This window comes from Micromonospora sp. NPDC005710, assembly GCF_040630995.1.
Classification (GTDB): Bacteria; Actinomycetota; Actinomycetes; order Mycobacteriales; family Micromonosporaceae; genus Micromonospora.
Genome location: NZ_JBEXYP010000010.1, coordinates 173,015 through 230,685, shown reverse-complemented (window position 1 = coordinate 230,685; position 57,671 = coordinate 173,015). Strand labels below are relative to the sequence as shown.

The window sequence follows — 57,671 nt, the reverse complement described above, 5'->3', positions numbered from 1 at the left end:
CAGCCGCTGCTTCTCACCACCGGAGAACCGGTAGCCGTGCTCGCCGACCACGGTGTCCAGACCGTGCGGCAGGACCTTGACGGCGTCCCAGATCTGGGCTGCGACACACGCGTCAATCAGTTCCTGTTCGGTCGCTTCGGGCCTCGCGTACAGGAGATTGGCCCGGAGGGTGTCGTGGAACAGGTGCGCTTCCTGGCTCACCGTGCAGATCGCGTCGCGTACCGACTGCAGGGTCAACTCACGCAGGTCGTGACCGCCCAGACACACGGTGCCGGAGCGCGGGTCGTACAGCCTCTGCACCAGGTGCGTGATCGTCGACTTGCCGGCGCCCGAGGGGCCGACCAGAGCGGTGAGCTTGCCGGCCGGTGCGTGGAACGACAGCCCTCGCAGGGTCGGGCGATCCTCCGGCCGGCCCGGCTCCGGCATCGCTATCGACTCGAGTGAACCGAGCGGCATGTCGGCTGCCGTGGGATAGTGGAAGGTGACGTTCTCGAAGCGCACGTCTGGCGCTGAGCCGTCGGGTGGTACGGGCAGAGCCAGAGCGCCCTCCCGTTCGCGTACCTGCGGCTTCATGTCGAGCAGTTCGAAGAGGCGCTCGAAGCTCAGGGCGGTGGTGAGCGCCGCGACGTGGATCTCGGAGATCTCGTTGACGGGGCCGTACAACCTGCTCAGCAGGGCGGCCATCGCGACCAGGGTGCCGATCTGGACGCTGCCCTGGATGGTGAGGTAGCCACCGACGCCGTAGACCACCGCGGTGATCAGGGCGGTCACCACGGCGACCAGGATGCCCATCATCTGGGCCTGCACCACGGTGCGGGCACGAACGTCGCGCAGTCGGGCCGCGCGGTCGCCGAACAGCCGCGATTCCTCCTCGGGGCGTCCGAAGAGCTTCGTGAGGATCGCTCCCGAGACGTTGAACCGCTCACTCATCATCGAACTGAGTTCGGAGTCGAGCTGCATGGTTTGGCGGGTGAGCCGCTGCATCCGGCGGGCCAGCAGCTGGATGGGCGGCAGGAAGATCGGGATCAGCACCAGCGACAGCAGCGCCAGTTGCCACGACAGGTAGATCATCGTGCCGATGACGAACACCAGGGTGAGAATGGTGCTGGCCGCGTTGGACAGCAGAGTGGTCACCGCCTGTCGGGCACCGATGACATCGTTGTTGAGGCGGCTGATCAGTGCACCCGTCTCCGCCCTGGTGAAGAACGCCACCGATTGCTTCTGAACGTGGGTGAAGACCTGGGTGCGGAGGTCGTAGACGAGCCCTTCGCCGACCCGGCCGGTGAGCAGACCGCCGGCGTACGCGACAGCGGCGTCCACCAGGGCCAGGCCCACCACCGCCGCGCAGAGCCACAGCACCACCGAGGTGCGGCGGGGCAGGATGCCGTCGTCGACAACGGCCTTGAGGATGACCGGGCCGGCCGCGACGATCGCCGCCTCCACGACCGTCAGCAGCAACAGAAGGCTCAGCCTCCAGCGGTACTTCAGCACGTACGGCAGGATGCGCCGCAACGTACGCCAGCGGACCTCCGGTCGTGTCGTCGAGGATGCGGCGGGACCGTTGTCCGCCATGCCAATCCGCCTTTCGTCGGGGTGCCGCTGGGCGCTCTGCCGGCGTTGGATCAGTACTTCTGCAGGAATTCGAGGATCGCGGCGTTCACCTCGTCGGGGCGCTCCAGGTAGCCCATGTGCCCACACCCGTCGATCTGCACGAGGTCACAGCCGGGGATGGCCTCCGCCGTCTCCGCCACCAGGTGCGGCGGGCAGATGAGGTCGTCGGTGAAGGCGATGGCCCGGCAGGGGACTGTGACACCGGCCAGGGCGGGTCGCAGGTCGCCGAGATTGTCGATGACGGCCTCCTGGCCGATGGCGACGTCCTGACCGCCGGAGAGCTCCAGGATGTCGATCCAGCCGGCGATGGCTTCCTCGTCGTTGAGGGTCGCGGGAGACAGCATCTCCAGTGCGGTCCGCACCGCCCGGTACGAGGAGGGGAGCACTGTGCCGCTCTCCCGCAACGCCTTGTCGGCCACCGACATCCTGGCCCGCAGCACGTCGGTGCGGGCGCGGGTGGCGATCAGGACCGCCGAGCGCACCAGGTGCGGCCAGCGGATCGCCACCGCCTGGGCGACGATGGCACCGAGCGAGGTGCCGACGATGTGGCACGGCCCCAGACCGAGAGCTTCGATCAGACCCCGCGTGTCGGCGGCGAGCTGGTCGAGGGTGTAGTCACCGGGTGGCACCGAGGAGGGCGGCACGCCCCGGTTGTCGAAGGTGACGGTGCGGTAACCGGCCTGTTGGAGCGCCGGTGTCTGGTGCATGGCCCAGACGTGGCCGGCTGCTGACGAACCCATGATGAGCAGGACGGGGTCGCCCGCGCCCCCGCTCTGGTAGGAGAGCGTGATTCCGTTACTCGTCGCGAAGGGCACGAGGCGACTCCTCTGCTGTGTTTGCCGAGGTCGCGCCGGGTGCGGAGAGCCGCGGCGCCGTAAGGCAGTCGTCCCCCGGGTCGCTCACTGCCGACGCATCTGCCGTGCACACGATGGCACCGGCCCGCGCCCTCGATCAATGTCCGTCCATCATGGAAGTGGACAGGTGTTCAACTGCCACCGTGCGACACCTGAACACGATCGAGGCTCCAGCAGGGCTCGAGTAGCGGGTCCCAGACATCGGCAAGCAACACACCCGCTGCGAGCAGGTGATCTCTCTCCGAAGTGGAACTTCCATGCGAAACGTCTCGACCCGTTCGACAGTCGGTGGTTAGGATAGGCCGCGTGCGATTCATTGCGACCTGTCGATGTGCAGGTCCGGGGGGGGAAGGAAGGGCATTCGACCTGCCTTCCGCACTAACGGGGAGTGCAATTGAAACAGACTCAATTCTTCACCGTCACGTCCGCTAACTCAATACTCGAAAATGTGTCCCCAGTTCAGCACCTTGATTTGTTGAGAGGTGGGGTCGCACCGACGTGCCGGGTGCCAGTAAGCGCTCTTCTGCCTGCGGATTCGCCGCGCAGTGAGGGTGAGGACCAAGAGCATATCCGAGTGCTCGCGAGTATAGAGGCGAAACTTCCGCCCATCATCGTGCACCGAGCCACGATGAGAGTCATCGACGGAATGCACCGACTTGCCGCTGCCAAGCTCCGCGATGACGAGACGATCGAAGTTCGCTTCTTCGAAGGCACGGAACGGGAAGCGTTCGTGCTGGCAGTGAAGGCCAACATCGCCCATGGTCGGCCATTGTCGCTGAATGACCGAACGAGCGCGGCCGAGCGCATCATGGTGTCCCACCCGGCCTGGTCGGACCGCGCCATCGCGGTGGCCGCGGGAATCAGCGCCCGACTCGTGGGTAACCTGCGCCGCCGGCTCGCGGTGGAGGACGACTCGTTCGACGAGGCGCGGTCCCGGGTGGGCCGCGACGGGCGGGTGCGCCCGTTGGACAACGCGGAGGGGCGCCTCAAGGCGGCCGAGGTGATCCGAGAGTCACCGATGGCCTCGCTGCGGGAAATTGGCAAGCGGGCTGGTATCTCCCCGGCGACTGCGAGTGACGTCCGCAAGCGGATCGAGCGCGGTGAGGACCCGGTCCCCGGCAACAACGAGCGGGCCGAGCGTCGTCCGGCGCGTCCGGCGCGCCGAGGCGGTGACCCGGCCGACGAGCCGGACATCGAGGCGATGCTGCACGGGCTGAGGGTTGATCCGTCGCTACGATTCAGCGAGACTGGTAGAGACCTGCTTCGATGGGTTCTCTCCAAGGCGCTGCGGCCCGGAGAATGGAAGCACATCAGCGACGGGCTTCCGCCGCACGCCACCTATATCTTGGCCGATGTTGCCCGGCAGTGCGCCGATGAATGGCGTGAGATCGCGGATGACCTCGACCAGCGCTCCCGCCGCATGGCCTGACGCGGATAGCGGTGCCGGCTGCCGACGCCGGTAATTCCTACCACCGTGCTCTTCCCTGACGGCTGATCAGGCCAGAACAACTCTCGCCGACGACGAACCATTCTGGCATTTTCCACGATTTCCCTGGTGCGTCCGGCCGGTCGTGCTGCACCAACTCCCAGTTGGAGGAACAGCGATGAACCCTGAAGACGAACAGAAGTATCTCCGCTCAAACGTCATCATCGAGCCGCTGGTGGACCGGTTCTACGCGTGGCTGTACACGGTTGCGCCGGCCCAGGCGGCAATGAATCTGGCCAATGTGCAGATGCCGCTGCTGGAGTCGTATCTGCACTCGCCGCAGGTGCATATCGCGGCCAGCAACAATCCGGAGCTGCGGGGTGGCTACTTCGTCAACATCGAAGAGTCCCGCGCCCACGAGGTCGCCACCCTCGTCGACACGATCAAGCGCGACCGGGCCGACATGCTGGAGTTCGCCGCAGCCGTCGCCGAGGCGGAGGATCTGGTTCGGGAGAACGCCATCGGCTTCGATCTGTCCCCGCTGTACCCGAAGCTGCCGACGGCGCTGAACGGTCTCGTCGAGCTGGCGTACGACACCAGCAACCAACCATCGGTCCGGTTCCTCGAACCGCTGCTTTACCACAGCTCCGCCTACGACGAGCGCCGTCAGTCGATCCAGATCTCACTCGACGACGGTGTCGAGCGGCCGTTCATCCTCAGTACCCCCCGCCTGCCCCGCCCCGGGGTGCTCGACCTGGCGATCCCGTTCCGGCACCCGGGCATCGAGGCGCTGGTCCGGGCGCGGGTCGAGCCCACCACGCTCGCCGCCTTGCGCGAGGCCCTGGAACTCGACGACGAGCAGGCCGCCCTGCTGGAGACCATGCTCAGCGACCAGCCGAGCCTGTCCCCGGACCGGCACATCAGCAGCGGCGGGCGGATCCGCTACTTCGGCCACGCGTGCCTGGTGCTGCAGACGCCGGGGGCGGCCATCGTCACCGATCCGTTCATCAGCACCGACAACACCAAGGGTGGCCGCTACACCCTCGACGACCTGCCCGACTTCATCGACCTGGTGCTGATCACGCACGGCCACCAGGACCACATCGTCCTGGAGACCCTCCTGCAACTCCGGGGGCGCGTCGGCAAGATCGTGGTGCCACGGACGTCCCGCGGCAACCTGGTCGACCCGTCGATGGGCCTGTACATGAAGCACCTCGGGCTGCCCGTTGTCGAGGTGGACGACTTCGACGAGATCCCGTTCCCCGGCGGCACGGTGATGGCGACACCCTTCCTCGGTGAGCACGCCGACCTCGACATCCGTGGTAAGTCCACGTACGCCGTCCGGCTCGCCGGTGCGTCCGTCTTCATCGGCGCCGACTCCTCGGGCATCGACCCCACCCTCTACCGCTACATCCGGGAGAAGGTCGGGAAGGTCGACATGGCCTTCCTCGGCATGGAGTGTGACGGCGCCCCGCTCACCTGGCTCTACCAGGGCCTGATCACCAAGCCGGTGAGCAAGAAGATGAGTGACTCCCGCAAGCTGTCCGGCTCCAACGCCGCCCAGGCCGCCGCGATCACAGTGGAACTCGGCGCCGACGAGGCCTGCATCTACGCCATGGGCGAGGAGTGCTGGCAGGGACACGTCATGGCGACGACCTACACCGAGGACACCTACCAGCTCAAGCAGATCGACGAGTTCCTCGCCTGGTGCTCGGGGCACGGCATCACCGGCGAGCACCTCCTCAACCAGAGGGAGTGGAGCTGGTGAGGCACCGCCGGGCACCACTTCGAGAGGAAGGCGGGCGATGAGCGCTCAGTCTCTGGCATATGTCGAGCTGTACGTCGGTGATTCCCCGGCCGTCCAGGACTACTTCATGACGGCCATGGGCTTCACCCGTGTCGCTGAATCGGTCACGGACCACCGAGCCTCCGCCCTGCTCCGTCAGGGCGAGGTGGATCTGGTCATCACCTCGGGGCCCGCCACGGCGCAGTTCCTGAACGAGCACGGAGACGGTGTCGCCGACATCGCCCTGAGTTGTGACGACGTCTCGGCGACGAGTGCCGCCGCACGCGCGGCCGGGGCCGACGTGACTGTCGTCGACGGGCAACCGGTGGTCTCCGGCTTCGGCGCGGTGCGGCACACACTCGTCCCCGCCGACTTCGGCCGGTGGCCGGCGAACCCGGTCAGGGCGGCCCGGTCCGGCGCCCCGACCGAGTCGGACGGGCACGTCCGACTGCTCGACCACGTCGCCATCTGCGTCGCCGGCGGATCGCTGCAGAAGGTCGTGGACTTCTACGGCGCCGGCCTCGGCCTGGCCCCCTTCTCGAGCGAGTACGTCGACGTCGGCGGTCAGGCGATGGACTCGGTGGTGGTGCGCAGTGCGTCTGCCGGGGTCACGTTCACGCTCGTCGCGCCCGACCTGGCTCGGAACCCGGGCCAGCTGGACGCCTTCCTCGAGCGCAACGGCGGGCCGGGAGTGCAGCACCTGGCATTCCTTGTCGACGACATCCTGTCGGCCGTCGCGCAGTTCCGCGAGCGCGGAGTGACGTTCCTGACGACGCCCCGGTCGTACTACGACATGCTGGGCGAGCGGTTCCCGGAGATGGCGTCCGACATCGGCGCGCTGCGGGCGGCGAACGTGCTGGCGGATCGGGACGAGTGGGGGTTCCTGCTGCAACTGTTCTCCCGCTCACCCCACGATCGGAACACCCTGTTCTACGAGCTCATCCAGCGTCGTGGCTCGCGCGGATTCGGCTCGCGGAACATCCGGGCGCTCTACGAGGCCGTGGAGCGTGACCGTCTGGTCGCGGAGTGACCGAAGCGCAGGCTCGTGGTGATGTCGTCGATCTTGCCGACTTCGCCCGCCTCGCCCAGCAGCGGCTGGAGCCCGGGGTGTGGGATTTCGTCGCCGGCGCCGCGGGGGAGGAACGTACCCTCGCGGCGAACCGGGCGGCCTTCGACCGGCTGCACCTCGTACCCCGGGTGCTGACCGGGTCGGCCCGACCCTCTGCGGAGACCCGCGTGCTCGGGCGCACCTGGGCGGCGCCGCTGGGCATCGCACCCACCGCGTACCACACCCTGGTGGACCCCGACGGTGAGGTGGCTACGGCCGCAGCTGCCGGGTCAGCGGGGTTGCCGTTCGTGGTGAGCACATTCGCCGGGCGGTCCTTCGAGGACATCGCGAAGGCCGCGAGCGCGCCGCTCTGGCTGCAGGTCTACTGCTTCCGGGACCGCGCCACCACCCGACGGCTGATCGAGCGGGCCGAGCAGGCCGGTTTCGATGCCCTGGTGCTCACCGTGGACGCGCCCCGGCTGGGGCGTCGGCAGCGGGACATCCGCAACGGATTCCAGCTTCCGGTCGGAATTTCCGCTGCCAACTTAGCGGGCACCGACGGCCGTTCGCCAAGTGACCACGCACGGGACGAGTTCGACGCGGGGCTGGACTGGTCGGTGGTGAGTTGGCTGCGCTCGATCAGCCCTCTACCGATCCTGTTGAAGGGCATCCTGCACCCGGCGGACGCCCGGCGGGCAGTCGACGTCGGCGTGAACGGTGTGCTGGTCTCCAACCACGGCGGTCGGCAGCTCGACGGCGTGCCGGCCACCGTCGACGTCCTGCCCGCCATCGCCGCCGAGGTCGCCGGTGCGGTACCGGTGCTGCTCGACGGTGGCGTACGCCGCGGTGTCGACGTCCTGATCGCGCTCGCGCTCGGGGCGGACGCGGTGCTGGTCGGTCGACCCGTCCTGCACGGCTTGGCGGTCGACAGCCAGCGGGGTGTCCAACAGGTGATGGACATACTGGTGGACGAGTTGCTCGACGCGATGCTCCTGTCCGGCACCGCCACGGTTGCCGATGCCGGACCGCAGCTCCTGCTGGAACCGGGACCGTCAGCGTCGCGGGGTCCGGCTCGGGCGGCACCGAGGCCCGAGCCCGCCGCGTCGGGGCCATCGGTCGGGCTGCGGAGGCAGGACCTGCATGCCAGCCTCAGCGACCCGGTGCTGGACACCATGAATTTTCTGAACGAGGTGACGACCCGTTTCCCGCGAGCGGTGTCCTTCGGCCCGGGGCGCCCGTTCGGTCCACTCTTCCCCGATCCGACACTGATGTTCGATCACGCGCGGCGTTACCTGGCGCACCTGGAGGCCGACGGCAGCTCGCCCGAGCAGATCCGGGAGCTGCTTTTCCAGTACGGGCCGGCCAGCGGGATCATCGGAGACCTGATCGCCGAATCTCTCCGCCGGGACGAGGGAAGCGAGGTCTCTCCGGACGCCGTGGTGGTCACCACCGGTGCCCAGGAGGCCATGCTGTTGACCGTACGGGCGCTGATCGCCGGCCCCGACGACGTCCTGCTGGTGTCCACGCCCTGCTACGTGGGAATCACCGGGGTGGCTCGACTGCTCGGCGTCACAGTGGTGCCGGTGCCGGAAGGGCCATCCGGCGTCGATCCGGCCACTGTGGAGTCGGTGGCGCGCGCCGAGTTGGCCCGAGGTCGCCGGCCGCGCGCCTACTACGTGGTGCCGGACCACTCGAACCCCTCCGGCAACACCATCTCGATGGCCGCGCGCACCGCGTTGCTGGACCTTGCCGCCCGGTACGACTTCCTCATCCTCGAGGACAGCCCGTACCGGCTGGTGAGCCCGGGACGTCAGCTGCCCACCCTGAAGGGGATGGACGAGCGGCGTCGCGTGGTGCAGCTCGGCTCGTACTCCAAGACCTTCTTTCCCGGGCTCCGGGTCGGGTTCGTGGTAGCCGACCAACCGGTCACCGACGGCGCCGGGCAGCAGACCCTCCTGGCCGACGAGATCGCCAAGCTCAAGAGCATGGTCACCTTGAACACCGCACCGCTGAGCCAGGTGATCGTCGGCGGCATGCTGCTGGCGGGCGGGGGAAGCGCGACCACCCACACGGCGGAGTCGTCCCGGTTCTACGGCGATGCCATGGAGAGCACGTTGAGACTGCTCGAACGGTGGTTCCCCGCCGAGCGCCGAGAATCGATCGGTGTGCGCTGGAACGCGCCCGCCGGCGGGTTCTTCCTCAGTCTCGAGGTGCCGTTCCGGGCGGACGAGGCAGCCCTTGCCCGATCCGCCGAGGACTTCGGGGTGATCTGGACTCCGATGTCGTACTTCTATCCCGATGGTGGTGGCCAGACCAGCATCCGGTTGTCGGTCAGTTACCTCTCACCCGCACAGCTCGAGGAGGGCGTGGCCCGGCTGGCCCGGTTCGTCACCGCCGAAGCCGGCCGCTGCCAACAGATCGGCCCCGCTGCCCTTCCCCCACCCTGACCGGCGGGGGAAGGGCAGCCCGGCCTACTCGCTGCGCAACACCTGCCCGATCGGTAGTCGGGCCGCCGACCGTGCCGGCAACAGCGCGCCGATCGTCGCGATCACCAGCCCGGCGAGGGGCAGCAGGAGGACGACGGGAAGATCCCAGACGTTCAGGAGGAAACCGGGGGTGTCGATCTGCGCCGCTCTGGCGGTCAGGGGCACGATCAGGCGGTGCGCCAACACGCCCAACGGCGTCCCGAGGACCCCGCCGACGATACCCAGTGCTGCCATCGACACCACAGTCATCATCACAACCTGGCCCGGCCGCATGCCGATCGACTTGAGGATCCCCAGATCGCGACGGCGCTCGCGTACGGTCAGCAGCACGGTATTGAGGACGCCGAGCGCCGCGACGAGGCCCAGCAGCACCGACAGCGTGATCGACAAGCTCAGCACCGAACTGCTGAAGGAGTTCGTTCCGCGGTTGTCCCACGCGTACAGGCCGGGCGCGGCGGAGTTGACCTGTCGGACCAGACCCGTCACGTCGGTGCCCGGCGTCTGTTCGATCTGGTAGAAGAGATCGGAGCTGGGGAGCTGGTACCCGGGTGCCAACGCGTCGAGGATCTGCCAGGGAGCGAAGAAGTCAGCCGATCCCACTCCACTGGACAGCGTCGCGCCGACGATCGACACCTTCCGGATCCGCTCGCCGAACTGGAGTGCCACGTCCTCGCCGACGCCGAGCCCACGCTCGTTCAGCACCGCGTTCGGTACGACGATCTCGTCCTCGCCGCGTAGCCAACGGCCCTCGACGATCATTCCCGCCAGACCAGCGTCGGTGTCGCCGCGCAGGAAGCCGCCGGTCATCGTCCGGGTCTGCCCGGCGATGGTCACCGGCACGACAGTGCTGACGCTGAGGTGCGCGACGCCGGGCAGAGCCCGCAGCAGCGTTTCGGTCTGGGCGGCGTCCAGGCTGGGGGCGACCTGTCCGAAGGCGGGGTTCCCGGGCCGCATGGCGATCGGAGCGGCATTGTTGACGTCGCTGACTTCGGCGTAGCGCGACACTGTCGCGGCCAGACCACCGGCGAACGCCACGGTGGCCACACCGAGCACCACGGCGGCCAGGGTCAGGGCGGTCCGTGCCGGCCGGGCGAACGGCTGTCCCAGGCCCAGGCTCACCGCACGGGGCAACCGGGTGCCGCTGAGCCAGCGTTGGACGCCAAGTCCACGACCTGCGCGCCGCGCGCTGCCCGCGCTGATCGCCTCGGCGGCGGAGAGCCGGTACGCCCGTGCGGCGGGCACCAGCGCGGCCACCACCACGACGGCCGGCACCGCGACAAGGACGACCACCGGCACCCACCAGGCGACGCCGACGTCGCCGCCGAACCCCGACCCGCTGAAGGCGTCACTGAGCACCGACCGTGCCACGAGGTAGCCGAGCCCGGTGCCGAGCACTGTGGCGACCATCGCCGGGAGCAGCGCGATGCCGATGTAGACCAGCACGACCTGGCGCGGCGTGAAGCCCAGGGCCTTGAGCACACCGATGTGGCGGAAGCCGGACACCACGGCACCGCTGACGACATTGCCGATGATCAGGATCGCCACCGCCAGGCCGAGCAGTCCGAACGTGGTCAGGAACGGGATGTAGGCGCCGGGTCCGGCGGCGACCGCCTGCCGGACCGTCAACCAGGACTGGGTGCCCAGCAGGGCGCCCGGGGGCAGTCCGTCGGTGACCTGCGAGGCGTGGCCCGCCACGGCCGCCGGTGTGTCGGCGTCGGCGAATCGGTAGAGCACCTGGGCGGTGGTCGGCCCGAGCGCGGCGATCTGGTCGGGGGGTATCCAGGCGTCGGCGGTCTGGCTCACGCTGTATGCCCGGCCGACGACGGTCAGGGCGGGGCGTCCGGGCACCTCGATCCGCGCACCGAGCCGGCCCGGCCCTGACTCCGCGTCGGAGGGTGCGGCGTTGAGGACGATCTCGCCGGGCGCGCTGGCCCACCGGCCGGCCCACAGGTCGAGACGATCCACCGGGCCGTCCGGGTCGGCGCGGCCCACCACTGTCAGCGCGCCGAGCCCGACCAGGTCGCTCGAGTCCGCCGGCAGGTTGAGGACCGCCCGGGGGAACGGACCCGCTACCGCCTCCACTCCGGCGGAGCGGTCCACCGGCGGCTGGACCGCTGGGGTCTTGGTGGAGTCCAGCACCAGCACCAGATGCGCGCCGTGTTGAGCGTCGAAGGTCCGGTCGAACGGTCGGGATGCCGCGCTGATGAGGGACAACGCGACAGTCGCCGTCGCGGCGGAGGCCAGTACCACCAGACCGACCACGAAGGTCTGCACCCGGCGTCGGCGCACCGCCGCTCGGATCGCACGCCAGGTGGCGGTCATGCCGTCCGCTCCAGGGCCCGTTCGCCGACGATCGCTCCGTCGGCGAGTTCGACCACGCGGGTGGCCACCCGCTCGGCGAGCATCCGGTCGTGGGTGACCAACAGCAGTGTCTGGCCACGCTGGTTGAGCGCGAGGAGCAGGTCGGCGACCTGCGCACCGGAAGCGCTGTCGAGCGCGCCGGTCGGCTCGTCGGCCAGCAGGAGCGCGGGCTCGTTCATCAGGGCGCGGGCCACCGCGACACGCTGCCGCTCCCCGCCGCTGAGCGTCGCCGGGTAGGCGTCGGCCCGGTCGCCGACACCGAGCTCGGTCAACCGTTCCCGGGCGCGTTGGCGGGCCTGACCGGTGGGTACGCCGGCGAGTTGGCCGGCCAGCGCCACATTGTCCAGCGCCGGTAGGTCGTCGAGCAGGTTGAAGAACTGGAAGACCATTCCGATCCGCCGGCGCCGGAAGAGAGCGAGGCCGGTTTCGTTCAACTGGCTCAGGTCCTCACCGTGCACCACGACGGAACCGGACGTGGGACGGTCCACCCCAGCCACCATGTTGAGCAGAGTCGACTTGCCGCAACCGGAGGGCCCCATCACCGCGACCGCCTCGCCGGGCCGAATATGCAGCGACACACCACTGAGCGCTTGGGTCCCATCAGGGAATTCCTTGCGCAAATCAGTAAGACTCACGATCTGGTCGGATTCATCACCTTCTACTGGCATAGAGCGATGCTATGAGTGCGACCCCCACGGAACATCCGTCCACGGGATGTAGCCTGCGGGCGAGTCGGCCGGAGCCGCCGCGCCGGTGTCGTTGAGCAGCGACGCGAGCAGTTCCGGCTCGACGTTTCCACCGGAGAGCAGCACCCCGATGTCGATGCCGCGGCCGGCCCCGTACTGTGCCGCGCCGGCGAGCGCCGTGGCAGCGGCCGGCTCGACGGTCAGACCGGCGTGCAGGAACAACGCGCACATCGCATCGGCGATGTCCGGCTCGCCGACCGTCACCACTGCGGCCACCTCCCGCTGGGCCAGCTCGAAGGGCAGGTCGCCGATCCGGTCGGGACGTAACCCGTCCGCGATCGTGTACGACGACGCGACCGACACCGGCTCTCCGGCGCGCAACGCCGCGGTGAAGGCTGGTACCGCCTCCGGCTCGGCACCGACCACCGCCACCCCGTGGGGGTGGGCTGCCAGGCAGGCGCCGGCGATGGCGCTTCCACCGCCGATCGGGACCACCACGGCGTCCAGCCGACCCCCCTCGGCGGCGACCTGTTCGATCAGCTCGGCCGTCGCGGTCCCCTGACCGACCACCACCGAAGGGTCCTCGTACGGGTCGACCACGTCGTAGCCCTGCCGGTCTCGCAACTGCAGCACGGCGGCGACCCGCTCCGCCAGCGTCGTGCCGGCGAACACCACCTCGGCACCCGTTTCCCGGATCCGCCGCACCTTCACCCCGGCGGTGTCCGTCGGCACGACCAGCACGGCGGGGAGCCGGTGTCTGCGGGCGGCCAGGGCCACCGCGATGGCGTGATTCCCGGTGCTCTGCGCCAATACGCCCCGACTGCCCCGAGCGACCAGGCGATCCACCGCCAGCAACGCCCCGCGCAGTTTGAACGAGCCCCCAGGCTGGAGGTTCTCCGCCTTCATCCACAGTCGCACGCCGTAGCGGGCGCTCAGTTGGTCGGAGCGGAGGACCGGGGTCCGGTGCACCCGGCCGATCAGGGCGCGACGGGCCTGGTCGAGGTCCCGGTGGCTGAGTCGGTACGCCGACGTTCCGGCCCGAGTGGCACCGTTCCCCTGATCGGACGGCACTGTGGTCCCCTTCCTGATCGCGTCGGCCGCCCGTGGCGGGGTCGGGCGATCGGAATCCGACGAGACGGGGTTGTCGACCGATTGCGATGGCCATCGTCACACGGGCCCCGGTGCCCGGAAAGAGCACGCTGAACAGGGCGCGCACGGGGCGCCGGCCACGCCGGCGGCGGTTGCGGCAGCCGGTGTCCCGGCACGTTCAACCGCGATAGGGTCGGCAGTCGAACGCCCCCGCCGGCGAGCACCAGGTGCCCGCCGGGCTGACCGCCTGCTCTCCGCACCATCGGCCCACCCGGCGCCGCGAAGGGTGGCCGCCGGCTACGCCAGCGGCTCGACCGCCTCGACGAGCACCTCGAGCACATGCCGGTACGACTGGCCGGTGGCCCGGCTCATGCCCATCTCGCAGGTGCGGTTGCCGGAGGCGTACGCGTCGTGGTCGCGTTGATTGATCTCGGCGGCCTGGGCCGCGGTTGCGCCGGCGGTGACCTCGGGGTGCAACAGTCCCCGGTCACCGGCGAAGGCGCAGCATCCCCAGCTGTCCGGCACGAAGACGGTGTCGGCGACCGCCTCGGCCACCGTGCGCAGGTCGTCGACGCCGCCCAGGTGCACCGTGGAGCAGGTGGGGTGCAGGGCCAGCGAGCCCAGTCGCCGGGGCTGCGGCAGCGCCGGCAGGAGGTGCTCGGCGGTGAAGCTGACGCTGTCGACGATGCGCAGCCCGGCGTAGCGGGCCCGGTCGTCCTCGGCCAGGGCGGCGGTCAGCTGCGTCAGCCCGTGCGTGCAGGAGGACGCGTCGCACACGACGGGCAGCCGGCCCTCGTCGCTGGCGGCCCAGAGCGTGGCCAGGGTCCGCTCAGCCATCTCGCGGTGACCGGCGGGGTAGCCCTTCGACTGCCACGGCGTTCCGCAGCACAGGCCCGCCGTGCCGGTCGGTACGACGAGCGGCACCCCCGCCAGGTCGCAGAGGCGCAGGAACGCCGCCGCCGAACCGCCGGACGGGCCGTTCTCCGGTGCGAAGAGGCTGCCCACGCAGGCCGCGAAGAACACCGCCCGGGCGTCCGGCGCGTTGCGGGGTGTGGGGCGGGCCGCGCCGGCGCGCGGCATGTCGTCGCTCCACAGCGGCACGAGTTCGGTGGCGCCGAGCCCGCGGATCACCGCGGTGGCGGCACGGGTCACCGGCGACGGTACGACGTGTGCGGCGGTCAGTCCCACCCGCACGCCGGTGACTGCCGCCTTCCAGTGCCGTGCGGCGGTGACGGCGGTGCGCTGGGCGCGTGGGGTGTGCCGTTCGGCACGCAGCCGCTTCATCGCCGCCCCGGTGTCGATGCCGACCGGGCAGGCGGTGACGCAGAGGCTGTCCGCGGCGCAGCTGTCCACAGCGGCGTACGCGTAGTCGGCGGTCAGCTCCCGGCGGCGCTCCTCGTCTCCGGCGGCGGTGGCGAGGGCGATCTGCCGTTGCAGCACGATGCGCTGCCGGGGCGTGGTGGTGACGTCGGCAGTGGGGCAGACCGGCTCGCAGTAGCCACACTCGACGCAGGCGTCCAGTTCGGGGTCCACCGTCGGCACGGCCTTGAGTTGCCGCAGGTGCACTGTCGGGTCGTCGTTGAGCAGCACACCGGGGTTGAGTAGCCCGCTCGGGTCGCACAGCCGCTTGAGCTCGCGCATCACGTCGTACAGCTCGTCGCCGTACTGCCGGCGGACGAAGGGCGCCATGGCCCGGCCGGTGCCGTGCTCCGCCTTGAGGGTTCCCCCCTCGGCAAGGACGAGGTCGACCATGTCGTCGGTGAACCGGGCGTAGCGGTCGATCTCGGCCGGGGTGTCGAAGGACTGGGTCAGCATGAAGTGCAGGTTGCCGTCGCGGGCGTGTCCGAAGATCACCGCGTCCGGGTAGCCGTGCCTGTCGAACAGGCGGATCAGCCCGTCGCAGGTGCCGGTCAGGCGCGGCATCGGCACCGCGACGTCCTCCAGCAGGGCGGTGGTGCCGGGTGGGCGGGCCCCGGCGACCGCCGTGTAGAGGCCCTTGCGCAGGTGCCAGAGGTTGGCCCGTTCGCGCGCGTCGCGGGTGAGGTCGGTGCCGGTGACGGCCGGCAGCCGGTCGAGCACGGGCCGGGCGTCGGCAAGCGTCGCGGCGAGCCGTTCCGCGCTGTCCTCGGCGAACTCGACAAGCAGTGCGGCGTGGCCGGCGACCGTCAGCCCGCGCAGGGCCGGGCTCGCGCCCGGGTCGCGCTGACTGACCCGCAGCGCGGCCGCGTCGAGCAGTTCGGCGGTACGGGCGCCGGCGGCGAGCAGGGCCGGCAGGGCGTCGGTGGCGTCGGTGAGACCGGGCAGGATCAGCAGGCCGGTGGCGGCGTGGTCGTGGATTTCGACGGTACGGAAGACGGCCTCGGCCACGAAGCCGAGTGTGCCCTCGCTGCCGATCATCAGGTGGGCGAGCATCTCGACCGGGCTGCTGTGGTCGAGCAGTGAGTTCAGTCCGTACCCCATGGTGTTCTTCATCGCGAACAGCCGCTCGATGGTGGCGCGCGACCCCGGCGTCGATCGGACCCGGTCGCGCAGTCGCAGCAGCCCGGCGTGCAGTTCGGGCTCGTCGACCCGGAGCCGGTCGTCGGCGTCGCGGGCGCCGGAGTCGACGACGGTGCCGGACGGGAGCACGAAGCGCAGCGACTCCATGGTGCGGTACGCGTTGTCGGTGGTGCCGCAGGTCATTCCACTGGAGTTGTTCGCCACCATGCCACCGACAGTGCAGGCGGCCTCGCTGGCCGGGTCCGGGCCGAGCCGGCGCCGGTAGCGGGCCAGCCGGGCGTTGGCCTGCCGGATCGTCAGGCCCGGCTGGAGCCGGATGCGGCGGCCGTCGTCGAGGACCTCGGCGTGCCGCCAGTCGGTGCGGACGTCGACGAGCACGCCGGCGCCGCCAGCCTGCCCGGCGAGGCTGGTGCCGCCGCCGCGCAGGGTCAGCGGCACTCCGGCCTCCCGGGCGCCGGCCATCAGCGCCCCGACCTCGGCGGCCGAGGCGGCGCGAACCACTGCCTGCGGCTCGAACAGGTACGGCGAGGCGTCGTGCGCCGCGGCCAGCCTCCGGGGCAGCTCGGCGCTGGCCCGGCTCGGATCGTCGAGGTGTGCGCGCAGCAGCTCGGCCACCTCGCGGGCGCGGGCGCCGGCCGCGCTGGGCGGCGGCACGGGTACGACGGTGCTCATGGGCGGATCCTCCGAGAAGGGATGGTCAGTCGGCCACCGGAGACGCGACGACAAGCAACCGGGCGGGGGCGGTGCTGGCCGGAGCCGGCAGCCGCAGCGGCTGCCGGCCGGGGGTGATGCTGCCGAGGACCGAGGCGTGCCGCGCCCCGGTGCCCGACGGCAGGGTGCCCGGCAGGCCGTGCACGCTCAGGTAGCCCAGCAGCGCGAAGGCCAGTGCCTCCTTGGCGTCCGACTCGATGCCCAGGTCGTCACTGGAGGACAGCTGGACGCCGGGCAGCTCGTCGGCGATCATGCGCATCAGTGTGGGATTGTGGGCGCCGCCGCCGGAGACGACGAGCCGGGTGACGCCGTGGTCGCGGCAGGCGCCGGCCACCGTGACCGCCGTCAGTCGGGTGAGCGTGGCCAACACGTCTTGCGGGTCCGGCGTGGGCGCGTCGGCGAGGGCGGCGAGCAGGTAGGGAGTGTGGAACAGCTCCTTCCCGGTGCTCTTCGGGCCGGGCAGCCGGTAGTACGGCTCGTCGAGCAGCCGCCGCAGCAGGTCCGGGTTCACCCGCCCGGCAGCCGCCCCGCGCCCGTCCCGGTCGTACTCCTCGGTGCCCCCGCTGAAGTGGCGGGCGGCGGCGTCGAGGAGTGCGTTCGCCGGTCCGGTGTCGAAGGCGAGCGGGTCCGTGTCCGGCGCGACGACGGTGATGTTGGCGATGCCGCCCAGGTTCAGCGCAGCGGGGACGCCGGGCAGGCCGCCCAGCAGCAGCGCGTCGAAGAGTGCGACGAGGGGGGCGCCCTGGCCGCCGGCGGCGACGTCGCGGCTGCGCAGGTCGGACACGACCGGGAGGCCGGTGGCCTCCGCGATCCAGGCGGGCTGACCCAGTTGGAGGGTGCCCCGAACCGTGCCGGCCTCGACCCAGTGGTGCATTGTCTGCCCGTGCGAGACGACCAGGTCGGCCCGGCCGTCGCACAGTTCCGTGAGGGCCCGCACGCCGGCCTCGGCGAAGGCCTGGCCGATGCCGGTGTCCAGCATGGTGATCGCCTCGGTGCTCGTCGGCGCGGGCGGCAGGGCCGCGGCGATCCGGGTGCGCAGCTCGGGGGAGTACGGGTGGCTGAGCCGGCCCAGCTCTCGCATCCGCACTGTGTCGCCGTTCAGCGCGAACTCGGCAGCGGCGGCTTCGATGCCGTCGTAGGACGTTCCGGACATCAGGCCGATCACGCGCATCATGTGCTCCTTCACGCCCGTCCGGCGGGGGTGGCCGCCGCGTCGTCGTCGATCTCGTCGCGACGTCCATGGTCGTACGGCGTCTCCGGGGCCGGGTGGAACCGGCTGGACACCGCGCCGACGACCAGGGTGATCAGGACGCCGATCGGGACCAGCCACTGGGCGGCGATCGCGGTGGCCGTGGTGGTCCCCGCCGTCGTCACGTCGATCTTGACGTAGCGGACGATGTAGGTCATCACTGCCACGGTGACGAGGAAGGCGATCACCGCGTCGACCTGGTTGGCCCGCTTGACGAGGCGGCCGAGCAGGAAGGCCCCGAGCAGCGCCCCGTAGGTGTAGCCGGCGATGGTCAGACCGGTCAGGTAGACGTTTCCGGTGCTGGAGCTGAACGCGCAGGCGAAGATCGCCATCAGCACCGCCCAGACCAGGGTCATCACCCGGGCGAGCCGGAGCATCGCGTCGTCGGACGGGACAGTGCGGAAGAAGCTGTGGATGAAGTCGGCGACGGTGGAGTTCGACATCGAGTTCAGCGCCGAGGACAGCGAACCCATCGCGGCGCCGAGGATGCCGGCCACCAGCAGACCCGAGATGCCCACCGGCAGGGCGTGCAGGATGAAGCTCGGGTAGAGGTTGTCGCTGCTGGCCAGGCCGAGTTCCTTGAAGGTCTGACCCTTGTTGTACGACCACAGCAGCGCGCCGACCAGGGAGAACGCGGAGAACTGGATCACCACGAAGATGCCCGAGGAGATCATCGCCTTCTGCCCCTCGCGCAGCGTGCGGGTGGACAGGATTCGCTGGACGATCAGCTGGTCCGACCCGTGGCTGGCCATCGCGAAGATCGCGCCACCGATGATCGCGGTCGGCAGGGCGAACGGGCTGGTGAGCACGTGCGCGAGGGTGAAGTTGGTGTCGAAGAGCTGGAACTTGCCGGCGTCCAGCGCCTGGGAGTAGCCGTCGAAGCCGACGGCGTGGCTGAGCACCGCGACGGCCAGGATCGCCCCGCCCAGGTACAGCCCCATCTGGATGGCATCGGTCCAGATGACCGCCTTGATGCCGCCGAGGTAGGTGTAGACCACGGTGATGAGCGTCAGCACGATGATGATGGCCTGATAACCGACATTCAGCCCGAACTCGTCGAGGAGGAGCTTGATGGGGATGGCCGAGGCGAACAATCGGACGCCCTCGGCAAGCAGCCGCGTGAAGACGAAGGTCACCGACGCCAGGCCCTGGACTTTCAGGCCGAACCGCTCACCCAGGTACTGGTAGGCGCTGACGAACCCACCCCGCTTGTAGAGCGGGATGAGCACCGCGGCCACCACGACCCGACCGATGACGTAGCCCAGGGCCAGCTCGACGTTGCCGAAGCCCTGCCCGCTGTAGGCGCCGCCGGGAACACTGATCACGGTCAGAACGCTGGTCTCCGTGGCGACCACGGAGAACGACACGGTCCACCAGGGCAGACGCCCCTCGCCCACGAAGTAGTCCTTGGCGGACTTCTGTTTACCGGACAGGCGTAGTCCGACGAAGGCGATCACCACGAGGTACAGCACGATCACGACGAGGTCGAGTTGACGCACGGCTCGCTCCCAACCAGCGGTTGTCAATAAGTGACGTTAACCCAGGGTAACGCGAAACTTTTTGCCACTGCCCGTCCGGGCTGGTTACGCTGTGGTTTCAGCCTGCTGATAGGGGACTGTTCGTAGCTGCGCCCTCGGCCCGGCCGTGGCGGCACGCCGCGAGGACACGCTCGACGGCGAACCGCCGGGCGACCGGAGAACCTCTCCCCGCCGGCCGGCGACTGCACACCAGCGAGAGGAACGAGCACCCCGTGGACCTCAGCACCCTCGGCACCGAGACCCGCAACGACAAGACCAGCGACCTCGACCGGATGTCTCCCACCGAGTTGCTTCTCGCGATGAACGACGAGGACCAGACGGTCGCCGACGCCGTCCGCCGGGCCGTGCCGGACATCGCCGCAGCCGTCGACGTCATCGTGGCGTCACTGCGCCAGGGCGGGCGCCTGATCTACCTCGGCGCGGGCACCAGCGGCCGGATCGGCATGCTCGACGCCGTCGAGATCCCACCCACCTTCGGTACGACACCCGAGCGGGTCGTCGGTCTGCTCGCCGGCGGGGCACGAGCCTTCGGCGTCGCCGTCGAGGGCGCTGAGGACGACCCCACCCGTGCCGTCGCCGACCTCGACGCGGTCGGCCTGACCGCCCGCGACACTGTGGTCGGGCTCGCCGCCAGCGGCCGTACCCCGTACGTGGTCGGGGGGTTGGATCACGCCCGCGCGCTCGGGGCGGCAACCGTCTCGGTGGCCTGCAACACCGACGCGGTGACCAGCCGGCACGCCGACGTCGCCATCGAGGTGCCCACCGGCCCCGAAGTGCTCACCGGCTCCACCCGTCTCAAGGCCGGCACCGCCGAGAAGCTGGTCTGCAACATGCTCTCGACCACAGCGATGGCCCGGCTCGGCAAGGTCTACGGCAATCTGATGGTGGACATGAACGCCACTAACGAGAAGCTCGTCGACCGGGCGCGGCGGATCGTCGCCGAGGCCGCCGGCACCGATCTCGACACGGCCGCGCGGGCGCTCGAGGCGGCCCGGGGACACGCCAAGACGGCCATCGTGCTGCTGCTGGCGAACTGCACGGCCGAGGAGGCCGCAGCCCGACTGCGCGCCGCCGACGACGACGTCCGCGCGGCCGTCGCCGCCTGACCCCGGGAGGTCCGCGCGGCGAGGGTCGGGATGGGTTCCGCGACCGAGATACCAGATCGACGAAGCGCCCCGTCCATAAAGGACGGGGCGCTTCGTGGTGTCAGCCGAGCTGTGTGCCCGGAACCGTGTGGTCCCCGTACGCGGCGATGCCTGTCGCGCTGGCCATCTCGATCCGGGGGGACCGATCCGGCGGGAGGTGGGCGAAGTCGGCGATGACGACGACATCGACCTCGCCGTCGATCATCATCTGCTCGACGGTCTCCCACGAGGCCCGCATGATTCCTGCGAATCGGTAGGAGTTCCGGCGAAGGTGACTGAGGCACCTCGCCACGGCGGGCTCCGACGGCTCGATGTGGGCGGGGATCCAGATAACGGCGATTTCCATGAAACTCTCCTGATCAACGTCGTGGACGCGAGTGGGTGATCAGGAGTTGTCGGGGCGGGGGAGGGCCCCGCTCCACGGGGCGGCTGGTAGCGCGCAGGTCGACGGCGGTGACGGTGAGCCCGGGGCTCAGCGGCGAGGTCGGCGGCGGCGTTTCGGCCGTCGACGTGGGTGGATCGGTGCCGCCGGTGCCGACACCTGTCGGTGCCGACGCGAGCGCCAGCACGAACGTCGGTGGCCCCGACGCGGGGCGGGCGGGCGGGGTGGGTCGCTGCCCGGTGACGGCGGTCGGCGTACGCGCCTGCTCCGGCACCCGGCCATCGGACGTGCCGCCGGCGCTGCCCTGGGACACCGTCGACGGTGCCGGCGACTGTCGGGTGGCAGCGCGTGCAGCCGGGGAGGCGGAGGCGCTTGGTGCCGCGGTGGCCGGCGGGGACGACGTCCGGGTCGGCCGGCTCGACGGAACGGCTGTGGGTTCTGCCGACGGCGTCGGCACCGGAACGACCGACGGCAGGGGCAGCGGGTCCGTCGACGGCAGGGGGACGGGCAGGGGTAGGGGGATGACGGCTGTCGGCAGCGGCAGGGGGACGGTCAGCTGCACCCCCACCACGTCGGCCACCGAAACCGTGATGGCCTTCGACGAGGTGGCGACCTCCACCAGGGGGAGAGGCGGCGGCGACGGGGTGTCGGCGTGGGCGGGGTTGGCGCCCAGGGCCGCGCCGAGAGCCGCGCCGAGCGCCACCGGAGGAAGGCTGTGCCTCAGCCGCATCAGACGGAGGCCGCCGGTAGCGGGGTCGCCAGCTCGGCCCGACCCGACTCACCGGTGCGGTGCCGTTGGCTGCGCGGGTGCCCCTCGCACCGTGCCGTTCCCTCCATGCGCGGGTTCTTGCCCCGCGAAACCGCGGGCTACACCTCCTGTCGATGTTCTGGCCGAGCGATGTGGACTGAGGATGAGCGCGCCGGGCCGCGTCACACCCGTGCCTCGGCGGGCGCCGGCATGGGGTCGAGTGGCAGGTCACGCATCCGGCGGATCGGCGTCGACAGGTAGATGATCGGGGACAGCACGGTGAGCGCCCCGAAGATCAGCAGGGTGGTACGGGCGCCGAGCGGCCCGGCCAGGATGCCGGCGAGGAGGCCGCCGAGCGGGATGGCACCCCACGAGACGAACTTGACCGTGGCGATCACCCGGGACAGCAGTTCCGGCGGGCTGGCGAGCATCCGGTACGTACGGGTGGTCACGCTGAGCACCACTGTGGAACTGGCGAGGATGAGGTTGCCGACGGCGAACGCGAGGTAGGCGGTGTCACCGCTGCCCAGCGGGATGATGAGCGCGCCGACCACGCCGACGACGGCCGAGATGATCAGGCCGCGGGCGGTGCCGAACCGGTCGGTGAAGCGGGTCGTCAGTGCGGCACCGATGAGGCTGCCGAGGCCGTCGGCGGCGAGCAGCAGCCCGACCATGAACGGCGATGCGTGCAGCTCGCGCACCAGGTAGAACGGGAACAGGGCAAGCATCGCCCCGCTGACGAAGTTCGTCGCGGTGGCGTCCCACATGGCCGGTCCGATGATCGGGTGCCGGAGCACGAAGTGCCAGCCCTCACGGATCATCGTGACCATCGGCGGCCGCTCGGCCGGTCGCTGCACCCGCCGGGCCGGCAGGGTGCGCAGCAACACGGCGGAGAGTAGGTAGCTGACGGCGTCCACGAACAGCGTCGGCACCGCACCCAGCACCTGCACCGCGAGGCCGCCCAGGGACGGCCCGCCCAGCGCGGTGGCGGCGTGCGTGCCCGAGGTGAGGCTGTTGCGAGCCTGCAACTGCGCGGCGGGCACGATCTCCGGCAGGAACGTCTGGTTCGCCACGTCGAACAGCACGTTGGCGAAGCTCACCACCAGGGCGACGGCGATCAGTTGGGCCACTGTCAGCATGTCGAACCACCAGGCCACCGGGACCGACGCGATGGCGAGGGCCCGGACCAGATCAAGGGCGACCTGCATGCCGCGCAGCGGCACCCGCTGCACGATCACGCCCGCCGGCAGGCTGATCAGCAGGTACGCCAGGTAGCTCGCCGCCGTGATCAGACCCATCTCGAACGCTGATGCGTCGAGCACTGTGAGCGCGGTGAGAGGTAGCGCCACCGCGCCGACCGCCGAGCCGAGCTGGCTGGTCGTGCCGGCGACCCACCACCGCCAGAACGTAGTAAGTCCCATAATGGAACCCACTATAGGGGTGCGTGGGAGAGCGTGTCGACCCCGCTGGATGCGTCCCGCGACGCCGTCGGAACCGAACGTTTCACCCTCGCGTAACGGGTATCCAGGCGTACCAGTGCGACCTGGCGGTGAAGAGCTTCACGGAGTGAGGGGGCACCTGTCATGCCTGATCCACAGCCCACCATCGTGCTCGTGCACGGCGCTTTCGCCGAATCGGCGAGCTGGAACGGCGTGATCGAGCGGCTGGGCGCCGCGTACGACTCGGTGGCCGTCGCGAACCCGCTGCGGAGCGTCGCGGGCGACGCCGCGTACCTGCGGGACGTCGTGGGTGGGATCGGCGGGCCGGTCGTCCTCGTCGGCCACTCCTACGGCGGCATGGTGATCACCCAGGCCGCGGCCGGCAACACGTCGGTGCGGGCCCTCGTGTACGTCAACGCCTTCGCCCCGGACACCGGCGAGTCGGCGTTGTCGCTGTCCGCCAAGTTTTCCGGCAGCACCCTCGCCGACACGCTCGTGAAGTATCCGGTGTCGACAGGTGGCAACGAGGTAGCCATCGGCCAGGACCAGTATCACGCGCAGTTCTGCGCGGACTCGTCGGACGATGTGGCCGCGCTGATGGCCCGGACCCAGCGTCCGATCACCGAGCAGGGCCTGGGCGACAAGCTCAACGGCGACGCTGCCTGGCGATCGCTGCCCAGTTGGTTCGTGTTCGGCGACGCGGACAAGAACATCCCCGCCGAGGCGCACCGTTTCATGGCCGAGCGGGCCAACCCCCGGGGGCAGCGCGAGGTCGTCGGCGGTTCGCACGCGATGGCGGTGGCCCGGCCGGCCGAGGTCGCCGAAACCATCATCGAGGCGGTCCGGGGCGTGAGCTGACGGCTCGGACGGGCAGCTGACGGTGGGCCGACGACGCGAGGTCGCCGGCCACCCCGCCTGTTGGCCAGCAAAGGGCGATGTCCGCGGTGAGCTGGGGCGTCACCGTGCCAGCATCGACCCGTCAGACCGGGGCGGCCGGGCAGCTCGCGCCGATCGGGGGCGTGGTTCTGGTGATGAGGTACCGCTCCACCTGACGGCGGGTGCACTCGGTGCGTGGGTAGCTGGCGTGGCCCGACCCCTCGTAGGTGAGGAGGTACCCCCGGCTGCCGAGCTGGCGCACCACCCGCAGGGCCCCGTCGTACGGGGTGGCCGGGTCGTACCGCCCGTTGAGCACCATCAGCGGCACACTCGTCCGGACCCGCAGCCGGTGTTGCGGGTTGTTCGCGGTCCAGCCCAGGCAGATCGCGGCGAAGCGGACGGCCAACGGGGAGGCCCGCAGGTGCGGTGCCGCGGCGCGGGACAGTTCGAGATACCGCTTCCACTCGTCGAACCCGTCCACGGGTAGCGACCAGTCCTGGCAGAACGCCGGTAGCGCGTACTCGGTCAGGTCCTCGTCGCTGTTGAGTGCCAGGGGAGACGCGAGTGAAGGATCGGCGACTTCACCCCGCTCCAGCGCGAGCAGCATGTTCGCGAGGTCGGCCCAGGTCGCGTCGAAGAAGTTGACGACCGTCGCGAACCCAAAATCGAACCAGGTCAGCCCGGCGCCGGTGGCCGCGTCGACGAGCGTGCCGGCGTCAGCACGGCGCATCAGCCGATCGTAAAGCGCCGGCACGTCGCGTCCGTGTAGCGCGCAGCGAGGGCTCCGCTCGCACCAGGTCACGAACTCGCCGAACAGGGCCTCGTTACTGGCAGCCCCGCTGCGGAAGTACTCCCCGACCCCCTGGCTGTGGTCCATCACGCTGTCCATGACCAGTGCGCGGACGCGGTCGGGAAACAGTTCGGCGTAAGACTGCCCGATGAGCGTGCCGTAGGACCACTGGTAGAAGCTGAGCTGCCGCTCGCCGAGCGCGGCCCGGATGGCGTCCGTGTCACGCGCGACGCTGACACTGTCGATGTTGTCGAACAGCGGGCCACTGTGGGCGCGGCAGTCGTCACGCAACTGACGGTTGAAGGTACGGAGTCGCTCGAACTCGGCCGAATTCGCGGGCGTCAGGGAGGGCTGCCGGGCCAGCAGCGCCGATGAGCAGCGCACCGGTGTGCTGCGGACCGTGCCCCGAGGGTCGAAGCCCACGATGTCGAAGCGGCGCAGCACGTCCGGCCCGAGCTGACTGGCGGCCGTCAGCGCCACGTCCACCCCGGACAGGCCCGGCCCGCCGGGGTTGAAGACCAGGACGCCGATGCGGTTCGCCTGGTCGGTGGCGGGGCGCCGGGCCAGCGCCAGTGGGAACGTCTCTCCTCCCGGTCGGGCCCAGTCCGCCGGTAGGCGGAGGGTGCCGCATCGTGTAGCCGGATCGTCGGGCTGTTCCGGGCACGCCTGCCAGTCGATCCGACCGTTCCAACCGCCGGTGGTGTCCGCGGTGACCGGCACGGTGCCGCCGGCCGTCGGCGTGGTGCCCGCGAGCGATGGTGGGGCGTTCAGCGATAGGGCGACGAGGATCGCGACGACGGCCGAGAGGCCGCCGAGGAGCCGTCGGCGTCGACTGTCGCCCCCGCTGGGATGCCAGCGGGCTGTTCTCTTCGTGATCAGCATTCGTCGAGCCTGCCGGTGCCCGGTCCACGTCTGATCCATGCCGGTCCGGGGGCGGTCGGCGCAGAGCTTTCACAGGTACGCCGCAAGTCGTTCGGACAGAGCCTTGGCCTGCGGATGACCGACCCGGTCGAGGATCGCCAACGCCTGCCGCCACAGGTCGACCGCGGCGTCGTGGTCGCCCATCGCCTCCTGGGCTTCGCCGAGGTGGACGAGTGTGTCCGCCCTCCCGCACTGGTCCTGAAGGTCGGAATAGAGCGCCAGCGCGCGCCGGTAGCAGTCCGCCGCGGTGAAATGTGTCCCGAGGCCCTGGTAGGCGAAACCGAGGCTGTCCCAGGTGTGGGCCGCGCCGAGCCGGTCCTCGGCCTCCTCGTAGAGCGTGAGTGCCTGCTCGCAGTAGGTGATGGCGCGGTCGTGCTCGTTCAGCCGCGCGTGGCTCCAGCCGAGCGCGTTCAGCGCCGCCGCCGCGCCGCGCCGGTCGTCGGTGCTGCTGGCCAACGCCAGCGCCTGCCTGGCATGCGGCAGTGCCGCGCCCGCGTCGTCCTCGATGTCGGCGAGCCAGGCGAGGTGCAGGTGTGCACTGGCTTGCCCGGGGCGGTCGCCGGCCTGGTCGTACCGTGCCATCGCGCTCCGAAGGTGATGGTGAGCCGCGTCGAACCGGCGGTGCTGGATGTGCGCCAGCGCCAGGTCCCGGTGGGCCAGCGCCTCGGCCCGTGGATCTGCGCGGCGGTGCGCGGCGGTGATCGCGTTGGCCTGTACGGCGGCCAGGTCGTGCCACTGTGAGAGCCGGCAGAGCAGGGGAGTGAGGGCCTGGGCGAGGTGACCGGCGTGGGCGTCGAAGCCGTGCGCGACCGCGTCGTCGACGGCGGCCAGTAGCACCCGCTGCTCGATGGCGAACCAGGCCAGCGCGGCCCGGTGGTCGGCGAACGCCGACGGTGAGGCGTCGGGGGGCAGGGGCGGCGGGTCGAGCGGCTGCCAACCGGTGTCGACACGTGTCGCCGCGTCACGGGCGACGCGCAGGTAGTAGTCGAGCAGGCGCCTGCGGATGGCGCTACGGTCGGCCGGGCAGTCGAGCTCTGAGGTCAACTCCTCCCCGTACGCCCGGAGCAGGTCGTGACAGCGGAAGCGGTTGGGGGACTCCTCGGCCAGCAGGTTCGCCCGGGTCAACTCGTCGAGCGCCGGCCGGATCAGGTGTGGTGGCGCTCCGGCGAGGCTGGCTGCCGCCGCTGCGCCGACATCTGCGGCGGGGTGCAGGCTGATCTGCCGGAACAGCCGGGCCGCGTCCGCGCCGAGCAGTCGGTACGACCATGACAGCACGGTCCGCACGTCGGTGGCGTCGTCGTCGGTGGCCAGGGCGGCGAGCCCGCCCCGACTCGCCGCCAGGTCGTCGGCGATGGCCTGGAGTGGAAACGTGGGGTGGGCGGCGGCTCGCGCGGCCACGATGGACAGGGCCAGGGGCAACCGAGCGGTACGGCTGATCAGCTCGTCGATCGCTGCCGGCTGGGCGGCGGCCCGCTGCGCACCGAGCCGGCGGACGAGCAGCTGCCGGGCTTCGTTGTCGCTGGGCAGGTCCAGCGCGAGGGGATGGGCGCCCTCGGCGGCGACCAGGCCGGGCAGGGTGTGACGACTCGTCACGAGCACACCGCAGCGGGGCGACCCGGGAAGCAGTGGCCGCACCTGTTCCGCGTCGCGGGCGTTGTCGAGCAGTACGAGCAGCCGCCGGTCCGCGGTCAGGCTCCGGTACAGGGCGAACTGGGCTGCCGGCTCGGCGGGGATCTCCAGCGGCCTCACACCCAGGGCGGGTAGGAGCGAGCGCACGACGACGGCCGAGGGTGACGCCGCCTGCGTCGCGGTGCCGAATCCACCCAGGTCGACGTGGAGCTGCCCGTCGGGAAAGTGGTGCAGGTTGTCGTGCGCCCAGCGAAGGGTCAGCCAGGTCTTTCCGACGCCGCCGGTGCCGGTGATGACGACGGTGCGGGCCGAGTCGGGGTCACCGAGCAGCAGCGCGGTGAGTCGGTCCAGCTCCTCGGCCCGGCCGGTGAACAACGTCGGTGGGGCCGGCAGCTGCCGGGGCGCCACCCGTGCCGGGCCTCTTTCCGGTGACCGCGCCTCGGACGTCAACAACTCCGGCTCGGCCCGCAGGATGCGGGTGTGCAGGAGCTGGAGATCGGGGCCAGGCTCGACTCCCACTTCGTTGGCGAGGAGTTGGCGGAGCTGCCGGTACGTCGCCAGCGCGTCGGCGCGTCGGCCCGCCCGCGCCAGGGCCACCATCAGTTGCCCCCAGGGGCGCTCGCGCAACGGATCGGTGTCGACCTGGCGGCGTAGCGGTTCGATCAGCTCGTGCTGCCGTCCGGCGCGCAGCTGGAGCTCCACGACCTCTTCCACCAGGCTCGACCGCTGCTCCTCAAGCCGCGCCCGGGCGGAGCGCAACACGCCCCACCCCGGGAGGCCGGCGAACGGTTCCCCACGCCAGAGCGCCAACGCCGCCTCGAACGACTCCTGGGCGGCTGACCAGTGACCCTGCCGCAGCGCGGAGTACCCGCGCTGGGCCAGGTCGTCGAAGGCCATGCTGTCCATCGTCAGCCCGTCGAGGGCGAGGTGGTAGCCGGTGGGCCCGACGAGGATGGCGGGGTCGGGAAAGCCGGGGAAGCGCAACGCCCGGCGTAACGCCCAGACATAGGTCTTCACGTTGCCGGCAGCGGTCTTCGGCGGGCGCCCGTGCCACAGCTCGTCGACGAGGTGGTCGATGGTCCACCCGGTGCCCGGCTGCGACATCAGGATGGCCAGGAGGCGGATCTGCATCGGCGTGCCGAGAGCCAGCCGTTCCCCGCGGGCCGATCGCACCTCGACCGGCCCGAGCAGGTGGTACCGCGTCGCCGGTGGCGCCCCAGCGCGGTCCATCGCCTCATCGTAGGGGGCGGCATCCTCGCGTCTCATCGGCCGGACGGCCGCGGTCCGCGCCTTGTTCTCCGGTGGTGTGCGCCGTCACGCGGGTGGGCGCGGTCAGGACGTTGGGGCGCCGCTCGCCCCGGCAGAGGCCATCGCCTCCAACGCCGCCTGGAGCCAGCACTTCGACGCCACGAGGAACGAGCCGAAGGCGACCGCCGACGACGTCGTCTGGGCGGACGCCGTCCTTTTCGGCACGCCCACCCGTTACGGCAACGTCGCCAGCCAGCTCAAGCAGTTCCTCGACACCCTCGGCCCGCAGTGGGCGCAGGGGCTGCTCGCTGACAAGGTGTACGCCGGCTTCACCGCATCCATGACCGCGCACGGCGGCCAGGAGTCGACCCTTCTCGCGCTCTACAACACCGTCCACCACTTCGGCGGTCTGGTCGTCGCCCCGGGCTACACCGACCCGCTGAAGTTCGCCGACGGCAACCCGTACGGCGTCTCGCACGTCACCGGCGGAAGCAACGACGCCCCGCTGGGCGACGCGCAGTTCGCTGCCCTCGACCACATGGCCGAGCGGGTCGTCAGGATCGCCGGGAAGCTCAGCGCCTGAGCACTGTCGCCGTACCGGACGCCCGCCTCACGCGGGTGCCCAGGTGACGAGGGCCGGTCTCCCGCGACGGGAGGCCGGCCCTCGGCGTGCTCACACCGCGATCGCCGCGATGGCGACAAGGGGGCGGTGCTCCTCGGTGCCGGGCCGCCGGAGGCGTTCGACCTCCCGGAATCCGGCCCGGGCAAGACGCGCGGAGATCTCGTCGGGGGGCCAGCGGTACGCGGTCAGGACCTTGTGATCGAACGCGCCGACCTCCTCGGCGTCGAAGGCGCCCAGAACGAAGCGTCCGGCCGGGACCAGTACCCGCCGGAACTCTCTGAGCACGTCGTCGAGCTCCGACGGCGGAAGGTGGATCAGCGAGTACCAGGCCAGGATGCCGTCGATCGACTCGTCGGCGGTGTCGAGGCGTTGCATCGAGCCGAGCTGGAACTCGACGCCCGGGTGGGCCGCGCGCGCATGGGCGATGAACTCGGGGACCAGGTCGATCCCCACCACGTCGACGCCCATCTCGCGAAGGCGGCCGGTGAGGTGGCCAGGCCCGCACCCCAGATCGAGCACCCGGCCGGAACGGCTCGCCAGGTGGCGTCCGATGAGGTCGAAGTCGTCGGCCTCCACCTGCTGACCCGTGCCGAACAGCTCGATGTAGAGCGCCGCGACGGACGTGTAGGCCCGCCGTACCGTGTCCGTTTCCATCGCGGCACTATACGGCTGATCCGACCTTGCTCAGGCGGCCTACCGTGATGGCCATGACACGTCGAGCCACACTGGCCGGCATTTCTGCGGGCCTGCTCCTGCTGGGCTGTTCGGTTGGCGCGCCGACCAAGAGTGAATCCGGGCCTGAGCCTGCCACGGTGTCGGCCGCCAGCACCGATGCCACCGCGACGGCCGAGGCGGTCGGCCTGCTGCGGGCGGGAACGGCGTTCGTCAATCAGACGAGCTATCGCAGCGACGTCGACATCGCCAGCCAGATCACGTCGCTGTCGCGCACCGACAACGTCCACAAGCGCATGGACGCGAAGACGTCGGCACCGGATGGGGACATCGAGATCCGGATGATCGACGATGACGTCTATCTGAAGTCCGACCTGTTCCGCGGCATCGGCGACGGATGGATGCTCCTCGACCCGGCCCGGGTGCCGTCGGACTTCGCCCTGAGCTTCGCGCCGGGCAAGAACGACTCCGGCGGCTCGGGCCGCCTCATCGACGCGATCGTCACCGCACGAGCGGAGGGCCTGCGGATCTCCGGGACGGTCGACGCGACGCGGATCGTCCCCGGTAACGGGATCAGCTTCCGTCCCGGCCCCGACGGCGTCTTCCCGGACAGCGCGCGCCGGCACGCCTTCCGGGCTTCCCTGGACACCGAGGGTCGGCTGGTCAGCTTCCTGATGCCGCAGGCTGGCGGGCTGCCGAACGCGTCGCTGCGCTACAGCGACTTCGGTGCGACGGTCACTGTCGCTCGGCCGCCCCAAGCGATCGCCGCCCCCGACGCCCTCTACCCCCAGCTCGGGCTGGGCGAGGGCAACTAGCGGCGCCGGCGTTTGCCACTTGCAGCTAATGCGGTTAGCCTCTAGCTAATCGCATTAGCTGCACTGGAGGGCGTCATGATCGAGAACCTGGGCATCGCCGGCAACACCCTCGCCTACGAGGTGACCGGGCAGGGCCCACTCGTCGTCCTCGCGCACGGCATGGGCGACAGCCGACACTCCTACCGGTTCGTCGCGCCGGCCCTGGCCGCCGCCGGATACCGGGTCGCCAACGTCGACATCCGCGGCTGCGGCGACTCCAGCCTCGGCTGGGACGGCTACAGCCGCACCGACATCGCGAGCGACCTCGTCGCCGTCGTGCGTCACCTCGGCGGCCCGGCCGTGATCGTCGGCCAGTCGATCAGCGGCGGTGCCGCGACCATCGCCGCCGCCACCGCGCCCGACCTGATCAACGGCGTCATCGAACTGGCACCGTTCACCCGTGCGCAATCCGTCGACCTCGGTGGGTTGGTCCGCGTGAAGCGCTTCCGGGCCGGTTACCTCCAACTGGCGCAGGTGCTCATGCGGGGCAGCCTGGCGAACTGGAAGAAGTACCTGGACGTGGCGTTCCCCACCAAGCCCGCCGACTGGGACAGCGAGCTGGCGCGCATCGAGGCGAAGATGAGTGAGCCGGGTCGGCTGAAGGTTCTCCAGGCCATGGCCAAGACCAGCCCTGCCGACGCCGGGCGGCAACTGCCGAACGTCACCTGCCCGGTCCTGGTGATTCAGGGCAGCGCCGATCCCGACTGGGCCGACCCGCGGGCCGAGGGTGAGCGGATCATCGCCGACCTGCCGCGCGGGCTCGGCGAACTGGCCGTGATCGAGGGCGCGGGTCACTACCCGCACACCCAGACGCCCGACGAGGTCCTCGCCCTCGCCCTGCCCTTCCTCACCCGGACGTTGGCAAGTGCCTAAGGCGCGGCTCACCCCGGCATCAGTCACCGAGGCCGCAGCCGCGCTCGTCGACGAGGTCGGCTTCGACAACCTCAGCATGGGCCTGCTCGCCGAACGGCTCGGGATCAAGACCCCCTCGCTCTACAAGCACGTTGCCAGTCAGGCCGACCTGGCGCACCGGATCGCCATCCTGGCCATGGCCGAGGCCGGCGACACCATCCGCGACGCCATTCAGGGCCGCTCCGGCAGCGACGCCCTCGCCGCTGGCGCGCAGGCGATGCGGACGTACGTGCGGGAACACCCCGGCCGGTACGCGGCAGCCAACGCGGCCCGCCCGACCGGCACCGACGATCCGTTCGTCCCGGCCAGCGAACGGGTGCTCGCCTCCTGGGCGGCCATGCTGAGCGGGTACGGACTGGACCCCGGCCAGGAGATCCACGCCATGCGGACGCTGCGCAGCGTCGTGCACGGGTTCGCCACCCTGGAGGCGGCCGGTGGCTTCCAGATCGACGCCTCCGTCGACGAGAGCTTCACCTGGTTGGTCAACTTCATCGATCAGGGCCTTCGGGCCGGCGTCACCAGCGCAAGCGCAGTCGCCCGCTGATCCCGGGTCGCCTCGACCCGGGATGGGGTGCCTGATCGTCCGGTGCCTACCCCTGGCAGGGAGTGGTTGTGGCAGGCCGGGCTGGCAATACTTCCAGTCATGAACGCGAGAGGACAGCTCGGCGACTTCCTCCAGGCCCGGCGCTCCCAGCTGCGGCCGGAGGAGACGGGCGTGACGACGTACGGTGAGCGGCGCCGCGTTCGCGGGCTGCGTCGGGAGGAGTTGGCCCTGCTGGCCGGGGTGAGCGTCTCGTACTACACCCGGTTGGAGCAGGGCCAGGCCGTCAACGCCTCACCCGAGGTGCTCGACGCGCTTGCCCGGGCACTGCGACTCGACGACGCGGAACGCCGCCATCTGAACGAGCTGGCGGTCGGGACGCGCCGTCGGCCCGCCGTCCGTCGCCCGGCCCCGGAGCGGGTGAGTCCGGCGGTACGTCAGCTCGTCGCGACACTCGGTGACGTACCCGTTGTGGTGCTCGGTCGCCGCGCCGACGTGCTGGCCTGGAACACCGCCGGTCACGCCCTGTTCGCCGGCCACCTGACCCCGGAGATCCCGGAGCGGCCGGACCAGCACCCGAACATGGCGCGGCTGGTGTTCCTGGACTCGCACACCCGCGATCTGTACGCGGACTGGCCGGCCAAGGCCCGCGCCGTGGTGGCGACGCTGCGGATGGCCTCCGGGCAGCACCCGGACGACCCGCTGATGGCCGCGCTTGTCGGCGAGTTGACGGTGCGGAGCCCGGAGTTCGCCGTCATGTGGGCCGACCACCGGGTGAAGGCCGGCGGCGACACCGTCTACCAGATGCGTCACCCACTGGTCGGCGCGATGGACGTGACACAGCAGACCCTTCGTACCGAGGACGGTCAGACCGTCGTCGTCGCCACCACTGAACCCGGCTCGGCATCTCACGCGGCGATGACGTTGCTCGTGCACGGCGCCGTCACCGCCCGTGCCGCGGAGTCGCAGCCGCTCGTCACGCGCGAATAGCGCCCGTCCCATCGGCTCGACACGAGGTGCTCCGCACGGAGCGCCGGACCCGTCGCGCCCTTTGCAAGCCCACCGACAACGCAGTGAGTGAGGACAGAAATGCGCAAGAGAACGATGACAGTTGCCGTCGCGGTCGCCGCGGCGGGGATCGGCCTCGTGACTGTCGTACCGTCGAACGCCGCACCGGCCACTACCGCGCCAGCCCGCACCGTCGGGCCGCCCCGAGCGTCGGCGGCGCCGGTGCCCTCGCGGATCGCGGTCCACTTCGACCTGGCAGCGGGGCAACTGCCGGAGAACATCGCGCTCGGCCCGAACGGCACCGCCTACGTCACCTTCGCGGCCGCCCGACAGGTCGCGGCGGTCACCCCGTCCGGCGGCACGCGGATCCTGGCAACCCTGCCGGCCCCCGCCGATGGCGGCGTCAACACGCCGGTGCTCGCCTTCGCGCTCACCACGGGCATCGTCCGAATGAGTGACGGCACCGTCTACTTCCTCTACGCGAGCGGCGAGGCCGACAGCACGGGGCTGTACCGACTCCGCCCCGGCGGGGCCCCGCACCGCATCGCGGCCCTGCCGGCCGACGGGCTCCCCAACGGCCTGGCGTTCGACGCGCGGACAAGGAGGTTCTACCTCACCGACTCAGTGCTCGGCACGATCTCGACGGTTCCCCTGGAGGGCGGTCGTGCCGAGGTCTGGTCCTCGGCACCACAACTCGCCGCGGCGGGGTTCCTCGGCGCCAACGGCATCAAGGTACGCGCCGACGCGATCTGGGCGACGAACCTCGACCACGGCACGCTGTTGCGCATTCCGGTGCGGCACGGCCGACCAGGGCCGGTCCGGGTGGCGGCGACCGGTCTGGTCGGCATCGACGACTTCGACTTCGCCGGCGTCGGTGACGAACAGATCATTGCCACGCTGAACGGACCGAACACGGTGGTGAGCATCGACGCGGCGGGTCGTTCCCGGACGCTGATGACCGCCGCCGACGGGTTGCAGAACCCGACCTCGGTGGCCGTGCGCGGTCGCACCGTCTACGTGCTCAGTGCCGCGTACACCACTGGCGTCGACCCCAACCTGGCGTTGGCCACACTGCCGCTGCGCTGACTCGTTCCCTCGATACTGAGCGCGAGGGTCGCCCGCCGCCGTCGGTTGACGGCGACGGGCGACCCGTCGCTGTGCGCACCTGCCGGGGGAGAAGCGGTCACGGCGTGGGCCGGAGGTGCTGCCGCTCGCTCGGTGACCCGTTGGGCCCACTCGGACGCCGGCGGCCGAGGTGGAAGGCGGTGGCGGCGGCCAGCGCGGCCACCACGATCAGCGCGGCGAAGACCGGGTGCATGTCCTTGGACAGGCTCGGGGCGCGGTCGGGCCCGATGGCCCAGAGGATCAGCGGGGTGGCGTACGCGGTGGCAAGAGCGATGGTCCAGCGGCGTAGCCCGCGGAGGTGGGCGCGCCGCAGGCTGACCATCAGCGCGAGGGTGACCGGGACGATCGCCAGCATGGCGAACTGGCCGACGACCAGGACCGGGACCGCCCAGATCGAGATGACGACGGTTCGGTCCGCGCGCCGGGTTGGTGAGGTGGAGGGCATCGTGGTCTCCGTCATCGGGTCGGGTTGGTGGTCGTGGGACGCCACGCCAACCAGCCGCGGCAGAGCACGTAGGCAGCCGCGACGACGGCGACGAGTCCGAAGTCGATGACTGCCGACAGTCGGGCTTCGGGAACGTCTCCGATCAGCGCGCCGAACACGACGAGCGCGGCCTTGCCGGCGAGCACGATCTCCCAGACACCTGCCGCCTGCCGCGGCCTGACCGCGAGCAGGGCGAACAGCGCGGCGAAGATGCCGAAGCTGGAGACTCGCCAGCCTTCGATGAACAGGCGGTCGTCGCTCGCGCTGAGGGTCAGCAGCACGCCGTTGACGAATGCGACGCCGGTGGCGAGGGACGCCAGGGCTGCCAGCCCTCGCCCGACGAGGTCGGCGTGGTGGGAGGGGGCGGCGCTGTCGGCCCGGGTAGCGGTCACTGCTGTCATGGGATGCTCCATCCTGAGAAAACGACCGTGAACTTACAGTCGTTAACTTACGCGCTCGACTAACACCTGTAAAGTCAGCGAGGTGACCACACCGAGAACGCGGGCCCGCAACAGGCGCGGCGAAGGCGCCCAGCTGCGCGACGAGATCGTCGACGCCGCGATGACGCTGCTCGAGGACGGCGACGGGCAGAACGTCACCCTGCGGGGGATCGCCCGACAGGCCGGCATCTCCGCGCCGTCGATCTATCCGCACTTTCCGGACCTGGACTCCATCCTGCTGGCGGTCGCGCAACGTGCGTTCGGCATCCTCGAACGGGAGCTGAGCGCGCCGGATGACGCGGATCCGGTCGAGCGCCTACGCGCCATCTGCACCGCCTACCTGACCTTCGCCGAAGGCCGACCCCACCAGTACCGGATGATGTTCGGCGCCGCCTGGAACGCCGCGCAGGCCCTGGACCGGTCCCCGGCCATGGCGGACGAGCTCAGCGTGCTCGGTATGGGAGCCTTCGAGATCTTCCGGCGTACGCTCGCCGACTGCGTCACGGCGGGACGATCGACAAGCGCGGACCCGTTCCGCGACGCGGCGGCGCTCTGGGTCGGGCTGCACGGATTCGCCCAGCTCCAGGTGGCGGCGCCGCTGTTCCCGTGGCCGCCGGAGTTGCGCGACTCCATCGTCGACCGGATGGCGCTGCTTGCCTGAGCGGACTGCTCAGGCGTACGCGAGCAGGAAGTCGACGGTGCCCGTACCGCCGGGTTGGCCGGGCGGGACGGGCAGGCCGGGCTCGCTGTTCAGAACATAGAATCCGCCGCTGCCGACCAGGCGGGGGGTCACGGCCAGGATCTGCGCCGCCATGGTGGTCCCGGTCGGACGCACCACGTTGTCCAGCAGGAGCCGGAAGAGGTTCCCGTTCAGGTTCGCGACGTGCAGCACGCGGTACGAGCGCGGAGCGGGCTGGCCCGTGCTGGTCAGGCCCCAGATCGGCACGATCTGGTTTCGCCACCGCGAGGGGTTGTTGCTGATCGCAATGTCGTGGCTGTTCAGTTGCGTCTGGATTCCGGAGTGGATGCCGGCCAGGTGGATGTGCAGCTGGTCCTGCTGACGGATGGCCGGGTCCGCCGAGTTGACCCCCAGCCCGACGTGGGGGTAGACAACGTGCCCGGGCTGCCCCGGCTGGGCGTTGATCCACGCCTCCAGCCAGTAGTCCGGCGCGTTGGCGGTGGTGATGAACGGACACTCGATGCCGCTGATCCGGCAACTGGGCACGAGCAGGAAGTCGTGGTTGGACCCCGAACCTCCATTGAGGATGACGTAGGTGGGAGTCGTCCGCAGGCACTGGGGAAACGGTGGACCGGTCTTCGTGCCCGCGCAGACCTGGACCCGGTCCCACAGGTCGTACCTGCCGCCGGTGTCGGTGGGGTAACCGCACAGGGCCGAGGGTGTGGGGCAGGCCGTGGCACCCGGGCCACCGGGTGTCGGCGGGGAGGGCTGGGGGACCGGGCCGCCGTCAGCCGACACCCGATCAGCGCCGACCAGACCCAGCAGCCCGGTGGCGCCGGCGGTCCCGGAGATTCTGACGAACTGACGCCGTGGCATTCCGCCCATCGTCACCCTCCGTAATTGCCGCTCCGAGGCGAACATGAACGTGTCGAGATTAGGTTGAAAACGGGCATTCGGCCTGTCGGCCGGTGAACGGGTCGCCTGATCGTGTTGCCGTCGTGCGACGATTTCCGGCGTGGCAGAGACTGCGGCGACGCTGACTGAGATCCGCGCTCGGATCGACGAGCTGGATCGGGAACTGGTCGGACTGCTCGCCCGGCGGGAGGCGCTGGTCCGGCAGGCTGCTCCGCTCAAGAGCGACGGGCAGGCGGTCCGTGCGCCGGAGCGGGTGGCGCAGGTGGTGGCCCGGGTCCGCACCGCGGCGATCGAGGCCGGCGCCGATCCGGATCTGCTCGAACGGATCTACCGGGGCATGATCCAGGCCTTCATCGAGATGGAGACCGACGAGCACCACCGCCGCACCGGCGGGTCGACGCCGAGAGCGCGATGATCGGTCAGGTCGCGGGCCTGCTCTGACCGTCCGGGCTCGCCACGGAGGGCGGCGCGTAGCCGAGCTCGTGAGAAATCTTGTCGGCTGTCTCCAGTAGCAGCGGAAGGTTGCTCTTGAGCTGGTCGAGGTTGGCGATGACCTCGATCGCCGTGATCGAGGCGGCGGCGATGACCTTCCCCCGCGAATCCCTGATCGGCGCGGCCACGCACATCACGTAGGCGTCGTGCTCGCCGTTGTCGACGGCCCAGCCACAGTCGTGGATGCGGGTGAGTTCGGCTTCCAGGGCTGCGTGGTCGGTGAAGGTGGTCTCGGTGAATCGCTCGAAGACGACGTGGGAGAGCAGACGGTCGCGTTCCTGCCGGGGAAGGTAGGCCAGGATCGTCTTGCCAACGGCGCTCGCGTAGATGGACACCGCGCGGCCCACCCGCGACGGCAGCTTGACGGCGTCGAACGCCGGGCTGTCCACCTTGTCGATATAGATGATCTCGTCGCCGGTCAGTTGCGCCAGGTGTACGGTGTGGCCGGTCTCGTGTTGCAGTGCGCGCAGGTGCGCGGCGGCGGGCTGGCGGAGGTCCATCGAGCCGAGCGCGAGCTCGGACAACTCGATCAGGCCGCTGCCGAGCACGTAGGTACCCGCGCCGGTCCGGCGGACGAAGCGCGCGGACTCCAGCGTCTGCAGGATGCGCAGGGCCGTGGACTTGTGGACGCCGAGCACGTCCGCGGCCTCGGTAAGGGACAGCGGGTGCTCCGCGGATCGACGGATGAGGTCGATCGCGCGGCGAATCGATTGCGCCACGGTTGTCTCTCCCCTCACGCGGCGGACAGCGGCGTCGCTGTCATTGCGCATTATGCAATGTAGATAACGCGATGCGCAATCATCGCTTGACACCGTTGCACATGACGCTACGATCGTTGCAATTTCATCGCCATGACGTCATCTCGTAACAGTGGAGCAGCGATGGGTAGCAAGGGCGACTCATGACCGTGCCGCGGCCCCGAGTGCTGGCCGCGGACGCGGACTGGGTGGGTACTGCCGCCGAGGCGTTGCCGGACGACGCGGGCAGTGTTCTCATCGGACGGATCTGGGACCCGTCCGGCGAAGGGCCCTCGCCGGTGACCGTCCGCGACGGCGCGGTGATCGACATCAGCCACCGCTTCCCGACCGTCCGCGACATCTGCGAGCTGCCCGATCCCGCCGCGACAGTGGCCGGGCTCGACGGGCCGAGGGTGGGGGACTTCGGGGAGATCCTGGCCAACACGGGGGTCGCGACCCGAGACCGTGGCCGCCCGTGGTTGCTCGCCCCGGTCGACCTCCAGGCGCTCAAGGCCGCCGGGGTGACCTTCCCGATCTCCATGATCGAGCGGGTGATCGAGGAACGGGCGCGGGGAGACCTGGCGCTGGCCGCGGACATCCGGCAGCGCATGCTCGCCGACGTCGGCGTGGACCTGCACAGCCTGGAGGCAGGGTCACCGGAGGCGGAGCGGCTCAAGCGCCTGCTGGTCGCCGAGGGCCTGTGGAGCCAGTACCTGGAAGTGGGTATCGGCCCGGACGCGGAGATCTTCACCAAGGGGCAGGTCCTCTCCGCCGTCGGCACCGCCGTTCCGGTCGGCGTGCTCGCCGCGTCGACCTGGAACAACCCGGAGCCCGAGGTCACGCTCGTCGTCCAGTCCAGCGGTCGGATCGTCGGCGCCACACTCGGCAACGACGTGAACCTGCGCGACATCGAGGGCCGTTCGGCGCTCCTGCTTCCCCTGGCGAAGGACAACAACGCCTCCTGCGCCCTCGGCCCCCTGATCCGGCTCTTCGACGACTGGTTCGACCTGGACCGGGTCCGCGACCTCGAGGTCCGCCTGGAGGTCAGCGGCGTGGACGGCTTCCACCTGGAGGCGGTCTCGGAGATGACCCAGATGTCGCGTGACCCGGAGGAACTGGTCCGGCAGTTGATCGGACCGCACCACCACTACCCCGATGGTGCCGCCCTGATGCTCGGCACCATGTTCGCGCCCATCCAGGACCGGGATCGCCCCGGTGAGGGTTTCACCCACAAGGTCGACGACGTGGTGCGGATCAGCTGCCCCCCGCTCGGCACCCTGGTCAACCGGGTACGGCACGCCGAAGAGTGCGAGCCCTGGAACTTCGGCGTCCGCGATCTGATGGGCAACCTGGCGAGAAGAGGACTGCTGTGAACGTCGTCAACACTGTCGATCCGCGCGACGGAACGCGTCGCGCGACGGACCTCACCGAGACCGACGAGTCTCGGCTGGAGGTCGTCGCCGATCGGGCCTCGACCGCCGCCCAGTGGCTGACCGCCCGCGGGAGGCTCGGCCGCGCGGAGTTGCTGGACGCGATCGCCGCGTCGCTGGAGTCCCGCCGGGCGGATCTGGTCGGGGCCGCCGAAGCCGAGACCGGGCTGAGCCACGCTCGGCTCGACGGGGAACTCACCCGCTCGGCGCTCCAGTTCCGGATGTTCGGCGAGGTGCTGCGCGACGGGGCGTACGTCGAGGCGACGATCGACCACGCCGCCGACACACCGCTCGGACGCGGCCCGGACCTGCGGCGGATGCTCGTACCCCTCGGGCCGGTAGCCGTCTTCGGGGCCAGCAACTTCCCCTTTGCCTTCTCGGTCGCTGGCGGGGACACGGCTGCCGCGCTCGCCGCCGGGTGTCCGACCATCCTGAAGGCCCACCCGTCCCACCCGCTCACCTCGCACGCCTCCGCGGCGGCGATCGAATCGGCCGTCCGCGACCTCGGTGGGCCCGAGGGTGTCGTCGACATCGTGTACGGGGAGCAGGCCGGCCGCTCGCTCGTACGCCACCCGGCGATCAGGGCGGCCGCCCTGACCGGCTCGGTCAACGCCGCCCGCGCCATCCAGGCGGCCATCGACGAACGACCCGACCCCATTCCCCTGTACGCCGAACTGGGCAGCGTGAACCCGATCGTCATCCTGCCCGACGCGGCCACCACCCGGGGAGACCAGATCGCCGAAGGGCTGTTCGGATCCTTCACGAACTCGGGCGGTCAGCTGTGCACCAAGCCCGGCCTGGCGTTCGTCCCGTCGGATCCGGGTGGTGACCGCCTGGTCGACGCGCTGCGGGCGAGGGTCGACGCGTCAGGTGGCGCGGTCCTGCTCAACGAGCGGATCCGCGACGCGTACGAGAATCGGGCCACGGAGTTCGAGCGGGCCGGCGCCCGGGTCTCGGCGCGGCCCACCGTCGATTCCGGCGCGGGCTACACGGTGGCCCCGGCGCTCCTGGAGGTCGACCTCGCGGGCCTGACCACCGAGATCGCCGACGAGTGCTTCGGCCCGCTCCTGGTAGTGGTCCGGTACGACGACGCCGCCGACCTCGACGCCGCGCTGGCCACCGTTCCGCCGTCGCTCACCGGCTCACTGCACAGTGGGCCGGACGACGACGCCGACGTCGTACGCCGACTGGTCGACGTGCTCGCCGCCCGCGCGGGTCGCCTCGTCTTCGACGGCTACCCCACAGGTGTCCGGGTGTCCTGGGCCCAGCACCACGGTGGACCCTGGCCCTCGACGAACGCCGTGCACACGTCGGTGGGCGCCACGTCGATCCGACGGTTCCTCCGCCCGCTGGCGTGGCAGGACGCCCCGGCCTGGGTCCTCCCCGAGGAGTTGCGCGACGAGTGCACAGCCATTTCCCGGCGGGTCGACGGGAGGTTGCAACCGGCGGTCGCCTAACGCTTTTGCCGGTCTTTCCCGGGCGCGTTTCCGGGCGGCCGTGACTGGCGCGCGAATCCTTCTACGGCATGGATTGACGAAGAATTCGCGGGCCAGTCGTCCCGGCGACGAAGAAGCGCGCCCGACCCACATCAGGCGCAATTATCTGCTCCTGTCTGCCGGGCGAGTGAATAAACCAGCAAGACAATTCCTGGAGCTGTTTTCGCAGCAGGCGATGTTAGCGCTCGCGTGCTCTTTACCGGATCCCGCCCGGCGACGACCGCGTACTCCCCGGGGTGGGGAAGCCCCGGCCGCGCAGCCCTCGGTCCAGCCGGGGTGTGCGCGGCCGGGGGCGGCGGATCGGTGGCGCGGTCAGCCGGTCACGCAGTCGTGTCGATGGCGCGAAGCCGCAGCATCGTCCAGGACGCGGGCGGAAGGGTCAGCTCGACGCTGGCGTCGGCACCCCGTGCCGTGTCGTTCGGACGCGGCTCGGCGTGGTCCGGACCGTCGGCCGTGTTCTTGGCGTGCAGGTCGGTGCCGCCGACCGTGACGCACTCGATGATGTCGTCCACCTGGGCCCCGGTGATGTCGATCGTCACCCCGGCCGGCTCGTCGAGGGCGCGGTTGACCAGGAAGACGGTCATCTCGCCGGTGGTGTCGTCCCAGGTGGAGACCGCGTCGACCGCGTCGACCTCGCCGTATCGCTCGGTGGTCGTCGTGCTGCCGTCGCGCAGGACGTCCAGCACCGTGCCCTGGGCGTGCCGGGCGGTGCGGGCGAAGGGGTGGAAGATGGTCTGGCGCCAGGCCGCGCCACCCGTCTCGGTCATGATGGGGGCGATGACGTTCACCAGTTGTGCCTGGCAGGCCGCGCTCACCCGGTCGCTGTGCCGGAGCAGGCTGATCAGCAGGCCACCGACGACCACCGCGTCGGCCACGCTGTAGTGATCCTCCAGCAGTGGCGGCGCGAACGGCCAGTCCTCGCCGCTCGGCGGCGTGGACGGCGCGGCGGACTGGTACCACACGTTCCACTCGTCGAACGCGATCATGATCTTCTTGGTCGACCGGCGGATCGCGCCGACCGAGTCGGCGATGGCGGTGACGGCGTCGATGTACCTGTCCATGTCCTCGGCCGAGGCGAGGAAGCTGGCCAGATCGTCGTCGACCGGTTGGTAGTAGGCGTGCAGCGAGATCAGGTCGACGTCGTCGTACGCCTCGGTCAGCACGTCACGCTCCCAGCTGCCGAACGTCGGCATACCGAGGTGCGAGGAACCGCAGGCGACGAGTTCGAGATCGGGGTCGAAGCGGCGCATCGCCTTCGCGGTCTGCGCGGCGAGCCGCCCGTACTCGGTCGCGCTCCGCTGGCCCACCTGCCACGGGCCGTCCATCTCGTTGCCCAGGCACCACAGCCGGATCCCGTACGGGTCGACTGCGCCGTTGTCGCGGCGCTTGTCGGCGAGGTGACTCCCACCGCGGTGATTGGCGTACTCGAGCAGGTCGACAGCCTCGGCGGTGCCACGGGTGCCGAGGTTGACCGCCATGATCGGGTCGACGTCGGCCTTGGCGACCCAGCGCATGAACTCGTCGAGCCCGAACGCGTTGGTCTCCAGGCTGTGCCAGGCGAGGTCGAGCCTCGCCGGTCGTTCGTCGACCGGGCCGACACCGTCCTCCCAGCGGTAGGACGAGACGAAGTTGCCGCCCGGATAGCGCACCGTGGTGACGCCCAACTCGCGGACCAGCGCGAGGACGTCGCCCCGGAAGCCGTCGGCGTCGGCCGTCGGGTGCCCCGGCTCGTAGATTCCGTTGTAGACACAGCGACCCAGGTGCTCCACGAACGAGCCGAAGATCCGCCGCGGCACCGGAGCGACGCGTCGGCGGGGGTCCAGGGTCAGGCGGGCCGTGTGGACGACGTTCGGTGGCGCGCTGTCGAGGTGGGTGTTCAGGGCTGGCTCCCTTCGTGCGGGTCCGACGCGGAGGTCTGTGCCCGGGCGCCGGGACCGAGGGGTGGTGGAGGCGGTGTGAGCTCTGGACAAGGTGATCGTCTTCGATTACGTTGTCGATCTATGTAAACGTTACCGATCACGTTTACGTAAGGGAACACCTGGATCAATGTCTGGTCGGCGCACCCTCGGAGGGCCTGCCGCCCCGACCGGGGGGCGGACCCGGACCGGCCGACGTCCACGGTCCTACCGGAACCGCCGAGCTGCGGCAGATGTGATCGTTCACCCGGGTGCGGAAATGGTTCTTGACGGAGCGTGCCGTCCCGTTGTCGACGGGTAGCCTCGGCGCTGAAATCACCGCGCCGCGCGCGCTCGGAGTGGTAGCTGATTGCGTTGTCCGCAACGGCATCCGAGGGTCCACCGCGCCCTTGCGCGCCTCGGTTCGGCAGATCCTCCCCAGCGGTCGGTAAGGGCGAAGAGGTCTTGTGTTCGTAATCCTCCTCGGTTACGTTGGCAACACCCTGGAAACGTAACCGATAACGATTGCAGTCCAGAGAGAGCGGCATGATTGAAGTCAATGCGCCGGTGACAATGAGTGATGTCGCCCGAGCCGCAGGCGTTTCCACCGCCACCGTCTCGCGGGTCGTCAACGGGCATTACGGCGTCAGCGCTCGCACTGTCGCTCAGGTGCGCTCCGCCATCGAGCAGCTCGGCTACGAGTCGAGCCTGGTGGCCACCAGCCTCCGGCGCAGCCGCACCAACGTCCTGGGTCTCGTGGCGCACAGCTTCCAGTCGTACACGGCCGAGGTGCTCAAGGGCGTGATGAAGGCGCTGAGCCGCTCGGGCTTCGATCTGATCATCTATGCCAACAGCGACCTCTACGGGTCCTATTCGGAGGGCTGGGAGCAACGGCACCTGACCCGACTGTCGGGCACCCTGACCGACGGGTGCATCGTCGTCACGCCCTGGGGTGAGGTCCGGAGCCGGACTCCGGTCGTGGCCATCGACCCGGTGCGAGGCTCGACGGCGCCCTCGGTGATGGCCGACAACCTCGCCGGCGCCACCACCGCCGTCGAGCACCTGCTCGGCCTGGGTCACCGGCGCATCGGGTTCATCGCCGGCCGCGACAGTCTCGCCTCGGCGTGGTCGCGGGAGGAAGGCTACCGGGCCGCGCTGACACACGCCGGGGTTCCGGTCGACCCGACGCTCATCGGCCGGGGGGATTTCAACCCGGAGTCGGCGACGCCCCTGGCGCGCGTCCTGCTGCAACGACCGGACCCGCCGTCGGCGATCTTCGCGGCGAGCGACGGGATGGCCCTCAAGGTGCTCGAGGTCGCGAGGGAGCTGGGGTTCTCCGTGCCGGAGGACCTGTCCGTCGTCGGGTTCGACAACATCCCCGAGTCGGCATTGACCGAGCCGGGCCTGACCACTGTGGACCAGTCGATGTACCAGCTCGGGTATGAAGCGGCCCGGATGCTGAAGTCACTGGTGACCGGCGAGTGGGACGAGCCCCGCCAGATCGTGCTTCCGACCAGTCTCGTCGTGCGCAGCTCGTCGGCGCCACCGAAGAGTGCGGCAGCGATCTGAAGGAGGTGCACGCAGCACACGGCAGATCACCGTTGAGTTGAGCCGGTCAGTCGGGTCGCGTCCGCTGCCGGCACCTGAAAGGAGTGGAGTGTGACTACCGCACATTATCACTGGCGCTTGCGCCGTCCGGGCGTACGTCGGCGGCTCTCGGCGGCGTTCACCGCCGGGGTCATCGCCACCGCGGCCGTGCTGCTCGCGCCGCAACCAGCGGAGGCGGCCACCCCGTGGCTGGACGTCTCCGCGGACCGCTACGCCACGTTCGCCGTCCCGGCGGCGTACGTCCAGGAGAACCTGGGCACCGTCTCGCAGGTCGTCGTCGAGGGCAACTTCGGCCCGTCGGCCAGTTGGGCGGAGTTCGGCCTGACCCGCCGGGGGGACGTGTGGTCGGGTGTCCTCGGCGCGCTGGAGCCGGGGCTGTACAACTACCAGCTCACCGCCGACGACACCAAGACCATCAAGGACCCGACGAACAGCGCGGGTGTCGCGTCCAACCCGCTCCTGAGCACCTTCCTCGTCGCGGGTGACTCGGCCCGGTGGCTCGTCGACGCCCCGGCCGGCACCGGTGGCAGGATCGAGACGCTGACCTACCGCACCAGGAACGCGCAGCGCTCGGCACTGGTCTGGACGCCACCGGGTTACGCGGCCAAGAGCCCGAAGGGGCACCCGGCGCTCTTCCTGCAGTCGGGCGACGGTCTGGCCACCACCGACTGGCTCGATCTCGGTCGCACCAGGCAGATCCTCGACAACCTCTCGGCCACCGGCGCGATGAGCCCGATGGTCGTGGTGATCAACGACGCGGACGTCTCGGACGCCAGAGAGTTGAAGGATCTCCGCAAGGCGGTCACCGACAACTACCGGGTCCTTCGCGATCCGGCGCACCAGGCGATCGCCGGCGTCTCCGGCGGCGGCACGCAGGCGCTGCGAGCCGCGCTCACCAAGCCGGGTCAGTTCGGCCACGTCGGGTGGTTCTCGGGTACGTCGGCCCCCGCGATCGACCGGAAGGACGCCAGGGCGATCAACCGCAGCGTCACGCTGCTGCGCCTGTACACCGGCAACGTCACTGACCCCTCGTACAACACCACCTACCGACTGACGAAGGCGTTGGCCCGCGCCGACGTCCGGTTCGAGTTCGACGGGGTCAACCCGGACGGCGGCGCGACCTGGACCACCTGGCAGGAGAACCTCGTCGACTTCGTGCCGCGCTTGTTCCGGCACGTGCAGGACCACGGGCCGAGCCCGGGTCACACGCGGCTCAAGGGGGAGTTCGCGCCGCCGCCGGCCGGCACGACCCCGACGCCCTTCGTGAACGAGGACGGGTTCGTCACCTTCGAGACGACCACCGACTTCGCTGACGCCCAGCACGTCACGGTCTGGGCGAACGTCGCTCCGGGCGGCAGTTGGCTGCGCCTGCCGCTGTCCCGCGACGGGGACCGGTGGCGGGCCACTGTGGGCCCGCTGAAGCCGTGGTTCTACTACTACCGACTGATCGTGGACCGGGTTCCGTTCAAGGACACCTCGAACACGACGTCGGTGACCACCGAGCCGATGTGGAGCACCTTCTTCATCCCCGGCCCGGGCGCCCGACTGCTGTTGGACGTGCCCGCCGGTCAGGGCGGGAGGGTCGAGAGCATGACCTACGCCAGCTCGGTGGCGGGTCAGGACCGCACCGCGCTGGTGTGGACCCCACCCGGGTACGACAAGGACCGGGAGCAGCCGTACCCGGTTCTCTACCTGCAGCACGGTGGCGGTCAGAACTACACCGACTGGGTCGAGATGGGCCGCGCCAAGCAGATCCTCGACCACCAGTTCCTCGACGGCGACCTCACGCCCATGGTCGTCGTGATGGGCAACGGCAACTCGTCGAACTTCAACAGGGAGTTGCGGGAGAACATCGTCCCGACGGCCCGATCCCGCTACCACGTCTCCAGCGACCCGTCCCAGCAGGCCCTCGCCGGCCTGTCGATGGGTGGCGGGCAGGCGTTCGGGGTGCTCAAGGCATACCCGGGCGAGTTCGCCTACGTGGCGGCCTTCTCGGCCGGATTCGGCAGCAGCACCGGCGTCGACGCGGCGGCGATCAACAACGGCACCACGATGCTGCGGGTGTACGTCGGTGACCAGACCGACTTCGTGTACCCGAGCTTCATGGCCTCGCTGACCACGATGGACAACCTCGGTATCCGCTACGAGTTCGACGGGGTCACCCCCGGACCGCACGGCTGGGACGTGTGGCAGAAGAACCTCATCGACCTGGCGCCCCGTCTGTTCAAGCGCTAGGAGCCTTGACCGGCGACGCCACCGGAGCACGGCTTCCTGCCCCGGTGGCGCCCGCCAGCGCATGGATGCTGTGCACCGCCATCGCCGAAGGGAACCATCTCAATGAAGAGAAGACGAATACTCGCCGCCGTAGCCGTGCTCGCGGTGGGAGGCGGCCTCGTCGCCTGCTCCTCCGACGAGGGCGGCAGCGACGCGAGCAACTGCACGAACACCATCGCCAAGAAGGACCTGCCGGTGGTGACGATGTGGGGTTGGTACCCCAACACCCAACTCGTCGTCGACAACTTCAACAAGCTGAACAACGAGGTGCAGGTCTGCTGGACCAACGTCGGGCAGGGCGGCGACGAGTACGACAAGTTCCAGACGGCCATCTCGGCGGGCACCGGGGCGCCCGATGTGATCATGGTCGAGGCGGACCGCATCCCGACCTTCCAGATCCAGGGCGCGCTCGTCGACATCAAGAAGTACGGCTACGACGCGGTGAAGGCCAACTACAGCGAGGGCGCCTGGAAGGACGTGTCGGTCGGTGACGCGGTCTACGGCGTCCCGGTCGACGGCGGCCCGATGGGCATGATCTACCGCAAGGACATCTTCGACAAGTACAAGGTCACCCCACCGAAGACCTGGGCCGAGTACGAGCAGGCCGCGCAGAAGGTCAAGGACGCCGGCGGTCCGCTCTTCGGTGACCTCGGCGCGAACGTCCCGGCGGTGATGATGGCGCTCCAGATCCAGAAGGGCGCCACGCCCTTCAGCTTCGATCCGGCGCAGCCCAAGGCGATCGGTGTGAAGCTCAACGACCAGGCGTCCAAGGACGTGCTGAACTACTGGGGTGGCCTGGCCAAGAAGGGCCTGGTCGGCACGCAGAACCAGTTCACCCCGGAGTACATCTCCGGCGTGATCAACGGCAACTACGCGACGTACATCTCGGCGGCGTGGGCGCCCGGCTATCTCACCGGCGCGGGCGTCGGCAAGGGCCAGGACACCGGCAAGTTCGCGGTGGCACCGCTGCCGCAGTGGGACCCGGCCAACCCGGTGCAGGTGAACTGGGGCGGGTCGGCGTTCTCGGTGACCAAGCAGGCGAAGAAACCGGAGTTGGCCGCGAAGGTCGCCTACGGGCTCTACGCCGACAAGGAGTCGCTGACCGACGGCTGGACCAACCAGGTCATCTTCCCGCTGAACCTCACGGCGCTCAAGGATCCCGCCTTCGTCGACCTGAAGGTGGCGTTCTTCGGCGGCCAGCAGGCGAACAAGGAGGTCTACGTTCCCGCCGCCGACGCCTACCAGGGCGTCCAGTACGCCCCCTTCGGCCAGTACTACCTCGACGCCATGGAGAAGCAGGTCAGCGAGGTCATCAAGGGGTCCGTCACCGGCTCGCAGGCTGCCGACCGGCTCCATGAGGACGTGGCGAAGTACGCCAAGGAACAAGGTTTCACCGTTCAGTGACCGGCGGGGTGGGCCGCGCCGGCACCGGGCGGCCCACCCTCCCCCCTCAGCGTCCACGTCCCGGAGACCAAGATGACATCCCTGACCGAGAAGCGCGCAGCGCGTACACCGCCCGAGACGCGCAAGATCCGTGGCAAGGTACACCTTCGCGAGCACCTGATGGGATGGCTCTTCGTCGGGCCGTTCGGGGTCGTGTTCCTGGCGTTCCTCATCGCGCCGCTGGCGTACGCGCTGTACCTCAGCCTCTTTCAGAAGAAGCTGATCGGCGGCACCAGCTTCGTCCTCTTCGACAACTACGTGAAGGCGTTCACCGACCCGAGCTTCCTGTCCGGCGCGTGGTTCGTCATCCGCTTCTCGCTCGTCTCGATCCCGGTACAGATCGTCATCGCGCTCGCGCTGGCGCTCATCCTGGACTCGGTGACCACCCTGTTCGCCCGCTTCTCCCGCCTCATGATCTTTCTCCCGTACGCGATCCCGACGGTCATCGGCGCGGTGATGTGGGGGTTCCTCTACAGCCGGGGCTTCGGCCCGCTCACCGACATCTTCGGGCTCTTCGGCGCCACCGCACCGGACTTCCTGGGCAGCGACCTGATCTTCTACGGGCTGCTCAACGTCGTCACCTGGCAGTGGGCCGGCTATTACATGATCATCCTGTACGCCGCCCTACAGGGCGTCGACCCGACGCTCTACGAGGCGGCCCGGATGGACGGTGCCGGGCGGTGGCAGATCGCGACGCGGATCAAGATCCCGCTGATCGCGCCCGCGCTGATTTTGATCCTGGTCTTCTCGCTCATCGGCACCCTGCAGTTCTTCAACGAACCGCAGATCCTGCGGTACCTCGCCGCGGGCACTATCGGCTCGGACTTCACACCGAACATGTACGCGTACCAGCAGGCGTTCTCCCTCGCCAACTTCAACTACGGCTCCGCGATCTCCTTCGCCCTCGGCGGGATCGTGTTCATCTGCGTGTACGCCTTCCTGTTCTTCACCCGCAAGCGGAGGAGCTTCCTCTGATGACCGATCACACGAGCGTCCGCGCAGGCGCCCGCCGACCGCAGCGCTACCTCCCTCTGCAGATCCTCCTCGGCTTCCTGGTGATCTATTTCCTCGTACCGTTCTGGTGGGTCATCGTCAACAGCTCCAAGGACGCGCCGGGCCTCTTCGGCGGCGGCAACACCCTCTGGTTCACCGACCACATCGACTACCTCGGGAACCTCAGGCAGCTCTTCACCTACGACGGTGGCATCTACCTGCGGTGGATCCTCAACTCCACGCTGTACGCCATCGCCGGCGGCATCGGCGCCACGGTCCTGGCCGTCATGGCCGGATACGGGTTCGCCAAGTACCGCTTCGCCGCCCGGCGCTTCAGCTTCGCCGTCGTGCTCGGCGCGCTGATGGTGCCCGCCACCGCCCTGGTCATCCCGACCTTCATCATGTTCTCCCGGCTGGGCCTCACGAACACGGTCTGGGCGGTGATCCTCCCGTCGTTGCTCAACCCGTTCGGCGTCTACCTGATGCACGTGTACGCGCGCGACGCGGTGCCCGACGAACTCCTCGACGCGGCACGGGTCGACGGCGCGGGGGAGGTGCGGACGTTCCTCCAGATCGCCCTTCCGCTGATGCGTCCCGCTGTGGTCACCGTGCTGCTGCTGTCGGCGGTGGCGTCCTGGAACAACTACTTCCTGCCACTGGCCATGCTCTCCGACAACCGGCTCTTCCCGGTCACCGTCGGTCTCGGCCTGTGGCAGGGCATCGCGTCCGCGAACAACGCGGGAGGTACGTCCCTGTGGAGCCTCATCATCCTGGGCTCCCTGGTCTCGGTGATCCCGCTGATCATCGCGTTCTTCAGCCTGCAACGACACTGGCGCGGCGGCCTCTCCGTCGGAGGTCTCCGGTAGGTCGCGCGCCGGCGCCACCCGATCCACCACACGCGCATTGACCGCCGCACCAGACGCGGCCGGACGAAGAACGGAGAGGTGTGCTGATGTCGACGACCAATCGACCGCTGCGCAGCGGGGAGTGGTTCGGTGCGCAAGGCCGCAACGGGTTCATCCATCGGTCCTGGATGCGCAACCAGGGGTTCGCTGACGACGTCTTCGACGGTCGCCCGGTGATCGGCATCGCCACCACCTGGTCGGAGCTGACACCCTGCAACGCCCACCTGCGCGATCTTGCCGAATCGGTGAAGCGGGGAGTGTGGGAGAGCGGGGGCCTGCCGCTGGAGTTCCCGGCGATGAGCCTGGGCGAGCCGCTGATGCGTCCCACGACAATGCTCTACCGCAACCTGCTGGCGATGGAGTTGGAGGAGTCGGTCCGCGCCAACCCGCTCGACGGGGTCGTCCTGCTCTCCGGCTGCGACAAGACCACGCCCGGCCTGCTGATGGGAGCGGCGAGCGTCGACCTGCCGACACTGATGCTGACCGGCGGTCCGATGCTCAACGGCAAGTTCCGCGGCCAGGACATCGGCTCCGGGACTGTCGTCTGGCGCTTCACCGAGGAGATGCGGGCCGGCCGGATGACAGCGGCCGACTGCTCCGAGGCCGAGGTCGGCATGTCCCGCAGCCGAGGCCACTGCATGACAATGGGTACGGCGTCCACGATGGCCTGCGTGACCGAGGCGCTCGGTGTGCAACTGCCGGGCGCGGCGGCCGTGCCGGCGGTCGACTCGCGGCGGTACGCGCTCGCGCAGGCCGCCGGCCGCCGGATCGTCGCCATGGTGGAACAGGACCAACGGTTGTCCTCGGTGCTCACCAGACAGGCCTTCGAGAACGCCGTTCGGGTCAACGCCGCGATCGGTGGTTCGACAAACGCTGTCGTGCACCTGCTCGCGATCGCCGGGCGCCTCGGCGTCCCCCTGTCGCTGGAGGACTTCGACGTCCTCACCGCCGACGTGCCGATGCTCGTCAACCTCATGCCGTCCGGAAAGTACCTGATGGAGGACTTCGCCTACGCGGGTGGCCTTCCGGTGGTGATGAAGGAACTCGCCCCGCTGCTGCACATGGACCACGTCACCGTCAGCGGCAGGAGCGTGGCGGAGAACGTCGACGGCGCCCAGTGCTGGAACCGGGACGTCATCGGCACCATGGAGGAGCCGTTCCAGCCGGCCGGTTCGGGCACTGTCGTGCTGCGCGGGTCGCTTGCGCCGTCCGGGGCGGTGCTGAAGGTCTCCGCCGCCTCGGCGCACCTTCTCACACACACCGGCCCTGCGCTCGTCTTCGACCGGATCGAGGAGTATGTCGTCGCCGCCGACGACCCGGGCCTCGACGTCACCCCCGACACGGTGATCGTCGTCCGCAACGCCGGGCCACGGGGCTACCCGGGCTTCCCGGAGGTGGGCAACGTGCCCATGCCACGACGGTTGCTCGCCGACGGCATCACGGACATGGTGCGGATCTCCGACGCGCGGATGAGCGGCACCGGCTACGGCACCTGCATCCTGCACGTCGCACCGGAGGCGTCGGTGGGCGGCCCTCTCGCGCTGGTACGCACCGGTGACCTCGTCTGCGTGGACGTCACGACGCGCCGCCTGGACCTCCTGGTCGACGACGCGGAACTCGCCAGACGCCGTGACGCCTGGCGACCCCCACCGCCGGTGGCCGACCGGGGTTGGGTACGGCTCTACAGTGAGCACGTCCTCCAGGCGGACAGCGGCGCGGACCTCGACTTCCTCGTCGGCGGCAGCGGCAGCGCGGTGCCCCGTCACTCACACTGACGGCCCCGAACCGACGAGGCCCACGAGGAACTGAATCCATGGAAGAACGGACGGCCCGCCAGTGCGAGTTCACGCAAAGGTCGCCGTGACGGCGGCCGACCGGCCACCGGTCATGGCAGACGTCGCTCGCCTGGCGGGCGTGTCACACCAGACCGTGTCCCGGGTCATCAACGGGGCACCCAGCATCAGGCGGGAGACCCGGGACCGGGTCCTCGAAGCCATCCGACGACTCGACTACCGCCCCAACACCGCCGCCCGCGCCCTGGTGCGGGGACGCTCTGGAATGATCGGCATCATCGGCACGGCCAGGACACTGTTCGGTCCGACGAGCATCCATCGCAGCGTCGAGGACGCGGCCCGCGCCGCCGGCTACTTCGCCACCTCGGTGAGCCTGTCCGAGGTGACGGTACGGGCGCTCAGCGACGCCACCGAACACCTCATGCGCGTCGGTGTGGAGGGCGTCGTGATGATCGCCGGTAACGACGAGGCCCTCGAGGTGGTGCGCATGACGCGCTCGAGTGTTCCCTTCGTCGTCGTCGAGGGGGATCTGTCCAGGGCCAGCGTGACCGTCGGCGTCGACCAGGTGCTCGGTGCCCGGATGGCCACCGACCACCTGCTCGAACTCGGACATCGCGAGATCGTGCACGTGAGTGGCCCGCTCAACTGGGCGGAGGCGCGCGCCCGTCTGGAAGGGTGGCGTCAGGCGATGAGTGCCGCTGGCATCCGCCCGCCGGAGCCGGTCGAGGGCGACTGGAGAGCGTACAGCGGCTACGCCGCCGGGCTCCGGATCGGTGCGATGCGCGGGACCACAGCGGTGTTCGCCGCCAACGACCAGATGGCCATCGGCGTGCTGCGCGGGTTGCACGAGCGTGGGCGGCGGGTGCCGCAGGACATGTCAGTGGTCGGATTCGACGACGTCCCCGAGGCGCCCTTCCTCATCCCGCCGCTGACGACGATCCAGCAGGACTTCGACGCGGTCGGTCGACGAGCCATCACCGCCGTCACCCAGGCCATCGACGACACGGTGCCGCAGCGGCTGCCGCTTGTCGTTCCCAAGCTCGTGGTGCGGCAGAGCACGGGCCCGCCGACCGCCACCTGAACCGCCGTCGCTGAAGGCCCGGCCGCCCACCGACGGGCGGGAGCCCCGGCTCGGCCGGGGCTCCCGTGATCAATGGTGGTCGGGGGTGTTCAGAGGGTGAAGACGAGGGTGGAGATGCTGCGGGCGCCGACGTTGATGGTGGCCTGACCGCCGTTGACGCTTGTGGGCTGGCTGGCCGCGTTGGCGTTCTGCGAGGTGAGATAGTGCTCGGCCCGGCTGACGTTCTGCGGGGCCTGGATCACGGCGTTGTTGACCGCGCTGTTCGAGCGGTTGAGGATCACCAGAGTGATCTTCCCGTCTCCCTGGTAGGCCGTCACCTCGAGCGGTGAGGCCTTCGAGCTCTTCGTCAGGGCGACGCGCTGGTAGCCGGGGCGGACGTACTTCGCATACTGCGAGAAGGCGTACCCGCGCTTGAGGGGTGCGCCGGCGACGGTGCCGAACGCCGACTCGCCGTCGCCGATGAAGGAGTAGTAGCGCTTGCCGTACCACCAGATGTAGGCGTTCCAGTTGGCCTCCATCGACTTGTGCACGGTGCGCATGATGTCGTCGAGGGTCTCGTTCCAGACCGCCGCGTTGGCGGAGTTGCCCCAGATGTTGGAGCCGCCACCGTCGGCGGCGTGCAGGTTCCACTCGGTCATCCACACCGGCTTGTTGTACTGCTGGGCCAGGGAGTACGGGCGTAGCCGGCCGGACTCCTCGGTGCCGTACAGGTGTCCGCCGATGTAGCCGATGTTGTTGCGGGCGGTCGCGTCGTTCAGGGTCGGGTCGGTGAAGTTGTAGTTCAGGTTCACCGCCTCGGCCACCATCAGCTTGGTGTTCTGCACCCTGGTGCCCTGGTCGCGGACGAAGGTGCGCAGCTCGGTGCCGCTCCAGTCCATCGAGTCGTAGTCCGGGTGCCAGTCCGGCTCGTTCTGCACGGAGGTGACGTCGATCGGCACGCCCTGGCCACGCATGTACTGCACGTAGCTGTTGAGGTGGTTGGCGTAGTCGTCGTAGTAGTCGGTCTTCAGCTTGCCGCCGTTGACGCGGCTGTTGTTCGTCTTCCACGCCGCCGGCGCGGTCCACGGTGAGGCGAGGATCTTGACGTTCGACCCGTACGACTTCGCCGTCTTCAACGAGTTCACGTGCGTCGCCCACTCGCTGGATTCCGGTGACAGGCCGGTCCGTACGATCGACAGCCCCAACTGGTTGGCACCCATCCCGACCAACGTCTGGGTGTCCGTCGTCGACCAGGCGCTACCCCAGATGGACTGTGCGGCTCCGAACCCGTCGACTGTCTGGTATTTGGTCGCGCTGTTCACTGTGATGTCCGCCGGCCCGCTGGGGGGCGGAGTCGTCGGCGGTGGGTCAGTCGGCGGGGGCGTCGTCGTCGGGGGCGGAGTCGGCTCCGTGCCGCCGGTGCAGCCCACCCCGTTGAACGCGAAGGTGGTGGGATCGGGGTTGCTGCCGGTCCAGGATCCGTTGAATCCGAACGACACCGTCCCGTTGGTCGGGATGGCCCCGTTGTAGCTGACGTTCCTGGCGGTGACCGTGGTGCCGCTCTGCGTCAGTGTGGTGTTCCAGGCCTGGGTGACGGTCTGGCCCGCGTTGTAGTTCCAGGCCAGCGTCCAACTCGTCACCGCGTCATCGCGATTGGTGATGGTGACGTTCGCGCCGAACCCGCCCTGCCACTGCGACGACACGCTGTAGGTGACCGAACAGCCGGCGGCAGCGGCTCCCGCCGGCACCGCCACCGCGACGCCTGCCGACGCCAGCAGGACGGCGCCGGCCGACACCAGTGCGGCGTTCACTCTTCTGCTTCTTCTCATGGAACTCCTCCGGAAGTGGTGGTGGTATCCACGCCTCGGGAGGGCTCGCAGTGGGCGAGTTTCAGCAATGGTGGGGTGGTGGTGAATTGGGAGCGCTCCCAGGTGCTTGATTCAGAAAGCTAATTCCGATAGCGACGTTTGTCAATGCAACAAGGGCTGCGCCCAGCGGAGCGGTCACCGGCCACAGGCACCGCACTGCCGGCGAGTGCGCAGGTGGTAGTCGGTGGAGCCGACAACCAGGCCCAGCCCCATCACGAGGTACGCCGACATCGCCACCCAGAGGAACGCGTCGGAGAACTCGCTGTGCGAGCCCGACGTCACCTGCACCATGCCCATGCCGAAGTAGGCCGTGATGCCCGCGCCGAGCCCGAAGCCGGGCACCAGCAGCACGAGGCGGGGAATCGTCCGGCCGGCGAGCAGCGGCACCCACCCCGGCCAGACCTCACCCCAGTGGTGCACCAGCGCCAGCGGCAACAGCACTCCGGCCAGCACCAGGCCGATCTCCAACCCGAACAGGGCGGCGCTCTGGTCGACACTGTCGAAGCCCACCACGAACTGGGCCGCGAAGCGGGTCACGAGACCGCCCACCGCGGCCCACGCGGCCCAGCGCGCCCACCGCGCGGGTGCCGAACGCCGCGTACCCGGTTGGACCGTCCGGCAACAGTCCGGGCATTCGCCTCTGGTGCGTCGCTGGTAGCGCGCGGTGGCCAGGCCGAGCAGGACCGCTCCGGTGACACACCCGAGCCGGCTGGCGAACGCCAGTGGGTCGAAGAACGGGCCGACGGTGAACAGCAGGAAGCCCACCAGTTCCGGCAGCAGGATCGCGGCCGCCGCGACCAGCGACCCGGCCACCGTCCAGGCGAGCCCCGCGAGCGCGGGCCACCAGGTCGCCACCCGGTCCAGGGCAACTGCCAATCCGCCCGCCGCCGCGCACAACGCCACCGACCACCAGCCGGTGAAGCCGAGCAGGTCCAGCCCGAGCCGCCCGAACTCCGGAGCCTCGCCGACCGTCCAGGCCAGACGCACGCCCCCGTATGCCACGGCCCAGCCGAGCACTGCGTACGTCAGGCCGTGGACGGCCCGACCGACGATCGATGTCGATGTCGTCATGCACCCGATCCTTCCGGCGATCCGCACCCGGCGGGCCCCGCCCACAGGGGACGGCTCTCCCTCGCGGTAGGGAGAGGCCGACGATCCGGTGGCCGCCACCACATCCCGGAGCGGTCCGCTGTGGAGGGACCGGGTGTGGTGGGGATCCTCGGCCTTCTATACCGTGGCACGGTCACGGGTGGCCACTTCCTCGACCGGGTCTCCCGCGACGACGTCGCGTGCACGTTGGACAGGGGGTACGTCGTGACAATGGAAACGCCGACGACCGGCCGGCCCGAGGCCGGTGAGGCAGGGTCACAGCAGAAGATCGACACGTCGGTGCCACACTCGGCACGGATCTGGAACTACTGGCTCGGCGGCAAGGACAACTTCGCCGTGGACCGCGAGGCCGGGGACCAGTATCGCCAGGTCTTCCCCGGCGTCGTCGACGTGGCCCGGGCCTCCCGGCAGTTCCTCGTCCGCTCGATCACGTTCCTCGCCGCCGACGCGGGCATCCGCCAGTTCCTGGACGTCGGCACCGGACTGCCAACCGCGAACAACACCCACGAGGTGGCCCAACGGGTCGCACCGGACGCGCGGATCGTCTACGTCGACAGCGACCCGCTGGTGCTGGTGCACGCTCGCGCCCTGCTGGTGGGCACGGCCGAGGGCCGGACCGCCTACATCGACGGCGACCTGCACGACCCGGCCGCGGTCATCGCCGAGGCCGGCAGGACGCTCGACTTCACCCAGCCGATCGGTCTCATTCTCAGCGGCGTCATGGGCCACGTGCCCACCTACGAGACGGCCCGTTCGATCACCCAACAGTTGGTGGCGGCGCTGCCGAGCGGCAGCTACCTCTCACTGAACGACGGCACGAGCCTGATCAGCGCCGAGATGCAGCAGGCGCAGGACGACTACAACGACAGCGGAGCGACCCCGTACACCCTGCGCTCACCCGACGAGATCGCCGGCTTCTTCGACGGCCTGGACCTGGTCGAACCCGGCGTCGTGCCGTGCCCGCAGTGGCGACCGGACGACGCTGTCGACACGCCTGCCGACATCGACGCCTTCGGCGGGGTGGGCCGCAAGCGCTGACGCTGCTTCCCGACGACGCTGGGCAGCCGTGCCACCTGAGGTTGGGCGGCGACGGACGGCCACGAGGCTGACGCGGCGGTGCGGCACACGGCAGTCCCCGCCGGGTTCAGGCTCAAACCGACCCGTGACCCGCGGGACGACAGCTCGTGGCTCGGCGGTGTCCCGGGGTGTAGGTGACCGCACGGGGGGTAGGGCCCGCACATGCTGAAGAGAGCGGTGTGGCAGGGACTGGCGGCGGGTCTGGCCGGGGCGGCGGTGATGACCGCCGCCGAGAAGGTCGAACAGCGGGTGACCGGTCGACCCGACTCCTACGTGCCAGCCCTGGTTCTGGCCCGGCTGACCGGTCTGCCGGAATCCTCCGGACAGCCGCCCCGGTGGCAGAACCTGGCGATGCACTACGGCCAGGGTGCGCTGGTGGGCGTGCTGCGCAGTGTCATGGCACAGGCCGGGCTGCGGGGGGCCTGGGCGTCGACGATGTTCACCGCGCTGCGCCTGAGCAACGACCAGATCCTGGAGAACGCCACCGGGGTGGGGGCGCCCCCACCGACCTGGCCCCGCTCCGAATTCGTCATCGACGTGGTGCACAAATCCATCTACGCGTTCGCCACCGGAGCGGTGGCCGACGCGCTCGCCGCCCGCGACGGGGTGGGACCGGGGCAGCGGCACGCCGCGATGCGTCCTGGTCGTCACTCGGACGTCGGCCCGTTGCCCCGGGCAGCCTGGGCGCGTGGTGCTTAGCTGAACAGATGATCACA

At 70.0% G+C, this 57,671-nt stretch carries 47 protein-coding genes (2 of these 47 running past the window's edge); 26 read left to right on the top strand and 21 right to left on the bottom strand.

Annotated elements, in window-relative coordinates:
• Positions 1–1,572, bottom strand: partial view of an ABC transporter ATP-binding protein gene (locus tag ABZ406_RS16550; RefSeq protein ID WP_357761759.1) — the 5' portion only. 309 nt of this gene lie to the left of the window's left edge; 1,572 of the gene's 1,881 nt are visible here — the first part of the coding sequence; it begins with the start codon at positions 1,570–1,572; its stop codon lies off the left edge, out of view.
• 50 nt (positions 1,573–1,622) lie between these two features.
• A complete protein-coding gene (locus ABZ406_RS16545; RefSeq protein ID WP_357761756.1) occupies positions 1,623–2,426 on the bottom strand; it encodes an alpha/beta hydrolase in 804 nt (267 codons plus the stop codon).
• A gap of 427 nt (positions 2,427–2,853) precedes the next feature.
• Here ABZ406_RS16545 and ABZ406_RS16540 point away from each other — a divergent pair, with 427 nt between their 5' ends.
• From ABZ406_RS16540 to ABZ406_RS16525, 4 genes are all read left to right on the top strand, one after another.
• Entirely contained in the window at positions 2,854–3,894 is a 1,041-nt protein-coding gene (locus ABZ406_RS16540) for a ParB N-terminal domain-containing protein (RefSeq protein ID WP_357761753.1), read from the top strand.
• A 175-nt stretch (positions 3,895–4,069) separates the two neighbouring features.
• The gene (locus tag ABZ406_RS16535) at positions 4,070–5,659 is read left to right on the top strand and encodes an MBL fold metallo-hydrolase (protein WP_357761750.1); all 1,590 of its coding nucleotides are present in this window, start codon (positions 4,070–4,072) and stop codon (positions 5,657–5,659) included.
• 37 nt (positions 5,660–5,696) lie between these two features.
• Positions 5,697–6,707: a 4-hydroxyphenylpyruvate dioxygenase gene (gene hppD / locus ABZ406_RS16530; RefSeq protein ID WP_357761747.1), complete on the top strand. Its 1,011-nt coding sequence runs from the start codon at positions 5,697–5,699 to the stop codon at positions 6,705–6,707.
• Positions 6,704–9,172, top strand: a complete 2,469-nt coding sequence (locus tag ABZ406_RS16525; RefSeq protein WP_357761744.1) for an aminotransferase class I/II-fold pyridoxal phosphate-dependent enzyme — start codon at positions 6,704–6,706, stop codon at positions 9,170–9,172. Before hppD ends, ABZ406_RS16525 begins: the two co-directional genes overlap by 4 nt.
• A gap of 24 nt (positions 9,173–9,196) precedes the next feature.
• Here ABZ406_RS16525 and ABZ406_RS16520 read toward each other — a convergent pair whose 3' ends face one another.
• The 6 genes from ABZ406_RS16520 to ABZ406_RS16495 form a co-directional block, all read right to left on the bottom strand.
• Positions 9,197–11,533, bottom strand: coding sequence for an FtsX-like permease family protein (locus ABZ406_RS16520; RefSeq protein WP_357761741.1), 2,337 nt, complete (start codon positions 11,531–11,533; stop codon positions 9,197–9,199).
• Positions 11,530–12,240 (bottom strand): ABC transporter ATP-binding protein, encoded by a 711-nt coding sequence (locus ABZ406_RS16515; RefSeq protein ID WP_357761738.1) that lies wholly within the window; start codon positions 12,238–12,240, stop codon positions 11,530–11,532. Before ABZ406_RS16515 ends, ABZ406_RS16520 begins: the two co-directional genes overlap by 4 nt.
• A 9-nt stretch (positions 12,241–12,249) precedes the next feature.
• Positions 12,250–13,329 (bottom strand): pyridoxal-phosphate dependent enzyme, encoded by a 1,080-nt coding sequence (locus ABZ406_RS16510; protein WP_357761735.1) that lies wholly within the window; start codon positions 13,327–13,329, stop codon positions 12,250–12,252.
• Between the two features lie 315 nt (positions 13,330–13,644).
• Positions 13,645–16,518: an FAD-binding and (Fe-S)-binding domain-containing protein gene (locus ABZ406_RS16505; protein ID WP_357761732.1), complete on the bottom strand. Its 2,874-nt coding sequence runs from the start codon at positions 16,516–16,518 to the stop codon at positions 13,645–13,647.
• 25 nt (positions 16,519–16,543) lie between these two features.
• Positions 16,544–17,728, bottom strand: coding sequence for an anhydro-N-acetylmuramic acid kinase (locus ABZ406_RS16500; RefSeq protein ID WP_357761730.1), 1,185 nt, complete (start codon positions 17,726–17,728; stop codon positions 16,544–16,546).
• A gap of 11 nt (positions 17,729–17,739) precedes the next feature.
• Entirely contained in the window at positions 17,740–19,305 is a 1,566-nt protein-coding gene (locus ABZ406_RS16495) for a sodium:solute symporter (RefSeq protein ID WP_357761727.1), read from the bottom strand.
• Positions 19,306–19,556: 251 nt separating this feature from the next.
• Between ABZ406_RS16495 and murQ the strand changes: the two genes are divergently transcribed.
• Complete coding sequence (gene murQ / locus ABZ406_RS16490) at positions 19,557–20,450, top strand: N-acetylmuramic acid 6-phosphate etherase (protein WP_357761724.1); 894 nt, start codon at positions 19,557–19,559, stop codon at positions 20,448–20,450.
• A 100-nt stretch (positions 20,451–20,550) separates the two neighbouring features.
• Here murQ and ABZ406_RS16485 read toward each other — a convergent pair whose 3' ends face one another.
• The 3 genes from ABZ406_RS16485 to ABZ406_RS16475 form a co-directional block, all read right to left on the bottom strand.
• On the bottom strand, positions 20,551–20,835 hold the full coding sequence (locus tag ABZ406_RS16485; protein ID WP_357761721.1) for a hypothetical protein: 285 nt from the start codon (positions 20,833–20,835) through the stop codon (positions 20,551–20,553).
• 13 nt (positions 20,836–20,848) lie between these two features.
• Positions 20,849–21,601, bottom strand: coding sequence for a hypothetical protein (locus ABZ406_RS16480; RefSeq protein ID WP_357761718.1), 753 nt, complete (start codon positions 21,599–21,601; stop codon positions 20,849–20,851).
• A gap of 200 nt (positions 21,602–21,801) precedes the next feature.
• A complete protein-coding gene (locus ABZ406_RS16475; RefSeq protein ID WP_357761715.1) occupies positions 21,802–23,040 on the bottom strand; it encodes an MFS transporter in 1,239 nt (412 codons plus the stop codon).
• Between the two features lie 162 nt (positions 23,041–23,202).
• Here ABZ406_RS16475 and ABZ406_RS16470 point away from each other — a divergent pair, with 162 nt between their 5' ends.
• Positions 23,203–23,916, top strand: coding sequence for an alpha/beta hydrolase (locus ABZ406_RS16470; RefSeq protein WP_357761712.1), 714 nt, complete (start codon positions 23,203–23,205; stop codon positions 23,914–23,916).
• 121 nt (positions 23,917–24,037) lie between these two features.
• Here ABZ406_RS16470 and ABZ406_RS16465 read toward each other — a convergent pair whose 3' ends face one another.
• Complete coding sequence (locus ABZ406_RS16465) at positions 24,038–25,606, bottom strand: alpha/beta fold hydrolase (RefSeq protein WP_357761708.1); 1,569 nt, start codon at positions 25,604–25,606, stop codon at positions 24,038–24,040.
• Between the two features lie 69 nt (positions 25,607–25,675).
• Positions 25,676–28,504: a BTAD domain-containing putative transcriptional regulator gene (locus ABZ406_RS16460; protein WP_357761705.1), complete on the bottom strand. Its 2,829-nt coding sequence runs from the start codon at positions 28,502–28,504 to the stop codon at positions 25,676–25,678.
• Positions 28,505–28,580: 76 nt separating this feature from the next.
• On the opposite strand from ABZ406_RS16460, the gene ABZ406_RS16455 reads away from it, so the two are divergent.
• Positions 28,581–29,105 (top strand): NAD(P)H-dependent oxidoreductase, encoded by a 525-nt coding sequence (locus ABZ406_RS16455; RefSeq protein ID WP_357761703.1) that lies wholly within the window; start codon positions 28,581–28,583, stop codon positions 29,103–29,105.
• A 90-nt stretch (positions 29,106–29,195) separates the two neighbouring features.
• On the opposite strand, the gene ABZ406_RS16450 is transcribed toward ABZ406_RS16455, so the two are convergent.
• Positions 29,196–29,798, bottom strand: a complete 603-nt coding sequence (locus ABZ406_RS16450; protein WP_357761700.1) for a methyltransferase domain-containing protein — start codon at positions 29,796–29,798, stop codon at positions 29,196–29,198.
• A 53-nt stretch (positions 29,799–29,851) separates the two neighbouring features.
• On the opposite strand from ABZ406_RS16450, the gene ABZ406_RS16445 reads away from it, so the two are divergent.
• The 5 genes from ABZ406_RS16445 to ABZ406_RS16425 all read left to right on the top strand — a co-directional run bounded on the left by ABZ406_RS16445 (position 29,852) and on the right by ABZ406_RS16425 (position 34,217).
• Entirely contained in the window at positions 29,852–30,631 is a 780-nt protein-coding gene (locus ABZ406_RS16445) for a hypothetical protein (protein WP_357761697.1), read from the top strand.
• A gap of 75 nt (positions 30,632–30,706) precedes the next feature.
• Entirely contained in the window at positions 30,707–31,543 is an 837-nt protein-coding gene (locus tag ABZ406_RS16440) for an alpha/beta hydrolase (RefSeq protein ID WP_357761694.1), read from the top strand.
• Entirely contained in the window at positions 31,536–32,126 is a 591-nt protein-coding gene (locus ABZ406_RS16435; RefSeq protein ID WP_357761691.1) for a WHG domain-containing protein, read from the top strand. The genes ABZ406_RS16440 and ABZ406_RS16435 overlap by 8 nt, the downstream gene beginning before the upstream one ends.
• 99 nt (positions 32,127–32,225) lie before the next feature.
• Complete coding sequence (locus tag ABZ406_RS16430; RefSeq protein ID WP_357761688.1) at positions 32,226–33,113, top strand: helix-turn-helix transcriptional regulator; 888 nt, start codon at positions 32,226–32,228, stop codon at positions 33,111–33,113.
• Between the two features lie 99 nt (positions 33,114–33,212).
• The gene (locus ABZ406_RS16425) at positions 33,213–34,217 is read left to right on the top strand and encodes a hypothetical protein (RefSeq protein ID WP_357761685.1); all 1,005 of its coding nucleotides are present in this window, start codon (positions 33,213–33,215) and stop codon (positions 34,215–34,217) included.
• 97 nt (positions 34,218–34,314) lie between these two features.
• On the opposite strand, the gene ABZ406_RS16420 is transcribed toward ABZ406_RS16425, so the two are convergent.
• Together ABZ406_RS16420 and ABZ406_RS16415 are read right to left on the bottom strand one after the other, a co-directional pair.
• Positions 34,315–34,716, bottom strand: a complete 402-nt coding sequence (locus ABZ406_RS16420) for a hypothetical protein (RefSeq protein ID WP_357761682.1) — start codon at positions 34,714–34,716, stop codon at positions 34,315–34,317.
• A complete protein-coding gene (locus tag ABZ406_RS16415; protein WP_357761679.1) occupies positions 34,713–35,141 on the bottom strand; it encodes a hypothetical protein in 429 nt (142 codons plus the stop codon). Before ABZ406_RS16415 ends, ABZ406_RS16420 begins: the two co-directional genes overlap by 4 nt.
• Before the next feature lie 82 nt (positions 35,142–35,223).
• Here ABZ406_RS16415 and ABZ406_RS16410 point away from each other — a divergent pair, with 82 nt between their 5' ends.
• Entirely contained in the window at positions 35,224–35,841 is a 618-nt protein-coding gene (locus tag ABZ406_RS16410; RefSeq protein ID WP_357761676.1) for a TetR/AcrR family transcriptional regulator, read from the top strand.
• Between the two features lie 9 nt (positions 35,842–35,850).
• Here ABZ406_RS16410 and ABZ406_RS16405 read toward each other — a convergent pair whose 3' ends face one another.
• Complete coding sequence (locus tag ABZ406_RS16405; protein ID WP_357761673.1) at positions 35,851–36,735, bottom strand: CDP-diacylglycerol diphosphatase; 885 nt, start codon at positions 36,733–36,735, stop codon at positions 35,851–35,853.
• Positions 36,736–36,874: 139 nt separating this feature from the next.
• Between ABZ406_RS16405 and ABZ406_RS16400 the strand changes: the two genes are divergently transcribed.
• On the top strand, positions 36,875–37,189 hold the full coding sequence (locus tag ABZ406_RS16400) for a chorismate mutase (protein WP_357761669.1): 315 nt from the start codon (positions 36,875–36,877) through the stop codon (positions 37,187–37,189).
• 4 nt (positions 37,190–37,193) lie between these two features.
• Here the strand turns inward: ABZ406_RS16400 and ABZ406_RS16395 are convergent, their stop codons facing one another.
• Positions 37,194–38,036: an IclR family transcriptional regulator gene (locus ABZ406_RS16395; RefSeq protein WP_357761666.1), complete on the bottom strand. Its 843-nt coding sequence runs from the start codon at positions 38,034–38,036 to the stop codon at positions 37,194–37,196.
• A gap of 131 nt (positions 38,037–38,167) precedes the next feature.
• On the opposite strand from ABZ406_RS16395, the gene ABZ406_RS16390 reads away from it, so the two are divergent.
• Together ABZ406_RS16390 and ABZ406_RS16385 are read left to right on the top strand one after the other, a co-directional pair.
• Positions 38,168–39,376 (top strand): fumarylacetoacetate hydrolase family protein, encoded by a 1,209-nt coding sequence (locus ABZ406_RS16390; RefSeq protein ID WP_357761663.1) that lies wholly within the window; start codon positions 38,168–38,170, stop codon positions 39,374–39,376.
• The gene (locus ABZ406_RS16385; RefSeq protein ID WP_357761660.1) at positions 39,373–40,890 is read left to right on the top strand and encodes an aldehyde dehydrogenase (NADP(+)); all 1,518 of its coding nucleotides are present in this window, start codon (positions 39,373–39,375) and stop codon (positions 40,888–40,890) included. The genes ABZ406_RS16390 and ABZ406_RS16385 overlap by 4 nt, the downstream gene beginning before the upstream one ends.
• Before the next feature lie 359 nt (positions 40,891–41,249).
• Here the strand turns inward: ABZ406_RS16385 and ABZ406_RS16380 are convergent, their stop codons facing one another.
• Positions 41,250–42,725, bottom strand: coding sequence for an alpha-N-arabinofuranosidase (locus ABZ406_RS16380; RefSeq protein WP_357761657.1), 1,476 nt, complete (start codon positions 42,723–42,725; stop codon positions 41,250–41,252).
• 645 nt (positions 42,726–43,370) lie between these two features.
• On the opposite strand from ABZ406_RS16380, the gene ABZ406_RS16375 reads away from it, so the two are divergent.
• The 7 genes from ABZ406_RS16375 to ABZ406_RS16345 all read left to right on the top strand — a co-directional run bounded on the left by ABZ406_RS16375 (position 43,371) and on the right by ABZ406_RS16345 (position 52,921).
• Positions 43,371–44,393 (top strand): LacI family DNA-binding transcriptional regulator, encoded by a 1,023-nt coding sequence (locus ABZ406_RS16375; protein WP_357761654.1) that lies wholly within the window; start codon positions 43,371–43,373, stop codon positions 44,391–44,393.
• Positions 44,394–44,483: 90 nt separating this feature from the next.
• Complete coding sequence (locus ABZ406_RS16370; RefSeq protein WP_357761651.1) at positions 44,484–46,667, top strand: alpha/beta hydrolase-fold protein; 2,184 nt, start codon at positions 44,484–44,486, stop codon at positions 46,665–46,667.
• A 102-nt stretch (positions 46,668–46,769) separates the two neighbouring features.
• Positions 46,770–48,110 (top strand): extracellular solute-binding protein, encoded by a 1,341-nt coding sequence (locus ABZ406_RS16365; RefSeq protein WP_357761648.1) that lies wholly within the window; start codon positions 46,770–46,772, stop codon positions 48,108–48,110.
• Between the two features lie 72 nt (positions 48,111–48,182).
• On the top strand, positions 48,183–49,124 hold the full coding sequence (locus ABZ406_RS16360) for a sugar ABC transporter permease (RefSeq protein ID WP_357761645.1): 942 nt from the start codon (positions 48,183–48,185) through the stop codon (positions 49,122–49,124).
• Complete coding sequence (locus ABZ406_RS16355) at positions 49,124–50,008, top strand: carbohydrate ABC transporter permease (protein WP_357761643.1); 885 nt, start codon at positions 49,124–49,126, stop codon at positions 50,006–50,008. Before ABZ406_RS16360 ends, ABZ406_RS16355 begins: the two co-directional genes overlap by 1 nt.
• Positions 50,009–50,094: 86 nt before the next feature.
• Positions 50,095–51,822 carry an IlvD/Edd family dehydratase gene (locus ABZ406_RS16350; RefSeq protein WP_357761640.1) on the top strand — a complete coding sequence of 576 codons (1,728 nt, stop codon included), beginning with the start codon at positions 50,095–50,097 and terminating at the stop codon, positions 51,820–51,822.
• A gap of 112 nt (positions 51,823–51,934) precedes the next feature.
• Positions 51,935–52,921 carry a LacI family DNA-binding transcriptional regulator gene (locus tag ABZ406_RS16345; protein ID WP_357761637.1) on the top strand — a complete coding sequence of 329 codons (987 nt, stop codon included), beginning with the start codon at positions 51,935–51,937 and terminating at the stop codon, positions 52,919–52,921.
• Positions 52,922–53,010: 89 nt separating this feature from the next.
• Here ABZ406_RS16345 and ABZ406_RS16340 read toward each other — a convergent pair whose 3' ends face one another.
• Together ABZ406_RS16340 and ABZ406_RS16335 are read right to left on the bottom strand one after the other, a co-directional pair.
• Complete coding sequence (locus tag ABZ406_RS16340; protein ID WP_357761634.1) at positions 53,011–54,729, bottom strand: cellulose binding domain-containing protein; 1,719 nt, start codon at positions 54,727–54,729, stop codon at positions 53,011–53,013.
• Between the two features lie 174 nt (positions 54,730–54,903).
• The gene (locus ABZ406_RS16335) at positions 54,904–55,839 is read right to left on the bottom strand and encodes a hypothetical protein (protein ID WP_357761632.1); all 936 of its coding nucleotides are present in this window, start codon (positions 55,837–55,839) and stop codon (positions 54,904–54,906) included.
• Between the two features lie 249 nt (positions 55,840–56,088).
• On the opposite strand from ABZ406_RS16335, the gene ABZ406_RS16330 reads away from it, so the two are divergent.
• From ABZ406_RS16330 to ABZ406_RS16320, 3 genes are all read left to right on the top strand, one after another.
• Positions 56,089–56,916, top strand: coding sequence for an SAM-dependent methyltransferase (locus ABZ406_RS16330; protein ID WP_357761629.1), 828 nt, complete (start codon positions 56,089–56,091; stop codon positions 56,914–56,916).
• Positions 56,917–57,117: 201 nt separating this feature from the next.
• Positions 57,118–57,654, top strand: coding sequence for a hypothetical protein (locus ABZ406_RS16325; RefSeq protein ID WP_357761626.1), 537 nt, complete (start codon positions 57,118–57,120; stop codon positions 57,652–57,654).
• 8 nt (positions 57,655–57,662) lie between these two features.
• Positions 57,663–57,671 carry the 5' portion of a pyridoxal-phosphate dependent enzyme gene (locus tag ABZ406_RS16320; RefSeq protein WP_357761623.1) on the top strand. 876 nt of this gene lie beyond the right edge of the window, so the window shows 9 of its 885 coding nt (coding positions 1–9); it begins with the start codon at positions 57,663–57,665; its stop codon lies beyond the right edge, outside the window.

Coding starts and splice junctions, on each gene's coding strand:
- ABZ406_RS16535 (WP_357761750.1), top strand. CDS start 4,070: ATGAACCCTGAAGACGAACAGAAGTATCTCCGCTCAAACGTCATCATC.
- hppD (WP_357761747.1), top strand. CDS start 5,697: ATGAGCGCTCAGTCTCTGGCATATGTCGAGCTGTACGTCGGTGATTCC.
- ABZ406_RS16520 (WP_357761741.1), bottom strand. CDS start 11,533: ATGACCGCCACCTGGCGTGCGATCCGAGCGGCGGTGCGCCGACGCCGG.
- ABZ406_RS16515 (WP_357761738.1), bottom strand. CDS start 12,240: ATGCCAGTAGAAGGTGATGAATCCGACCAGATCGTGAGTCTTACTGAT.
- ABZ406_RS16505 (WP_357761732.1), bottom strand. CDS start 16,518: ATGAGCACCGTCGTACCCGTGCCGCCGCCCAGCGCGGCCGGCGCCCGC.
- ABZ406_RS16500 (WP_357761730.1), bottom strand. CDS start 17,728: ATGCGCGTGATCGGCCTGATGTCCGGAACGTCCTACGACGGCATCGAA.
- ABZ406_RS16485 (WP_357761721.1), bottom strand. CDS start 20,835: ATGGAAATCGCCGTTATCTGGATCCCCGCCCACATCGAGCCGTCGGAG.
- ABZ406_RS16480 (WP_357761718.1), bottom strand. CDS start 21,601: ATGCGGCTGAGGCACAGCCTTCCTCCGGTGGCGCTCGGCGCGGCTCTC.
- ABZ406_RS16475 (WP_357761715.1), bottom strand. CDS start 23,040: ATGGGACTTACTACGTTCTGGCGGTGGTGGGTCGCCGGCACGACCAGC.
- ABZ406_RS16470 (WP_357761712.1), top strand. CDS start 23,203: ATGCCTGATCCACAGCCCACCATCGTGCTCGTGCACGGCGCTTTCGCC.
- ABZ406_RS16465 (WP_357761708.1), bottom strand. CDS start 25,606: ATGCTGATCACGAAGAGAACAGCCCGCTGGCATCCCAGCGGGGGCGAC.
- ABZ406_RS16460 (WP_357761705.1), bottom strand. CDS start 28,504: ATGGACCGCGCTGGGGCGCCACCGGCGACGCGGTACCACCTGCTCGGG.
- ABZ406_RS16450 (WP_357761700.1), bottom strand. CDS start 29,798: ATGGAAACGGACACGGTACGGCGGGCCTACACGTCCGTCGCGGCGCTC.
- ABZ406_RS16445 (WP_357761697.1), top strand. CDS start 29,852: ATGACACGTCGAGCCACACTGGCCGGCATTTCTGCGGGCCTGCTCCTG.
- ABZ406_RS16440 (WP_357761694.1), top strand. CDS start 30,707: ATGATCGAGAACCTGGGCATCGCCGGCAACACCCTCGCCTACGAGGTG.
- ABZ406_RS16430 (WP_357761688.1), top strand. CDS start 32,226: ATGAACGCGAGAGGACAGCTCGGCGACTTCCTCCAGGCCCGGCGCTCC.
- ABZ406_RS16425 (WP_357761685.1), top strand. CDS start 33,213: ATGCGCAAGAGAACGATGACAGTTGCCGTCGCGGTCGCCGCGGCGGGG.
- ABZ406_RS16420 (WP_357761682.1), bottom strand. CDS start 34,716: ATGACGGAGACCACGATGCCCTCCACCTCACCAACCCGGCGCGCGGAC.
- ABZ406_RS16415 (WP_357761679.1), bottom strand. CDS start 35,141: ATGACAGCAGTGACCGCTACCCGGGCCGACAGCGCCGCCCCCTCCCAC.
- ABZ406_RS16405 (WP_357761673.1), bottom strand. CDS start 36,735: ATGCCACGGCGTCAGTTCGTCAGAATCTCCGGGACCGCCGGCGCCACC.
- ABZ406_RS16395 (WP_357761666.1), bottom strand. CDS start 38,036: ATGCGCAATGACAGCGACGCCGCTGTCCGCCGCGTGAGGGGAGAGACA.
- ABZ406_RS16390 (WP_357761663.1), top strand. CDS start 38,168: ATGACCGTGCCGCGGCCCCGAGTGCTGGCCGCGGACGCGGACTGGGTG.
- ABZ406_RS16375 (WP_357761654.1), top strand. CDS start 43,371: ATGATTGAAGTCAATGCGCCGGTGACAATGAGTGATGTCGCCCGAGCC.
- ABZ406_RS16365 (WP_357761648.1), top strand. CDS start 46,770: ATGAAGAGAAGACGAATACTCGCCGCCGTAGCCGTGCTCGCGGTGGGA.
- ABZ406_RS16360 (WP_357761645.1), top strand. CDS start 48,183: ATGACATCCCTGACCGAGAAGCGCGCAGCGCGTACACCGCCCGAGACG.
- ABZ406_RS16355 (WP_357761643.1), top strand. CDS start 49,124: ATGACCGATCACACGAGCGTCCGCGCAGGCGCCCGCCGACCGCAGCGC.
- ABZ406_RS16350 (WP_357761640.1), top strand. CDS start 50,095: ATGTCGACGACCAATCGACCGCTGCGCAGCGGGGAGTGGTTCGGTGCG.
- ABZ406_RS16345 (WP_357761637.1), top strand. CDS start 51,935: ATGGCAGACGTCGCTCGCCTGGCGGGCGTGTCACACCAGACCGTGTCC.
- ABZ406_RS16340 (WP_357761634.1), bottom strand. CDS start 54,729: ATGAGAAGAAGCAGAAGAGTGAACGCCGCACTGGTGTCGGCCGGCGCC.
- ABZ406_RS16335 (WP_357761632.1), bottom strand. CDS start 55,839: ATGACGACATCGACATCGATCGTCGGTCGGGCCGTCCACGGCCTGACG.
- ABZ406_RS16330 (WP_357761629.1), top strand. CDS start 56,089: ATGGAAACGCCGACGACCGGCCGGCCCGAGGCCGGTGAGGCAGGGTCA.
- ABZ406_RS16325 (WP_357761626.1), top strand. CDS start 57,118: ATGCTGAAGAGAGCGGTGTGGCAGGGACTGGCGGCGGGTCTGGCCGGG.